66 protein-coding genes, 2 pseudogenes and 1 other annotated feature (1 of these 69 running past the window's edge) are annotated in these 57671 nt (G+C 29.3%); of the genes and pseudogenes, 11 read left to right on the top strand and 57 right to left on the bottom strand.

The features are described from left to right. Positions 1-827: the 5' portion of a CPBP family intramembrane glutamic endopeptidase gene (locus tag BUB83_RS11625; RefSeq protein WP_073338639.1), read on the bottom strand. Its footprint begins 148 nt before the window's first position; the window shows 827 of its 975 coding nt (coding positions 1-827); its start codon is at positions 825-827; its stop codon lies off the left edge, out of view. 54 nt (positions 828-881) lie between these two features. Beyond that, entirely contained in the window at positions 882-1691 is an 810-nt protein-coding gene (locus tag BUB83_RS11620) for a carbon-nitrogen hydrolase family protein (RefSeq protein WP_159434083.1), read from the bottom strand. A 167-nt stretch (positions 1692-1858) separates the two neighbouring features. On the opposite strand from BUB83_RS11620, the gene BUB83_RS11615 reads away from it, so the two are divergent. After that, positions 1859-3217 carry a DUF4317 domain-containing protein gene (locus BUB83_RS11615; RefSeq protein ID WP_073338637.1) on the top strand — a complete coding sequence of 453 codons (1359 nt, stop codon included), beginning with the start codon at positions 1859-1861 and terminating at the stop codon, positions 3215-3217. A 105-nt stretch (positions 3218-3322) separates the two neighbouring features. On the opposite strand, the gene BUB83_RS11610 is transcribed toward BUB83_RS11615, so the two are convergent. The 19 genes and pseudogenes from BUB83_RS11610 to BUB83_RS11525 all read right to left on the bottom strand — a co-directional run bounded on the left by BUB83_RS11610 (position 3323) and on the right by BUB83_RS11525 (position 18717). After that, complete coding sequence (locus tag BUB83_RS11610) at positions 3323-4795, bottom strand: protein adenylyltransferase SelO (RefSeq protein WP_073338636.1); 1473 nt, start codon at positions 4793-4795, stop codon at positions 3323-3325. Between the two features lie 211 nt (positions 4796-5006). After that, positions 5007-5540, bottom strand: a complete 534-nt coding sequence (locus BUB83_RS11605) for a permease (RefSeq protein WP_073338635.1) — start codon at positions 5538-5540, stop codon at positions 5007-5009. Positions 5541-5542: 2 nt separating this feature from the next. Next, positions 5543-6019: a permease gene (locus tag BUB83_RS11600; RefSeq protein WP_073338634.1), complete on the bottom strand. Its 477-nt coding sequence runs from the start codon at positions 6017-6019 to the stop codon at positions 5543-5545. Between the two features lie 140 nt (positions 6020-6159). Next, positions 6160-6660, bottom strand: a complete 501-nt coding sequence (locus tag BUB83_RS11595) for a hypothetical protein (protein WP_073338633.1) — start codon at positions 6658-6660, stop codon at positions 6160-6162. 147 nt (positions 6661-6807) lie between these two features. Next, complete coding sequence (locus BUB83_RS11590) at positions 6808-7830, bottom strand: aldo/keto reductase (RefSeq protein ID WP_073338632.1); 1023 nt, start codon at positions 7828-7830, stop codon at positions 6808-6810. 99 nt (positions 7831-7929) lie between these two features. Beyond that, entirely contained in the window at positions 7930-8907 is a 978-nt protein-coding gene (locus BUB83_RS21965) for a bifunctional NUDIX hydrolase family protein/GNAT family N-acetyltransferase (RefSeq protein WP_073338631.1), read from the bottom strand. A gap of 151 nt (positions 8908-9058) precedes the next feature. Beyond that, positions 9059-9190, bottom strand: coding sequence for a hypothetical protein (locus BUB83_RS22730; protein ID WP_278336933.1), 132 nt, complete (start codon positions 9188-9190; stop codon positions 9059-9061). Positions 9191-9207: 17 nt separating this feature from the next. Continuing rightward, positions 9208-9414: pseudogene (locus BUB83_RS11580) on the bottom strand (response regulator); the annotation flags it as partial. An 83-nt stretch (positions 9415-9497) separates the two neighbouring features. Beyond that, positions 9498-10412: a DUF4846 domain-containing protein gene (locus BUB83_RS11575; RefSeq protein WP_084133531.1), complete on the bottom strand. Its 915-nt coding sequence runs from the start codon at positions 10410-10412 to the stop codon at positions 9498-9500. A 134-nt stretch (positions 10413-10546) separates the two neighbouring features. Next, entirely contained in the window at positions 10547-11836 is a 1290-nt protein-coding gene (gene aspS / locus BUB83_RS11570) for an aspartate--tRNA(Asn) ligase (protein WP_073338630.1), read from the bottom strand. Positions 11837-12088: 252 nt separating this feature from the next. Continuing rightward, positions 12089-12306 (bottom strand) — a binding site (T-box leader). A 54-nt stretch (positions 12307-12360) separates the two neighbouring features. Next, positions 12361-13113: an NYN domain-containing protein gene (locus BUB83_RS11565; protein ID WP_073338629.1), complete on the bottom strand. Its 753-nt coding sequence runs from the start codon at positions 13111-13113 to the stop codon at positions 12361-12363. Positions 13114-13142: 29 nt separating this feature from the next. Beyond that, positions 13143-13655 (bottom strand): NUDIX domain-containing protein, encoded by a 513-nt coding sequence (locus BUB83_RS11560; RefSeq protein WP_073338628.1) that lies wholly within the window; start codon positions 13653-13655, stop codon positions 13143-13145. A 156-nt stretch (positions 13656-13811) separates the two neighbouring features. Beyond that, positions 13812-14345, bottom strand: coding sequence for a GNAT family N-acetyltransferase (locus BUB83_RS11555; RefSeq protein WP_073338627.1), 534 nt, complete (start codon positions 14343-14345; stop codon positions 13812-13814). Between the two features lie 20 nt (positions 14346-14365). Further along, entirely contained in the window at positions 14366-14797 is a 432-nt protein-coding gene (locus BUB83_RS11550) for a VOC family protein (protein WP_073338626.1), read from the bottom strand. 16 nt (positions 14798-14813) lie between these two features. After that, the gene (locus BUB83_RS11545) at positions 14814-15287 is read right to left on the bottom strand and encodes a flavodoxin domain-containing protein (RefSeq protein ID WP_073338625.1); all 474 of its coding nucleotides are present in this window, start codon (positions 15285-15287) and stop codon (positions 14814-14816) included. A gap of 135 nt (positions 15288-15422) precedes the next feature. Continuing rightward, positions 15423-16589 (bottom strand): ArsA family ATPase, encoded by a 1167-nt coding sequence (locus BUB83_RS11540; protein ID WP_073338624.1) that lies wholly within the window; start codon positions 16587-16589, stop codon positions 15423-15425. Positions 16590-16623: 34 nt separating this feature from the next. Next, positions 16624-16845, bottom strand: a complete 222-nt coding sequence (locus tag BUB83_RS11535) for a hypothetical protein (RefSeq protein WP_073338623.1) — start codon at positions 16843-16845, stop codon at positions 16624-16626. Continuing rightward, the gene (locus BUB83_RS11530) at positions 16842-18023 is read right to left on the bottom strand and encodes an ArsA family ATPase (RefSeq protein ID WP_073338622.1); all 1182 of its coding nucleotides are present in this window, start codon (positions 18021-18023) and stop codon (positions 16842-16844) included. The genes BUB83_RS11535 and BUB83_RS11530 overlap by 4 nt, the downstream gene beginning before the upstream one ends. A gap of 187 nt (positions 18024-18210) precedes the next feature. Continuing rightward, entirely contained in the window at positions 18211-18717 is a 507-nt protein-coding gene (locus BUB83_RS11525; RefSeq protein ID WP_242950668.1) for a MarR family winged helix-turn-helix transcriptional regulator, read from the bottom strand. Between the two features lie 204 nt (positions 18718-18921). Here BUB83_RS11525 and BUB83_RS11520 point away from each other — a divergent pair, with 204 nt between their 5' ends. Together BUB83_RS11520 and BUB83_RS11515 are read left to right on the top strand one after the other, a co-directional pair. Beyond that, positions 18922-19245, top strand: coding sequence for a PadR family transcriptional regulator (locus tag BUB83_RS11520; protein WP_073338621.1), 324 nt, complete (start codon positions 18922-18924; stop codon positions 19243-19245). Between the two features lie 2 nt (positions 19246-19247). Beyond that, positions 19248-19790 carry a DUF2812 domain-containing protein gene (locus tag BUB83_RS11515; RefSeq protein ID WP_073338620.1) on the top strand — a complete coding sequence of 181 codons (543 nt, stop codon included), beginning with the start codon at positions 19248-19250 and terminating at the stop codon, positions 19788-19790. A gap of 254 nt (positions 19791-20044) precedes the next feature. Here the strand turns inward: BUB83_RS11515 and BUB83_RS11510 are convergent, their stop codons facing one another. The 7 genes from BUB83_RS11510 to BUB83_RS21635 form a co-directional block, all read right to left on the bottom strand. After that, positions 20045-20767 (bottom strand): hypothetical protein, encoded by a 723-nt coding sequence (locus BUB83_RS11510; protein WP_073338619.1) that lies wholly within the window; start codon positions 20765-20767, stop codon positions 20045-20047. Continuing rightward, complete coding sequence (locus BUB83_RS11505; protein WP_200801467.1) at positions 20767-21594, bottom strand: 4Fe-4S binding protein; 828 nt, start codon at positions 21592-21594, stop codon at positions 20767-20769. Before BUB83_RS11505 ends, BUB83_RS11510 begins: the two co-directional genes overlap by 1 nt. Before the next feature lie 107 nt (positions 21595-21701). Continuing rightward, positions 21702-23072 carry a sensor histidine kinase gene (locus BUB83_RS11500; protein WP_073338617.1) on the bottom strand — a complete coding sequence of 457 codons (1371 nt, stop codon included), beginning with the start codon at positions 23070-23072 and terminating at the stop codon, positions 21702-21704. Further along, positions 23072-23746, bottom strand: coding sequence for a response regulator transcription factor (locus BUB83_RS11495; RefSeq protein WP_073338616.1), 675 nt, complete (start codon positions 23744-23746; stop codon positions 23072-23074). Before BUB83_RS11495 ends, BUB83_RS11500 begins: the two co-directional genes overlap by 1 nt. 129 nt (positions 23747-23875) lie before the next feature. Then, positions 23876-25123, bottom strand: a complete 1248-nt coding sequence (locus tag BUB83_RS11490) for a hypothetical protein (RefSeq protein WP_073338615.1) — start codon at positions 25121-25123, stop codon at positions 23876-23878. A 48-nt stretch (positions 25124-25171) separates the two neighbouring features. Beyond that, the gene (locus BUB83_RS11485; protein WP_073338614.1) at positions 25172-26662 is read right to left on the bottom strand and encodes a phytoene desaturase family protein; all 1491 of its coding nucleotides are present in this window, start codon (positions 26660-26662) and stop codon (positions 25172-25174) included. Between the two features lie 213 nt (positions 26663-26875). Further along, complete coding sequence (locus BUB83_RS21635) at positions 26876-26992, bottom strand: GNAT family N-acetyltransferase (protein ID WP_200801466.1); 117 nt, start codon at positions 26990-26992, stop codon at positions 26876-26878. Positions 26993-27212: 220 nt separating this feature from the next. On the opposite strand from BUB83_RS21635, the gene BUB83_RS21630 reads away from it, so the two are divergent. After that, complete coding sequence (locus BUB83_RS21630; RefSeq protein ID WP_143160533.1) at positions 27213-27746, top strand: hypothetical protein; 534 nt, start codon at positions 27213-27215, stop codon at positions 27744-27746. A 449-nt stretch (positions 27747-28195) separates the two neighbouring features. On the opposite strand, the pseudogene BUB83_RS11470 reads toward BUB83_RS21630, so the two are convergent. Next, positions 28196-28447, bottom strand: a pseudogene (locus BUB83_RS11470) (histidine phosphatase family protein); the annotation flags it as partial. A 323-nt stretch (positions 28448-28770) separates the two neighbouring features. Between BUB83_RS11470 and mntA the strand changes: the two are divergent. Together mntA and hepT are read left to right on the top strand one after the other, a co-directional pair. Next, the gene (gene mntA, locus BUB83_RS11460) at positions 28771-29208 is read left to right on the top strand and encodes a type VII toxin-antitoxin system MntA family adenylyltransferase antitoxin (RefSeq protein WP_073338611.1); all 438 of its coding nucleotides are present in this window, start codon (positions 28771-28773) and stop codon (positions 29206-29208) included. Position 29209: 1 nt separating this feature from the next. Next, a complete protein-coding gene (hepT, locus tag BUB83_RS11455; protein WP_073338610.1) occupies positions 29210-29644 on the top strand; it encodes a type VII toxin-antitoxin system HepT family RNase toxin in 435 nt (144 codons plus the stop codon). A 114-nt stretch (positions 29645-29758) separates the two neighbouring features. Here hepT and BUB83_RS11450 read toward each other — a convergent pair whose 3' ends face one another. The 11 genes from BUB83_RS11450 to BUB83_RS11400 form a co-directional block, all read right to left on the bottom strand. Beyond that, on the bottom strand, positions 29759-29950 hold the full coding sequence (locus BUB83_RS11450) for a hypothetical protein (protein ID WP_073338609.1): 192 nt from the start codon (positions 29948-29950) through the stop codon (positions 29759-29761). Between the two features lie 29 nt (positions 29951-29979). Beyond that, on the bottom strand, positions 29980-31017 hold the full coding sequence (locus BUB83_RS11445; protein ID WP_073338608.1) for a S66 family peptidase: 1038 nt from the start codon (positions 31015-31017) through the stop codon (positions 29980-29982). Between the two features lie 49 nt (positions 31018-31066). Beyond that, positions 31067-31270 carry a DUF3791 domain-containing protein gene (locus tag BUB83_RS11440; protein ID WP_073338707.1) on the bottom strand — a complete coding sequence of 68 codons (204 nt, stop codon included), beginning with the start codon at positions 31268-31270 and terminating at the stop codon, positions 31067-31069. A gap of 10 nt (positions 31271-31280) precedes the next feature. Next, a complete protein-coding gene (locus BUB83_RS11435; protein ID WP_073338607.1) occupies positions 31281-31517 on the bottom strand; it encodes a hypothetical protein in 237 nt (78 codons plus the stop codon). Positions 31518-31678: 161 nt separating this feature from the next. Further along, a complete protein-coding gene (locus tag BUB83_RS11430) occupies positions 31679-32404 on the bottom strand; it encodes a metallophosphoesterase family protein (protein WP_073338606.1) in 726 nt (241 codons plus the stop codon). 279 nt (positions 32405-32683) lie between these two features. Then, positions 32684-33109: an NUDIX domain-containing protein gene (locus BUB83_RS11425; RefSeq protein ID WP_073338605.1), complete on the bottom strand. Its 426-nt coding sequence runs from the start codon at positions 33107-33109 to the stop codon at positions 32684-32686. A 42-nt stretch (positions 33110-33151) separates the two neighbouring features. Then, the gene (locus tag BUB83_RS11420; protein WP_073338604.1) at positions 33152-33709 is read right to left on the bottom strand and encodes a GNAT family N-acetyltransferase; all 558 of its coding nucleotides are present in this window, start codon (positions 33707-33709) and stop codon (positions 33152-33154) included. Between the two features lie 208 nt (positions 33710-33917). Continuing rightward, positions 33918-34964, bottom strand: coding sequence for a hypothetical protein (locus tag BUB83_RS11415; RefSeq protein ID WP_073338603.1), 1047 nt, complete (start codon positions 34962-34964; stop codon positions 33918-33920). 62 nt (positions 34965-35026) lie between these two features. Continuing rightward, a complete protein-coding gene (locus tag BUB83_RS11410) occupies positions 35027-35854 on the bottom strand; it encodes an MBL fold metallo-hydrolase (protein ID WP_073338602.1) in 828 nt (275 codons plus the stop codon). 11 nt (positions 35855-35865) lie between these two features. Then, the gene (locus tag BUB83_RS11405; protein ID WP_073338706.1) at positions 35866-36228 is read right to left on the bottom strand and encodes an NUDIX domain-containing protein; all 363 of its coding nucleotides are present in this window, start codon (positions 36226-36228) and stop codon (positions 35866-35868) included. A 311-nt stretch (positions 36229-36539) separates the two neighbouring features. Continuing rightward, positions 36540-37340, bottom strand: a complete 801-nt coding sequence (locus tag BUB83_RS11400; RefSeq protein WP_073338601.1) for a lantibiotic ABC transporter permease — start codon at positions 37338-37340, stop codon at positions 36540-36542. Between the two features lie 451 nt (positions 37341-37791). On the opposite strand from BUB83_RS11400, the gene BUB83_RS11395 reads away from it, so the two are divergent. Further along, entirely contained in the window at positions 37792-38304 is a 513-nt protein-coding gene (locus BUB83_RS11395) for an alpha/beta fold hydrolase (protein ID WP_073338600.1), read from the top strand. A 75-nt stretch (positions 38305-38379) separates the two neighbouring features. Here the strand turns inward: BUB83_RS11395 and BUB83_RS22450 are convergent, their stop codons facing one another. The 3 genes from BUB83_RS22450 to BUB83_RS11380 all read right to left on the bottom strand — a co-directional run bounded on the left by BUB83_RS22450 (position 38380) and on the right by BUB83_RS11380 (position 40774). Beyond that, positions 38380-38703, bottom strand: coding sequence for a hypothetical protein (locus BUB83_RS22450; protein ID WP_073338599.1), 324 nt, complete (start codon positions 38701-38703; stop codon positions 38380-38382). Positions 38704-38709: 6 nt separating this feature from the next. Further along, positions 38710-39234 (bottom strand): YcxB family protein, encoded by a 525-nt coding sequence (locus BUB83_RS22320; RefSeq protein ID WP_073338598.1) that lies wholly within the window; start codon positions 39232-39234, stop codon positions 38710-38712. 286 nt (positions 39235-39520) lie between these two features. Then, positions 39521-40774: a 4Fe-4S binding protein gene (locus BUB83_RS11380; protein WP_073338597.1), complete on the bottom strand. Its 1254-nt coding sequence runs from the start codon at positions 40772-40774 to the stop codon at positions 39521-39523. Positions 40775-41293: 519 nt separating this feature from the next. Here BUB83_RS11380 and BUB83_RS11375 point away from each other — a divergent pair. Both BUB83_RS11375 and BUB83_RS11370 read left to right on the top strand, forming a co-directional pair. Continuing rightward, positions 41294-41785 carry a tyrosine-type recombinase/integrase gene (locus tag BUB83_RS11375; protein ID WP_341465351.1) on the top strand — a complete coding sequence of 164 codons (492 nt, stop codon included), beginning with the start codon at positions 41294-41296 and terminating at the stop codon, positions 41783-41785. Continuing rightward, a complete protein-coding gene (locus tag BUB83_RS11370; RefSeq protein ID WP_073338596.1) occupies positions 41778-42938 on the top strand; it encodes an IS91 family transposase in 1161 nt (386 codons plus the stop codon). Before BUB83_RS11375 ends, BUB83_RS11370 begins: the two co-directional genes overlap by 8 nt. A gap of 416 nt (positions 42939-43354) precedes the next feature. Here the strand turns inward: BUB83_RS11370 and BUB83_RS22725 are convergent, their stop codons facing one another. The 9 genes from BUB83_RS22725 to BUB83_RS11330 form a co-directional block, all read right to left on the bottom strand. Further along, positions 43355-43477 carry a hypothetical protein gene (locus BUB83_RS22725; protein ID WP_278336932.1) on the bottom strand — a complete coding sequence of 41 codons (123 nt, stop codon included), beginning with the start codon at positions 43475-43477 and terminating at the stop codon, positions 43355-43357. A 416-nt stretch (positions 43478-43893) separates the two neighbouring features. Further along, positions 43894-45876 carry an FtsX-like permease family protein gene (locus BUB83_RS11365; RefSeq protein WP_073338595.1) on the bottom strand — a complete coding sequence of 661 codons (1983 nt, stop codon included), beginning with the start codon at positions 45874-45876 and terminating at the stop codon, positions 43894-43896. Then, positions 45866-46630 carry an ABC transporter ATP-binding protein gene (locus BUB83_RS11360; protein ID WP_073338594.1) on the bottom strand — a complete coding sequence of 255 codons (765 nt, stop codon included), beginning with the start codon at positions 46628-46630 and terminating at the stop codon, positions 45866-45868. The genes BUB83_RS11365 and BUB83_RS11360 overlap by 11 nt, the downstream gene beginning before the upstream one ends. Before the next feature lie 105 nt (positions 46631-46735). Continuing rightward, the gene (locus BUB83_RS11355) at positions 46736-47215 is read right to left on the bottom strand and encodes a hypothetical protein (RefSeq protein WP_073338593.1); all 480 of its coding nucleotides are present in this window, start codon (positions 47213-47215) and stop codon (positions 46736-46738) included. 89 nt (positions 47216-47304) lie between these two features. Next, complete coding sequence (locus BUB83_RS11350) at positions 47305-47571, bottom strand: hypothetical protein (protein ID WP_073338592.1); 267 nt, start codon at positions 47569-47571, stop codon at positions 47305-47307. Positions 47572-47597: 26 nt separating this feature from the next. Continuing rightward, complete coding sequence (locus BUB83_RS11345) at positions 47598-48098, bottom strand: VanZ family protein (RefSeq protein ID WP_073338591.1); 501 nt, start codon at positions 48096-48098, stop codon at positions 47598-47600. 143 nt (positions 48099-48241) lie between these two features. Then, positions 48242-49252 carry a sensor histidine kinase gene (locus tag BUB83_RS11340; protein ID WP_073338590.1) on the bottom strand — a complete coding sequence of 337 codons (1011 nt, stop codon included), beginning with the start codon at positions 49250-49252 and terminating at the stop codon, positions 48242-48244. Beyond that, positions 49249-49911: a response regulator transcription factor gene (locus BUB83_RS11335; RefSeq protein WP_073338589.1), complete on the bottom strand. Its 663-nt coding sequence runs from the start codon at positions 49909-49911 to the stop codon at positions 49249-49251. Before BUB83_RS11335 ends, BUB83_RS11340 begins: the two co-directional genes overlap by 4 nt. A gap of 4 nt (positions 49912-49915) precedes the next feature. Further along, positions 49916-50146: a helix-turn-helix domain-containing protein gene (locus BUB83_RS11330; protein ID WP_073338588.1), complete on the bottom strand. Its 231-nt coding sequence runs from the start codon at positions 50144-50146 to the stop codon at positions 49916-49918. A gap of 484 nt (positions 50147-50630) precedes the next feature. On the opposite strand from BUB83_RS11330, the gene BUB83_RS11325 reads away from it, so the two are divergent. Further along, the gene (locus tag BUB83_RS11325) at positions 50631-51431 is read left to right on the top strand and encodes a hypothetical protein (protein WP_073338587.1); all 801 of its coding nucleotides are present in this window, start codon (positions 50631-50633) and stop codon (positions 51429-51431) included. Between the two features lie 547 nt (positions 51432-51978). On the opposite strand, the gene BUB83_RS11315 is transcribed toward BUB83_RS11325, so the two are convergent. Genes BUB83_RS11315 through BUB83_RS11295 form a run of 5 tightly spaced genes read right to left on the bottom strand, consistent with a single transcriptional unit; the run spans position 51979 to position 57111 of the window. Next, entirely contained in the window at positions 51979-52335 is a 357-nt protein-coding gene (locus tag BUB83_RS11315; RefSeq protein WP_073338585.1) for a hypothetical protein, read from the bottom strand. A gap of 16 nt (positions 52336-52351) precedes the next feature. Continuing rightward, positions 52352-53077 carry a TatD family hydrolase gene (locus BUB83_RS11310; protein ID WP_073338584.1) on the bottom strand — a complete coding sequence of 242 codons (726 nt, stop codon included), beginning with the start codon at positions 53075-53077 and terminating at the stop codon, positions 52352-52354. After that, positions 53070-54530 (bottom strand): Qat anti-phage system QueC-like protein QatC, encoded by a 1461-nt coding sequence (gene qatC / locus BUB83_RS11305; RefSeq protein ID WP_073338583.1) that lies wholly within the window; start codon positions 54528-54530, stop codon positions 53070-53072. Before qatC ends, BUB83_RS11310 begins: the two co-directional genes overlap by 8 nt. Beyond that, positions 54514-55218: a hypothetical protein gene (locus tag BUB83_RS11300; RefSeq protein ID WP_073338582.1), complete on the bottom strand. Its 705-nt coding sequence runs from the start codon at positions 55216-55218 to the stop codon at positions 54514-54516. The genes qatC and BUB83_RS11300 overlap by 17 nt, the downstream gene beginning before the upstream one ends. Before the next feature lie 18 nt (positions 55219-55236). Continuing rightward, positions 55237-57111, bottom strand: coding sequence for a KAP family P-loop NTPase fold protein (locus BUB83_RS11295; RefSeq protein WP_073338581.1), 1875 nt, complete (start codon positions 57109-57111; stop codon positions 55237-55239). Positions 57112-57287: 176 nt separating this feature from the next. Between BUB83_RS11295 and BUB83_RS11290 the strand changes: the two genes are divergently transcribed. Next, on the top strand, positions 57288-57671 hold a 384-nt coding region (locus BUB83_RS11290; RefSeq protein WP_159434080.1), incomplete at its 3' end, for a phage integrase N-terminal SAM-like domain-containing protein.

Genomic DNA, 57671 nt, shown 5'->3' with positions numbered 1-57671 from the left:
ATAAATATACTTATCACAATGATTATACAAATAATTGTAATGCCATAATCGATTATAGTACCAACATTTTCACCTACATAAGAATTAACTTCTGACATCAATTGCACAATAGTATTATTGAATATATGTAATATAATAGACATTTTAATAGAGTATTCTGTAGCTACATAGCCTAATACAATTCCAACACCTATTGCCATAAATATTTGATAAAAGTTGCCATGCATCAAGCCAAATAATATTGATGAAACCAAAATAGCAAACCATTTCCCGTACTTTTCAAGATTTCTAAGAACTACTCCTCTATAAACAAATTCTTCGAATATTGGTCCTATTAAACATGTATAAAGAAATAGTGATATTGCCGGTTGATTTAATGCTTCTAATGCCTCCAAAGAACTACTAGCTGTTAGTCCAACTGTATTAAGTAGGAATTCTAATACTTCCGCCAATACTCCCATTGTACCGTTTATTGAAAATAAAATAATAAAAGCTATAAGTATAGTTTTCAAGGTGAATTTTTTATTTACTACCTTTAAATCGTATTGAAAAAATTTCTTTTTCCTATAAATCAAAATTGGAATAAATGCAATAATAACTGCAATAATACTCAGAGTTCCAGTGAAACTAGCATCATCAAGTATTTGCATTGCTTGTACCTCAGACATATTGGGATTTTTAATGGCTTGTATTATCATTGCAACCACAACCCCTATAAGAACTACTACATTGAGAATTATTGTATACATCACTAGAGCTAATCCAAGCTTATTGAAATCTTTCTTCATTGATTTGTTAATGCTTTTAGCTTCATTATTATCATCCATTACTGAACCACCTCATAATTTAATTATAAATTATTATTTAAATCCTATTTAATCTCACTTAATATCGACTCTATTGCTTAAACTAGGCAATACTTTTCTTACATATTCAAGGTAATCCCAATCTATATCTGCAACAACCGAAGTTACGCGTTCAGATGCTTTAGCAATTACTGTTCCCCAAGGATCTATTATCATGCTGTTTCCAAAAGATATTTTATTATCAGGTCTTTCTCCAATTTGTCCTACTGCAACAATATAAACTTGGTTTTCAATTGCTCTTGCTCTGAGTAATGGCTCCCAGTGATCTTTCCCTGTATATAACGTAAATGCAGCAGGAACAAAAATCAACTTAGCACCGTTTAATGTGAGTTTTCTGAATAATTCAGGGAATCTTAAATCATAACAAATTGTCATGCCAAAATCGCCCAATTCATTACTAAAATTAACAATTGAATCTCCTCTGTTAAATATTTTTGATTCTTTATATATTAAATTTTCACCAAGTTCTACATCATATAAATGTATTTTTCTATAAGTTGCTTCAATTTCTCCTTTTGGATTAATAAGTACTGAAGTATTAAAAACTTTATTACTTTCCTCTACTTTTTCTATATAACTACCATTATGAATATAAACATTGTACTTTTTGGCTAATGTTTTAAATTGGTTTATAATAGTGCCATTTAAACTTTGAGCGTTTTCTATAGCACCTTCTTGAGATAAATAGGTGGAGCATTCTGGGAAAACCACTAATTGAGCCTTTTGCTCTGTACAATCCTTTAGGATCTTTTCAATCATTCTAAAATTTTCTTTTACATCTTTTCTAGTATTGATTTGTCCTAGTCCAATTCTAAGTTTACTCACCATGTACACCCCACATTTTTTGATTTTCTTAAATTATATCATAAATTATATATTTTGAGTTCACCTAATAAATTCTTTAATTAATGTAGGAAAAATACTATAATTAATAGAGATACTATATTAATTAATACTTACAAATAAAAAATACAAGATTAAGGAGTTTAGATATGAGAAAAAAAGATATACTTGAGTTAAAAAGACGTTTTAAAAAAGATCATTGCACTTTTACTAAAATGTGTGGCTGCTACGTTAATGGAGAGAAACATATTATCTTAAAATTCAGAGAATTTTTCTTGAATTTGGAGGAAGATGAATACTTTAAATATTTAGAAATCGCTAAAAAAGTATTATCTGGAACTGTTGGAAATAATATTTTAGAACTTAACTTTCCAATTAATGAAGAGCATATAAATGAAAAACAAATTTCTCTTATGCAGCTTAAAAATAGTCAATTAAAAGATGATTCGATTCTTGATAATTTCTATGATTCCATTATAGATAATTATGATTATACCGGTAATTTTTTAATACTTGTTTTTCATGATGCTTATGATGTTATGACTAAAACCAAAGATAATGTAAAAATAGATGAATCAGAAGAAGTATATGAATATGTGTTATGTGCGATATGCCCTGTTTCTCTTTCAGACCCTGGTCTTAGATACTTTGAAAAAGAAAATAAAATAAAAGCACGTATTAGAGATTGGGTAGTGGAAGCCCCTACTAATGGCTTCGTGTTTCCAGCTTTTGTTGATCGTAGTTCAGATGTTAACTCCATTATGTATTACACAAAAAATGCAAAGGATACCCATCCTGAATTAATGGAAAATACTTTAGGTTGTTATTCAAAGCAAACTGCTACTATACAAAAGGAAACCTTTCAATCAATTATAAAAGACTCTTTTAGTAGTGATGAAAAGAAAGCGGATAAAGTTTTTATGGAAATACAAGACAACCTAAATACTATGATAGATGAATATAATGCTATATATGATGATGATGCAGACAGTGAACCTGTCAGTTTAACAAAGAAGGATATACAAAACCTATTAATAGAAAGTGGAGTTTCAGAAGAAATTACTACTCAAATTGAAAAGTCATATATAGACAACTTCGGTGATGATCTTCCCTTAGCAGAAAATTTAATTGATTCAAAAGCACTTAAAGCAAATGCTCAAAGAAAAAAGGAAGAGCATCTTCAGAAACAAGTAGAAATACTTGAAACTAGGCTTGAGCAAGTAAAACAAGAAACGGCTGTAGATAAAGAAACGGCTGTAGATAAAGAAAATAATTTCACAACAGAAATTATTGAGGATAATGAGATTTTAGAAACTGATTCAGAAACTGATCTGGGAATTGATTCAGAAGACAACAATTCTACTACTAAATATGATGTTGTACTTCAAGTAAAGCCTGAAAAAATACCTCAAATAAAATCTCAAATAATTGACGGACAGAAATACATAGTTATTCCTATTAATGAAGATGAACACACTACAGTTAATGGATTAGACCATTTGATTTAATTTATGAAACCTAATAAAGAGATTTAATTAAAGTAAAAAGATGGATTGGGTGACTATCATGTCAATCTCAGTACCATCTTTAATTTTTGCATTATTTTAAAAGTTTTAAGTGCCACAAAAAGTTCTGTAAGGAGAATTTGATGGAGCAGGAAGTGTTGAATATTTAGCTTTTTCATTATTGTGTTTATAAGGAGTGGAAAGAACATGAAGAAGTTCTTGCATCACATTATAATCTCCTTGATTTGCTGCCTTTAGTGCTTCTTCTACTCTGTGGTTTCTAGGAATTATTGCTGGATTAGAATTCTTCATCAATTCATGACATAATTCTTTTGATTCTTGTTGCCTTTTAAGTCTTGATTGCCATAATTCATACCACTGAGCGAATTCCTTAGTTTCAAATATCTTTTCATTCCTACAATTATCAAAGGTTAATGCAACAAAAGTATTGGTATAATCAGCATTATATTTTTCCATCATAGTTAGAAGGTCTTCAATAAGGGTCTCATCCTGAATTTCTTCATTGAATATTCCTAGTTTTGCTCGCATTCCTGCTTTCCAATTTAAATGGCACAAGTGCGTGAAATTTGAAATTTCCTTTCTTGCTAGTTCCACCGCTTGATTTTCATCCTCATGTAACAGTGGCAATAAAGTTTCAGCGAATCTTGCTAGATTCCAAGTGCCAATACTAGGCTGATTTCCATAAGTATATCGTCCATGAGTATCAATGGAACTAAATACTGTAGAAAGCTTATACTCATTCATAAAAGCACAAGGACCATAATCAATAGTTTCCCCACTAATAGTCATATTATCTGTGTTCATAACTCCATGAATAAAACCAACTAGTTGCCACTTGGCAATAAGCATGGCCTGACTTTTAATTACTTGTTGAAGTAGGAAAAGATAAGGGTTCTCATTTGCCACAGCATTAGGAAAATGTCTTTGCAATGAATAATCTGCAAGGGTTTTTAGTTCTTCAACAGTGCCCCATTTTGAAACGTACTGAAATGTACCTACACGCAAATGACTAGAAGCCACACGAGTTAGGATTGCACCCTGTTCTATTCTTTCTCTTATTACAGATTCACCAGTTGTCACTACTGCTAAGCTTCGAGTAGTAGGAATTCCAAGTCCATACATTGCTTCGCTTATTATATATTCCCGTAACATTGGTCCAAGCACTGCTCTGCCATCTCCTCCACGAGAATAAGGTGTTCTTCCGGAACCTTTAAGTTGAATATCAAACCGCTGTTCTGTGGGAGTGATTTGTTCTCCAAGTAATACAGCCCTACCATCTCCTAACATATTAAAATATCCAAATTGATGACCAGCATATGCTTGTGCAAGAGGCATGGCTCCTTGAGGAATTTGGTTACCAGCAAATATAGCTAACCCATTATTGCTTTTTAATTCTTGAGGATTTAGCCCTAAGGATATTGCTAGTGATTCATTAAAAATAACCAACTCTGGAGAGGATACAGGAGTTGGTTCCAAACTAGTAAAAAATAGTTTGGGTAGGCCAGCATAGCTATTATCAAAATTCCATGATTTTTCTATTATTTTTTTTCTATCTGTCATCAAATACGCCTTCCTTTCTTTTCTTCTGTACTATTTCTTGATAAAACAAAAACCATAGATTTTCTATGATTTTTGTTAATTTCTTATTTATTTCTAATTTATTTATAAAAACAACTGAATCTTTTTCAGTTTCTGCTTTGTAGAAATTTATTATACCTCTGTTCTTGTGCTTTTACAACAGGAATAATGATGAACGAAAATTTAAACTTCATTATAATTCTTGAGACTTACTATAGATTTCTTTTACCTTATCTTTAGAAACAAGGGATTGAAGAGTATAAGCCATTATAATAATTCCAATAATATCAACTGCAAGTCTGGTGAATGCAAATTTACTTCCCATAGAAGACACTTCGAACAAAAACATTGGTATTTTAGTTGTTGACCAAGCACCTATAAATATTAATACATTAATAAATTTAACACCTTTTTTCATAAAAATTGCAGCTATTGGAAAGGCGCCATATAAAGGTCCTGCAGCAGCCGACCCAATTATAAAAGCTAGGATAATTCCTTTGATTCCTGATCCTTCACCCATATATTTTATCATTATTTCTCTTGGAACCCATACATCCAAAAGCCCTATTAATATAAATATCGGGGGAATAACTAATGCCATTTGTTTAAAACTTAAAATAGAAGTACTGACAGCTTTACTGCCAATTTCAAAATTAACTAAGGTTAAAACAAATATAACAGACAACATAATTATAAATAATCTATATTTTTTCAATAATTCTTTCATCTTTACACCACCATCCCAATAATATAAGCAACAAGAAAAGAGAAAAAGAAAGCTAAAACATTTCTCAAAATAGTGATTTTCTTGCCAAAATATTCTATTTCAACGGGTATGGTAACAATTCCTACCATCATAAGCGTTGAAATAAAAGCTGCTATTTGAGTGTATCCGGCCCCATTATGCAAAAGTATTGCCGCAGTTGGAAATGCAACAAACCCCGGTATTAATGTAATAGAACCAACTAATGCGGCTAGGATAACTCCAAAAATTCCTGAATTGCTTCCTATAATCTGTGAGATAACTTTTGGATTTAAAATAGCTAAAATTATACCTACAAAGGTGATAATTCCTAATAACTGTGGTAATAATTTCATAAAAGCTATTTTAGCTTTCTTTAGAGATTTTTTAGTTTTTCCCTTATCTTTATAATATGATATTATCAACAAAACAATGGTGACGATGTATAACATGTAATCTCCCATAATAAACTCCCTTCCCTTCTTTTAGTAACGATTCAAAAATAATTATAAGCTGTATTCTTTATCTTAGCAGTTACCAATGTCACACATAGTAAAATTATTTAAAAAAGACTTTAGATGAATACAAAATTCATCTACAGCCTTTAATACTTGTCTAATAATTGCTCCACTCTTCCAGTCAATGGATTAACTAAAAAGAATTCATTCTTACCATTTAACTGAATTTCATAATAATATGCTCTATCGGATACAAATAATCTACTAGGATTATTGCATATAGCTTTCGTATCTTCATCTTTAGAAATATCTCTAAATACAAGATGTCCATCTGAATGAGCATATTCTTCAATAAGCTGTTTGCCTTCATTGTATGTAAAGTTTGGTAAAGTAAAAAATATTGTTAAAGGCAATGTGAAGGATATTAATAAAACCACTGTAAATCTGGATTTAAAATAAGTTTTTTGAACTTTGAATAATAATTTATAGTATATAAATGGCTGAATAATAAAAGGTAAAAATATTCCTATTTCATAAATGCCAGCATATTCTTTAGCTACTTTATATGAAAAATATAATTCTAACAATGATATTAAAACAATGATAAGTAATACAATATTTTTTATTTTTTTATTTCTATTAACCATATTTCCCCCCTAATTTTTCATATATTTTAGTGATAAAGTCGTACATCAGAAGATTTTCTTCTCTATAATATTATAGACCTTATCATCATTAAAAAGGTTACAATAAAGTTAAATTTATATCAATAAATTAATATAGATGGATATAAGTTATTTTTTATGAACTTTATAAAAATCTTCATAGTTCTTAAGTTCTCTTTTCAAAAGGTTTGGAGTGTCAAGTGTGTAAGGACAATGATTTTTACAGTTTCCACATTCTATGCAATTATTAATAAGTCCCATTTTATCTTTAAACGTATCTGTTAAAAAATCTTCATAAGGGGCTCTTCCTAATAATAAAGTTATTCTTGCAGCAGTAGGAATTTCGATACCAGCAGGACAAGGCATGCAATATCCACAACCACGACAAAAATCTCCAGCTAGTTCAGCACGATCTTTATTAATAATCTTCCACATAGCATCATCTAGTATAGGTGGATTTTTTTCCAATGCAATAAATTCATCTAATTCCCTTTCTTTTTGAATTCCCCATATAGGCACTATATTATCAAATTGTCTTAAAAAAGCAAAGGTTGAGGCTGCATTTGTTATAAGCCCCCCTGAAAGTGCTTTCATTGCAATAACACCTATATCTCTTTTTTTACATTCTTCAATAAGTTTTAAATCTACATCAGCTGATAATGAGCTTAAAGGAAATTGAATAGTGTCATATAATCCTGAATCTGCGGCATCTAAAGCATTTTTTATTTTATGATTAGTAATACCTATAAAACGAATCATCCCTCTTTTTTTTGCTTCCACCAATCCGGCATAAAGACCTTCATCATCATTAGGATCTGGAAGTATAGCTGGATTATGTAATTGCAATATGTCTATATAATCAGTTTTTAATTTACTTAAACTTGTCTCAATATGATCAAGTAAAGTTTTTTTATCCTTTGCGTGGCTTTTAGTAGCAATAATTATATTACTTCTTACATCTGAAAGTGCATAACCTATTTTTTCTTCACTGTCAGAGTAAGCTCTTGCAGTATCGAAAAAATTTATTCCATTATCATAAGCTTTGCGTAAAATATTTTTGGATTCTTCAAATGAAAGCCTTTGTATGGGAAGTGCTCCAAAACTACTTCTAGTTACCATTAAATTTGTTCTTCCTAATCTGATTTTTTCCATTTTTATCTCTCCTTAAAATATCTAGTATACTTGCTATACAGCCATTAATTTTACTTGTTCTATACATAGACTACCTATGTTTTACGTAGTCTATAATTTTTATATACCTCTAATTCTATTGATACTATCAAATTTTCTGTAACTAACAAGGGACATTCGATCATTAATAATCTTAGGTTCTTCATATTTAACATATCCCATCTTTTCATAAAGATAGCAATTTCGATTTTCAGAAAGTATAGTATCAAGTTCCCAGCTTTCCGCTTGTGGATACATAAGTTCTAGGCGAATCATCACTTCTTGTGCAATACCTTTATTTTGGTATTCTTCAATAATGTTTATGATATGTAGTCTCATTACACCAGGGTTTTTCTCGTAAACAAAAACTCCTCCAACTAAATTGTCTTTGAAGAAAATTTTATAATAATCACCAATATCAAATCTCTTCATAAATTCTTCTAGGGTTTGATTTACCGGTGTGGTTTCATGGTCTTCATATTTTTTATATAAAGGCATAAATACTTTCTTTTGAATTGCAAGTAAATCATCCACCTCATCAGGTGTTGCTTTTTTTAGTTTTACATCAGATTTTATTATTTTAAATAGTTCCTCTAGGTAATGATATTCTACAAATTTACCCGCTTTGACCATCTCCATTATTTTTTCCTGGCTAACCCACTTTGCATCGGCAACCTCTTCATCTTGAAGTATTAAATCATTAATATGGATATTTTTCTTTAAAAGCCAAATATCATCAAAGCCAGAGTAAAATCTAACTGAAAATAAAAATTCCACATTATTTATATCTAAATCTATGCCTATTTCTTCTTTTGTTTCACGAATAATAGCCATTATACTTGTATCCCCTTGTGTAGCACACCCTGCGGCAGAGGCATCCCACATATTAGGCCATTTATTTTTCCAGGGTTGTCTTTTTTGGATTAGGATTTCATTTTTATCATTAACTATCCAAATATGAACAACTAATCGATAATCACCTTTATTAATAAGAGTTCCTCTTTCATAGGTACGTCCAGTTTTATGTTTATACTTATCGTAAATATCTAATAATTCCATAAATATTTTCCTCCCGAATCAATCAAAAATTCACTTTACTTTTAAAGATACTATATCCATTTTATCATATAATTTATATATTTCCTCATAATATAAGATATTATATATGCAAAAGCTTATCTATAGTCATAATATGGATATAAAAACTTGTTTATACTATAACTGGTGTATAAATAGGTTTCCTTATTTTTTCTTCAATTGCTTTTTTCAAAACTACACTTCGTGCAACGCCACCTGTAAAAGCAATTTCATTCTCTACTTTAATTTTATTTAAAAGAGACACTCCACGATTTACAATAGAATGTTCCTCATTGCTTCAATTCCATCCATTACAGGCATCATTATATCCATAATAACCATTTGATAATTTCCACTAGCAAACTTTTCTACACCCTCAAGGCCATGAAAAGCTTGTTCAACGGAATATTCTTCCTTTAGCAAGGCTTCCTTTATCATATTATTAATATTAAAATAATCTTCAATAATTAGAATGCTTAAATTTTCCATAATTTCACCTCATTAAAATATCTAAATCTTACTAGTTTAGTCTTTCTTATTAAGCATATTTAATTATACTAACTATGATATACCTAAAAACTTTTCAAATGATCTTCGCTAAATTTCCATTCAGGAGTAAGTAATATTTCTTCAAAATCAGTACTATACCAAGGACTTATTGCTTTATCTTCATTATTGACCAAAATTTGTATATCTTGAGCTGGCATATAACTTTGTGCCATTATAAAAAGCTTTTCACCGGTACTTTCATTTATAGCCATATCTACAACTATAACAGCATGTCCTGGACTGCCACCACTAATAAAAACATCACCTATTTTCATATAATTCTTATCTACAGACATCAATTCTTTATCTAGGGATAAAGTGCTAGCATAAGCGAATACTATATCTAAATAAGTTCTAAAACATTCATAACTATTATTCAGTGAGTATTTTTTAACCCATTTGGTATTATTACCGTCAATATTTACTCTATACCCCAGTCTCCACTTTGAATAACTACAGTTAAATCCGTTCACAAAATGAAAGTTAATTTCGTCATATCTTTCATTTTCATACAAATACTCAGCTCTCAATCTCATTATAGCATCTGCGCATTGTTGCAAATCTCTAGTTCCTATTTCCATATCAACTACACCTATATAAACATTTTCTTTGTTTTTTTCTTTACCATCAAAATAATGAACTACTGAATTATGTGGTTTCAAAGTTAAATTTCTTAAATATTCTTCAAAAGAATTACTATAAGCGGAAACTCTTTTATACCCCTCAGGAACTTTGAATCTATCTTGAATTGTATTCCCTTCATAATTTATTAAATCTATTTCTTCATTTATTTTAATTGCATTGTCTACATTAAATGTCGGTTGTTGCTTTTTTAAAGATAAATGTGCTTTTGGTTTAAAGCATATATAGGATGTAGTTAGAAGAAATACTATACCAACTATAAAAAAAATACTTCTTATAAGTTTGTTTCTTGCCACTTATAATACCTCACTTTCAATAAATATGTAAATTTTATATCTCTTACCTATAATATCATTAAGTGAACTATTTAAGATGACAGAATTATTACAATTAGAAAAAAATAGTGAATTCCTCTAGAATGAACAGTAATTCATGGAACTAATCTATTTTTATCTCTAGTAAACATAGTTGCCTCTCTTACATTCTCAATTCCCAAGAAAGAGGCAGTAATTCTCTCTAGTCCTATGGCTAATCCACCATGAGGAGGCATTCCATACTTGAAAGCACTTAGATAGCCTTCGAAATTTTCAGGATTTAACCCTTTCTCTATCATTTTCTCTTTTAAGATTTCATAATTGTGAATTCGTTGTCCCCCAGTTGTTATTTCTAATCCTCTAAAGATAAGGTCAAAACTTTTAGTTTCTCCGTTGTCTGCGGGCATAGTGTACATAGGTCTTTTCTCTTGTGGGTAGTGTGTTAAGAATACAAAATCACTTTTGTACTTTTCTTTAACATACTCACTTATAAGCTTCTCTCCTTCAGGGTCAATATCTTTTTCAAGATTTATTTTCTTATATTGAGTTTTTAAAATTTCTATAGCTTCACTTAATTTCATCTTTGGTATTTCTTCTCCTATAATAGGAAGATTAACCTGTAAAAGTTCAACTTCGTTCATGCATTCTTCTTTAATATTATTAATCATATACTCAATTAACTTTTCTTCTAGTTCCATAAGCTCATATTCATCTTTGATAAAGCCCATTTCAAGGTCAAGACTTATAAATTCATTAATATGTCTTTTAGTGTCGTGACTTTCAGCTCTATATACATGCCCAATCTCAAAAACTCTTTCAAAGCCTGATGATACCATCATTTGCTTATAAAATTGTGGACTTTGAGCAAGATAAGCTTTTTCATTGAAATACTTAACTTCAAATAATTCTGTACCCCCTTCTGTTCCTTCTTTTACAATCTTTGGAGTAAATATTTCCTTAAATCCTTCTTTTCTTAGAAATTCTGCAAAAGATTTTGATATACACTCTTGAACTTTAAATATAGAGGCTACCTTTTTATTTCTAAAACTAAGAACTCTGTTGTGTATCATTACATCTAAGGATGCCTCAATGTTTTCCTTATTTACTTCCATTGGTAATTCATGATTAACTTTATTCAAAACTTGCATACTAATAACTTGAACTTCAATTTTCTCTGTTTTTGACCCACTACTAGTTACCTCACCAGTGATTTGAATTACGCTTTCTACTCTCATTCCTTTTATATCAATCTCTTTTGTATTAACTACACATTGAACAATTCCACTTCTATCTCTCACATATAAAAAAGCTATTTTGCCTAAGTTTTTAACTTTGTGAAGCCATCCTTGTATCATTACTTGCTTTCCTATATTTTCTTCTAATTTTATCATTAATATTCTATTCATCTAAACCACTCTCCCATATTTATTTATGTTCGTTAAAGATAAATAAACTCATGCATTAGTTTATCTAAATAAGTAGCGGCCAACTACTTATTTTTGTACAAAAAAATCGCCTCTAAAAAATTTAGAGGCGATTAAGATTTATCTAAATCGCGGTACCACCCTAATTAACTAAAATAAAGGAATATTATAAAGCATCATATAAATACATTAATAAGAATAGACCTTTACAAAAAAACAAAAATCTCACTTCAGTTAAGAAGTGAGATAAAATATCCACGGTACCATTCTTATTAACTATTCCATAAAATAGTTCTCTTGGATCATTTAACGGTGATTAAGCGTGATATCCTACTTATATTCAGATAACAAGTTCCAGGATGTCTTTCAAAACTATACTTCTTATGAAGATTCCACCATTCTCCACTCTCTGGTAAGGTTATAATTTTTACTTTTCCCTTCGTAACAATTAATATATTAATTTGTTATATTATATGATAGCATCCGTATAATGTCAATAGTGGATTTTATTCTTTATTTCTAATATATTTAAGACTTATGCTTGGATTACTAGTTTTTATAGATCTAATTTCAAAATGTTTTAATGAAGATACGAAAGGAGTAAGTTTTGCATATCCATAATTCCTTGTATCAAAGTCTGGAAATCTTTTATTCAGTGTACTACCTAATTCACCTAAGAAAACCCATCCATCTTCATCGGAAATTTCAGTAATAATAGTTTTTATAACTTCAATTAATTTATTAATACTTGTCATACCAGCCTTAGAGTCTCCTTGTTTATGAGATTCTTTAGTACTAATTGCTTTTGAAGGACTTGATGACATTGAAGCCAATACTTCTAAGTATTTGAATTTCTCACAAGCAGCTATAAAAGGTTTTGGAGTTTTATTTTCCCCCATGCCAATCACATACATACCTGCTTCTCTTAAACGTGCAGCAAGCTTAGTGAAATCGCTATCACTGGAGACTATGCAAAAACCATCCACATTATGTGAATAAAGAATATCCATAGCATCTATTATTAAAGCGGCATCTGTTGCGTTTTTACCTGTTGTATAACTATACTGTTGAATTGGACTTATTGAGTAATTAAGTAATACATTTTTCCAAGAAGCTAATTGTGGTTTGGTCCAGTCACCATAAATCCTTTTATAGGTGGGTGTTCCATGATTTGAAATTTCATCAATTATGTACTTTATGTATTTATCCGAAACATTATCTGCATCAATTAAAACAGCGATTTTCTTATCCAATTCCATATGTATATCCCCTTATCTTGTTAAGTTTTTTATTTTAGAAACTTTTCTGTTTCTTTTAGTATATATAAATCTCTTAAAGAGATAAATTTTGCAACATATTTGTTTCCATTATAGGATTCTATTTCTTTAACAGCTTCATCAAAGCTCATCCACTTTAGAGTAAACTTATGGTCTATTTCGCTTTGGGTAAATTCAGTCTCAATTAACTCACCTTTAGTTTTACATAAATAATTATAAGATATTTGTAGTTGTTCAAAAGAGTCTCTATATTCAAATATTATTCCTATTTCATCTATAACTTCAATATCAGAGCCAACCTCTTCATAAACTTCTCTGGATAGGGTTTCATAAATAGACTCATTTCCTTCAACTCCACCACCAGGAAGTTTATAATAATTATCTTTAGCAACGTGTAGGACTGCAATTTTATTATTTTCATTGATTAAGACTGCCCTGGCTGCCTTTCTTATTTCATACTTAATATTTTCTTTAGAATTTTCTATTCCTATAGTACCATGATAAATTTCTGTAATAAGTTCCATATGACCTCCTTTTTAATTTATAAATTAAGTTTCGCAATGAAATACCTATATAACTATCTTAAATTATACCATAATAAGTATAATAATGTCCTTGTTGATAATCTAATATTTTATATTTAGATTATATAAAAACTATCAACTCTTATACTAAATAGTTTATATGGAAAACTCCAATTGAAAATCTCTTGTGTCACTTTCATATAATTCTTTGTTTATTTCCTCCGCCTCTTTACAACCTATTGCAAAATAAAATACAATTGTTTCCTCAGCAGACCCTGCACAAATATAAATTTTATCTGCGTTCCATTCTCTTGCTACATCTACACAAAACATAAATAATTTTTTGCCTATCCCTTTATTTCTACATTCTAATGTTACAAACAATTGGTCTAATAAAACATATTTATGGCTTTCGCCAAAGAACTGGCGATTAATTGCTGCAAATCCTAATAATTTATTGTTGATATCAAAAGCACCAATGGCACTTCCACTATTTAAAATAGTTTCTTTTAGGTGACTGATATGATATTCATAACCATTAGGCCAATCAGAATCTTGGTAATTTATTTCGACTAACTGACGTTTTCCATCTACTTCTCTCCATGCTTTTCCTATATATTGAGATGGGTTCATTTCATTTATACACTGACATTCTTCCACTGATAATTTTCTATATATAACACTTTTCATAAATTTACATCCTCATATTTCTAGAATTCCAACATATCATTTTCATCAAATGTAAAGTTTGGTCCCCATGCAACTTCCCAATAGTATCCGTCAGGGTCAGAAAAATAGGCATGGTAACCACCCCAAAAAACATCCTGTGGCTCTTTTTCAATCTTTGCCCCTGATTTCCTTGCCTGTTCAATAATCTGGCAAACTTCCGCTTTACTTTTAGCATTATAAGCCAGTGTAATGCCCCCAAAACCATTTGTGATTTCAGGAGGAGTGTTTTCATTAATATCTTTCGCTAACAAGTCTAATGGGTATAATTCAAGTTTTGTTCCAGATGAATTAAAAAAAATAACTTCTGGATTATTGCTTTTTTCATCAGTTTTAAACCCAAGTCCATCTCTATAAAATTTAATTGATTTTTCCATATCTCTTACACCTAAACAAATAATATTCATTCTATTCATTGAGTTCACCTCTTTTCTAATTACAAATTTTTTTCGCAAAATCAGAAATATTTATCTCGTTAATCTCAAATTTGCTTTCATTAACTTTAACCACTTTTTTAACAACTATTTTCTCAAGAAAATTCATTTTTTTAAAATCATATTCATAGCCAAAATAGCCTTTTGCGGTAGCTACGTCAAGTAAATTTTTAGGGAATACCATATCTAATTGTTCTTCAAACTTACTTTCATTTCCACAACAAAGAAAAAAACCAAGTTTTTTCTTTGCTAACTGACTTTCATTATTCACACAAAAAGCTTTAACTTCCTTTTGTAGAATGCCCGCATAAAGTGAACCACCGATTATAATGGTATCGTAATGGTCAATTTCTGTCTTTTCTTTTTTCAAATTTATTATATGAACATCATTGTTTTTCAATTTGTCTCCTAACTCTTTTGCTGCTTTCTCTGTAGCTCCATGTTTACTTCCATAAGCAATTAAAATTCTCATTTTGCACCTCTCTTTAAATATTAAATACAGTAATATTATACCATATCACTTTTAAAAATATAATTATTTCCATAAAAACATAACCACAGACTTTTAATAAATCTGTGGTTGATTTAGATTATTTGCTGCCCTTCGCTACATAAACTGAATTACAAATTTATCATCAATATAACTAGCTTTAATAATTTCTTTTGATTGTAGTTTTTTTGGCAAAGTAAAATTTCTTTTTTCATTTTTAATGGAGATACTTAATTCATCTCCCTTTTGATATAAGTTTAACTCCCTTTTATCTACAAATGGCATACTAATTTTTAAATAATAGCTTTCATCTTCTTTCGATTTTTCCAATTCAAAAACTTTTTCCTCGAATAACACTTTTTCTGCTCTAGTGGTTTTAAAAATACTCTCTCCCATTTCAAGCAAAGTATCATATTTTCTCACTTCCGTACTTCTAAGTTCTGATTTAAAGATGGGAACTGGTTTAAAACTTTGGTAAATATCTCTTATATTTTCCATTTGAATATTCATCCACTTCTCAAAATAACCTTTTCCGCCTTCTTGGGACATTATCCTATTTATAATTATGGCATCTACATTAAAATCATAAAGGTGTAAATAAGTGAAATTTCTTTTGGCTTCTTTTATAACTATTCTTTCAGGGGTAGTTACTATCCTTAAACTAACTATATCCTTTTGAAGCATTAATTTATGCAATTCATCTATCTTATTATACAAAAGCTCAATTTCATCAAACATTTCATCGTCTGGCATTGGAACTTTCATTGTTTTTTCAACAAGTGGTTTAAAGGTTTTTGCTGCTTTCTTTTTCATTGGGAAGAACTTAACCATCCACCATTTAAAAAGCTCTGGAAATTTCAAAATGGACATTGTTTCTCCGGTTGGAGCACAATCTACAATTAGCACATCATAATAACCCTGATCATAAAATTCTTTAATCTTAAGAAGAGCTAATAAATCTTCAAAACCTGGGAATATAAGCACTTCCTCTGTTTCAATGCTTTTTTCACTTTTCAATAACATAATCTTTTCAAAATAGCCTTTTATATTACCCCACATATTTTCGTTTTCTGATATTGTATCAATTTCTAAAGCATCTAACTTTCCATGAATTTTAGTTGGTGTGTTTCCTAGCTTTTTATCAAAAGCATCACTTAAACTGTGTGCTTGATCGGTACTCATTATAAGTACTTTTTTACCATCTTTTTCTATCTTACATGCTGTAGCCGCCGCAACGCTTGTTTTACCTACTCCACCTTTACCGGTATATAATATAATTCGCATTTTTACCCTCCTATTTTAAGGATTTTAAAATAATCTATGAAAAATCAACTTCTACTTTTTTAGTTTCCTTTTTTTCTTCTTCATTATTATCATAAGATTCTTTTACTATATCTAGTACTATATCTTTCACTACTGCCATAGCCTCTTTTTCAAACTTTTCTAGTTGCTTTGTAGCTTTGGCAGGTAATATTTCTTTTATAGCTTCATATCTTAGCATTTCTGCTTTTAACATCTTTTCAATAAATACTTTATTCATTTAACCACCTTCTCCATAAAATAAATTGCTAAATAATCATTATTAAATTTAGCCTTACTTATACTATATTTTTTCAGTGTATTTGGGCATGGTATATTTCTTTTAAAGTTTCCAATACTTATTGAAATATCCGTACCTGTTTCATATAGATCTAAAGCATTTTTATCTCCAAAGGGAACATAAACTTCTAATTTATATCCATCTTTAGTTTTTTCAAATTTTTCACTCACAGTTATCTTCTGAACTTCAAAAATGTTCTTAATATTTAATGAATCTTTTACAATTCTATTAAGACCTTCAATACCATTAATATCTACCTCATACCATTTAATGTTAATTATTGGGATATTAAAAAATACTGACTCTATTTCATCCATATATTGTTTTTGGAGCTTTTTCCATTCATCAAAAAAGCTGTTATTTACATCTTTCGGAATGATTCTGTTTATATATAATCCATCAACATTAAAATTATAAAGATTTAAATACATGTAATTTCTCTTAGTTTCTTCAACTACCATTTTTTCAGGAATTGTTACTAATCTAATACTACACACTTCCCTGTTCTTTAATAATAATTGAAGCTGAGAAAGCATAATATAGAGCTTTTCCATATCATTAATTGCTTGCTTATTGGGCATTTCAACTTTAAAAGCTATTTTTGATATTGGTCTAAGAAACTTAAGAGCAACTTTTCCAATTGGAAGAAACTTTTCCATGTACCAACTCAACAATTCTGGGAATTTCAATAAAGATAAAGTTTCTCCAGTAGGGGCACTATCAACTATTATTAAATCATAAATGTTTTTTTCATATATATCTTTTATTTTGAGTAAACAGAACAATTCCTCCATTCCCGGAAATGCTACTATATCTTCATAAGTTTCTTCATCTTTTTCTTCACCAAATATCATCATTTTTCTAACTGCTTCTTTTATACTTCCATAATAATTCTCCATTTCGTAATTGGGATCGATTTCTAATCCCCAAAGGTTTTCAATGATTTCCGTAGGTTCTTTTTTAATTTCCTGCATAAAAATATCGCTTAAATTATGGGCTAAATCAGTACTTACTATTAAAGTCTTCATCCCTTGCTTTGCTGCTTTTACTGCATGAGCACTTGCTGTACTTGTCTTGCCTACTCCACCTTTTCCTGTAAAGATAATTATTCTATTCATAATTTTCACTCCATTCTTTTTATTCTATACTTGAATAGTTCTTTAATCGAAGTATTTATTTTTAAAATAACTCAGTATTATAGGGAATTCACTGTGAAACTTAATTTATACTTGTACAAAATCTCCTTGATCCTAGGAGTTTTGGACACGTATAAATTAATAGTTGAACTGAAATACCTATACTGAGCTATTCTATGAATATTTTCTTGACTTTCTTTTCTTTGATAGATTGATTGGTAATTTCTTCCTTATCCTTTGCGAATATATTCATTACCTTACCAAAAATACTGAAAGCTGAAGCTAATTCATCTTCTGTAAGACTTTCATAAATTTTACTTAAATATTTAATTATAATCTCTTTTTCTTTATCTATTAACTCTTTGGCTTTATCTGTAAGAGTAATCAATACAATTCTTCTATCTTCTGTACTTCTAATTCTTTCCACCAATTGTTTCTTCTCTAATCTTCCAACCACTCCCGTAGTAGTGTTTAATGGAGCCATAATATATTCTGCTATATCAGTCATATTGGAATCTTTGTTTCTGTATAAACATAACAAAGCAAAGACTTCATTTTTGGAGAAATCTAAAAATATTTCACTCCATTGGTTAGGGAAAAATAAAATTTTGTATTCTTCTATATATTTAAATACCAATTTTTCAATATCAATATTTATTTTTATTTTTTCATCCACAGTTAAATCCTCCATAATAGTTCTTGCATCGAAGTATATTTTAATTCTAGCACCGAAGTAATTATTTGTCAACTACTCTTTCATTAATTTAATTTGATGTTATATTTTTTTCTAGAAACTATTGACAACTATATCGGGAGGCGTTATATTATAAGTATATCGCATGACGATATAACGGCAATAGAAATAACGGAGGCAGATATAATGAGAAATGACAAAGGAAACATTGTTTTAACAGAAGCTGTTTATTATATTCTTTTGTCCCTTTACACCCCTATGCATGGGTATGGGATAATGCAAAATGTTACGGAGTTAAGCAAGGGTAGAGTTAATCTAGCAGCAGGAACTCTTTATGGCGCCATAAATACATTGCTTGCTAAAGGGTTTATAATTCCTCTTCCTGGGGAATCTAACTCTCGAAAAAAGGAATATGAAATTACCAATGAAGGGAAAGAAGTTGTAATGAATGAAATCGAAAGACTTGGTGAATTAATTATAAATGGCGAAAAAATTATGGGAGGTAAGTAAAAATGAGGCGTACAATTCATAAATGGTTTTGGGCATGGGATTTTGAAAAAGAGGAAGAATGGTTAAATGAAATGTCATCAAAGGGGCTACAATTGGTTGGGGTTGGTTTTTGTAAATATGTTTTTGAAGAGTCTTTAGTAGATGAATACTCTTATAGATTAGAACTATTAGAAAATAGAATATCCTCACTTGAGAGTACTTCATATATTGAGTTTCTAGAAGAAACAGGTGTGGAATACATTGGTTCTGTATTTCGTTGGTCATATTTTAGAAAAAAAGTAGCTGCTGGAAAATTCGAAATATACTCTGATCTTGACTCAAAAATAAAGCATTATAAGCGGATTTTAAAGTTATTTATTCTAGTAACACCAATAAATCTAATCTCTAGTTTTAATAATTTAACAATGTATATAGAAAATAGACTTACTCCATCAATTGTTATTTCTATGCTTGGTTTTCTTGTATCCTTTTTACTTGGTTTTGGTATATTCAAAGTATCTAAAAAAATTATTATGCTAAAAAAAGAAAAATCAATTCAAGAATAAATAATTTAAAGGGAGAATTACCTATGAAAAGCAAAAATATAAGTATAACAATTATGATAATTGCATTAGTAAGCATAGCGATTAACTTCTATTTTGAATCATTTCCCGATTGGGCGGTTAGGGTAATAGGATTCATAATGCTCGTCAATATTCCAATATTTACTTATACTTCTGTGAAACAGATGAAATCAAATAAATAAGGTTGTCTTAATAGACAACCTTATTTTGTGTAACTAATAAATAATTTAGCTTAACTATTTGCTTAACGCATCATTTAATTGATTTTTTATATTTGAAAATTGTAATCCGTTAGCTGTACATATATCTTTAACTAATAGATTTACATTTTCAACTTTCACTCCAAGAATATTTTCTATTTCCTCTTGGGAAAGTCCCCAGGATATTATTTCACTTACAGTTGTTTTCCCTTTTACAACTTCTTTATTTTCTTCATTTTCAAGATAATCATCTTTACTTTGAGGTGAAAAAGTGCTTTTTTCATTTACGTCAATTATTTTATCTTTTAAAAGAGATTCCATTTCATTAGTCCATTTACCATCTTCTTTTAAAACATCTACAGACTTATTTAAAATATAATCATCTCCCTCATATGGAAGTCCTGTATATAAAGCTACAAAGAGTTTTACAGATCCTGTTCCTATTTCAATATCCTCACCTAAGTTTGAATAAATACTTTCTAAATCCTTAGCTTTAACCTCTTCCGGCTTATCAGTTTCTATATTAAAGGCCTTTGCTAATGTACTTGCTTTTATTTCAAAAACATTCTCAATATCTTGGAAGGAATATGACCCTCTAATATCTTCCGGGTCAGGCATATCTTTAAACTCACCTGAAGCAATCTTTTGAGGCTGTTTTGTGGATTCCGTTTCCCAAATTCCTGTAGCTTTAGCTCCTATTATTCCTCCAAAGAGTATAACAAATATTAATATAACCAAGGGAACTCTATTTAACTTCATTATTTTCCCTCCTTAAATGATTGAATTCTTAATTCAACCGTATTATCTATAGGGCATAACACTTCTGATGTACATTCCCCACATCTGATACATTGATGATCCTTCACAACTTCTGTTGCTGAGACTTGAATATTCATAGGACATACTAAGTCACATTTTTTACAGTTGATACAAGTACCATTATTTCTTTTAATCTTAAATATACTAAATAAATTACTTATTCCTACTAAAGCACCGAAAGGACATGCATATTTGCACCAAGGTCTTTCAATAAATAGAGTTGAAATTAATATAATTAGTAGTACAATTATTCCTCCGATAGTTGCTTCTCCAGTCCAAAAATTGAATAAAGCATAATATGGGTCTATTTCTAAAAATAATAATCTTAATGAATTTGTAGTTACATATACTGTGAATATTAGTACAAAATATCTGGCAAATCTAAGTATTTCGTCTACTTTTCTAGGAACAAAGGTATTATATCTTTTTCCGAAGATTTTTTTACCTATCCTACCTATCCATTCTTGAATACTACCAAGAGGACACATATAACTACATACAACTGGACCAACTATTACAGCAAGTACCAAAATGATTGAAGTAATTACTAATGATGATGTATGAATTTTTTTAACAAAGACACCATACTGGATCAATGCTACAAATGTTTCTACTCCTCCATAGGGACATATTGCATGCAAAGAAGCTGAACCTATAAAAGGTATTGTGCTACCAGTTTCAACTAAATAATGATTTAATGAGATTAACCCCACTAAAGCAAAGAAAAATATTTGACTAATTAATCTTATTTTTTTTCGTTTATTCATAATGACCTCCATATAAAGGGATTTCCCTATAAAGTTTTCTTTAAATAAATATTACCTTCTTTATATGGCATTTCTGTGGCGAAAATGTGTAACTTATCACTTACTGATCACACAATAAAACTAAATTTAACTCCGTTATTAATATTTTCTACTCTGTAATCACCTTTATGCTGAATAATAATCTGTTTTACTATAGCAAGACCAAGTCCTGTACCTTTTTCTTCGCCTTTGGCTTTATAAAAGCTATCAAATATATATGGCAAATCTGTACTTTCAATGCTTTTCCCTGTATTAATAACTTCAATTGCTAGTTTATTATTTAAATTGTAAGCATTTATAATAATTTGCTTATCCGAATGTTTTAAAGCATTGGATAATAAATTTCTAATAACCTGCTCAATTCTAAATTCATCAATATCCACACATAAATCCCCTACCTTATTGCTTATAAGCACTTCAATATCTTTGTTTTCAGCGAACTCTTTAAAAGTAACTAAAATTCTATTAAGCCATGGATTTACAAAGACTTGTTTTTTATTAATAGAGAAAAATCCATTTTCTATCTTTGCAAAATCCAGCACATCATTTATAAGATTACCCATATTTTCAGTTTCATTAAGAATATTTTCTATGTAATGATCTCTTTCATTTTCATCTTTGTACATTCCATCATAAATTAACTCAGCATAACCCTGTATAACTGAAATAGGCGTTTTTAACTCATGAGTAGCTTGTGCTAAAAACTGCTTCTTAAGTTTTTCCACGGATCTTTCTTTACTTAACTCCGTTTCTAATCTTTGAATATTTGAAAGTAATTCTTCATAAAGTAAATTTAAAGAATTATTAAGCTGCCCGATTTCATCTTTTCTATCCCAATTCATGATTGATTGAATTTCTTTGGATTTCATTTGTAATGCCAAGTTATTTAGTTTTTTAATAGGTTTTGTTATTCTAATCGAGATAAAATAAGCTGAAATAATTGATATAACTAAACTTATTAGCAAAATATAAATAAAAAAATTAATCATTATCCCTACGGCATCATCCAGTGATTCAATAGAGACATCATACAAAAGATAACCATTATCTATCTTCACTCCAAAGGAAAATATTTCAACCCCCATTTTATTTACAAATTGATTTTGAAATATTTCCCCACTTATGGTATAGTTCTCTTCTTGACTCCTTTTATTTTTCCCTGACCATTTAATTGAGCCATTTTCATCTAAAGTGTATATATCCCCCCCTATTGTAGACTTCATTTCTTCAAATATAGTTTTCACCTGATTTATACTTTCTTCATTATTAGCATCATAAATTTCTGAGATTTCATTAGTATAATCCTTAATAGAAGACAGCTTTTGATTTTTATAATATTGCGGAAGAAAAAACTTAGTGGTTATGCCTATAAATAAGAATAAGCTAAAAGTAAAGGCTATAAATATACTAAATATTTTTAAGGTAATTGATTTACTCACTACTTACTCACCATCCTATACCCGTAACCTCTTACTGTTTCAATAATACTACTATTTTCAGATAGTTTCTTTCTTAATCTTTTAACATGAGTATCTACTGCTCTTTCCTCCCCAAAATAATCATATCCCCATACAGCATCAAGTATGGTTGTTCTTGATAAAGCAATGTTAATATTATCCATAAAATAAACAAGTAAGCTATACTCTATAGGCGTTAAATCTAATTTAGCTTCATTCATAAAAGCTTGCCTAAAATCTTTATTAATAGAAATTCCGTTAATCTCTAGCAAATTATTTACTGAGGATATGCTATTTCTTTTTAACAAAGCTTTTATTCTAGCTAATAATAATCTAGAACTAAAAGGCTTGGTTACATAATCATCTGCTCCCAGCTCAAAGCCAAATAGTTTATCTTCCTCTTCACTTCTTGCTGTTAACATAATTACCGGTATATTTGACTTTTTCCTAATATGCCTGAGTATTGTCCACCCATCCATATCCGGCAACATTACATCCAATATAATAAGATTGTATATTCTTTCATCAAATTCATTAAAAGCCTTTTCCCCATTTTCAGCTTCAAATAAATTAAAGGATTCTTTTTCTAGATATTTTCTTAGGATTTCTCTTATTCTTTTATCATCCTCTACCAACAGGATATTAGTATCATACATATTGTCATCTCCTTACCTTTAGTATAATATTAATTAATAATGGTCTTAAAAGTCAATGAATTTATTATTAGTTCCATTCAAATAATAATACAAAAAAATAACTATAGGGGGCTGTCTCTCCCTATAGAACTAAAACAATATGAGATAATTGTCATAAACAGCATGCTGTCTATTCAAGGTTTTAATCGTACCAGTATGTATATCCGCAATAGTAGTATTTTTCTTCTGCTCTCTAGAATAAATAATCAAATAACGATCATCAATACATTCAACAGGATACCCTAGTTTTCTTTCATAAACATAATTAACATTTCCATTAACAATTTCTTTAACCTCTACCTGGTCCTTTGATATTATTTTTCTTAAGAAAATCGCTTTATTTTTATCATCTAATTTCCATGAATATTCAATAGAATTCCTATCAACTCTAGAATTTTCAAAAGTAATTTCTTCATTAAGCGGAATAACCTTTTTTGACAAGGTATTTCTATTCAGCATAACAATTGCATTTTTATTCGCTTCATTATACTTATTAATTTCATAATAAATATTCTCCTCGTCTGCCCCAGAGAATAACTCGTATCCGTCAATCCCTTGTTCTTCAACATTTTGAAAAGGCAGATTTTCATTTCCCATTTGAACCTGATTTATAAAATCTTTGATAGATAAAAATCGAATACGGTCCCAATAAAAAAATCTAGCTTTCTTTGATTTTCTGCCGATTTTAACTTTCTTATATATTTCTTCTTTTTCATAAGGCTCTAAATAATTCTCTTCATAAACAACACAATCAGTATTTTTTATTGATGTCTTAAAAAAAACAAGCCTTACCCCTCTTAGAAAGTCTTTATCCATGACTTCCCAGTGCTCATCTGTTTTAACATTATATATAACTGCTCTATGATATCCATAAATCTCTTTAGCATAATTAAAATTCTTAAATTGTTCTTCAGTTAATTCTTTCATCTCTTTATAAAACATGATAAAATGATCATCGTCTAACTTTTCAAGAAGAAAGTCTTCATATCTTTTCTCCATTTGAAATTTGTGTACAAAACTAGCCTTTGAAGTTTCTAAATCAACTTTATACAAAGTAAAATCATTCACAAAAAGCTGCTTTTGAATTGTTACATAGTAAAATTCATTTTTTCCTTCAACTGATTCCTGATGATATATATCCAAAAGAATCTTTTCCTTACCAACATTAATTTTATACATTTTATCATTACTAATACTGTAGTTAAAATAGTTCACAATTCCCGAATCCGTAAATGGATAGTAAACATCAACTTTTTCTCTTAAAATCAATCTGTCCCCTATCTTACATATAGGTTCAAGAGTATTTTTACATTGATCTTTTAAATCTATAATTTCCATATCTTTCACCGCCCTTATTTGCATTATGGACAGAAATATGGTATTTATTCAATTCTTGCTGTTTTGCTTATATTTTTCTATTTTGTATATCTTCTGTACTGCCCATTTCCCTGAAACACAAGCTACTGGAAGACCACCCGGTGACATTATCCATTGTCCAGCTACATATAAATTATTAATTCCTTGAATTTTTCCATTTTGATATAAACTCTTAACCTTTGGTAAAGGAATAAAACTCATGTACGCTCCCTTGTATGCTCCACAATATCTTTCATATGTTATAGGTGTATTAATATCAAAAGTTTCAACCTTATCTTTGGTCTCTGGATATATCAATTCTAATCTTTTCATTATGGCGTATGCAATGGCTTTCTTCTCATTATCATATTTTTCTTTATTTGTTTCCCTTAAGATTTTCCAATACTCATACTCATAATCTGTAATAGTCACTCTTATTACTGATGCTCCTTTTGGGGCAAAGTTTTCTTCATGACAAAAATGACGAATATCAATTCTATCTACGGTTTTTTTACCACATTTGAATGGAGGAACTTCATAAGAACTACGATGGGCTCTATGAGATAAATCACAGGCTACTCCTATGCCAATATCTACACTGCTAAATATACTATATGATTTTTCATTTGCAAATTGTTTATCAAATACTTTGTCCTTATATTTACCTTCTAACAAATTAGTTACCAACATATTTGCATCAACTGCAGAAATAATATAATCTCCTTGAACAACCTGCCCATTTTCTAGTTCAATACCTACAGCACTACCATTATGAACTATAATCCTTTGAACCTTAGTATTATAATTTACCTTTCCACCAAGTGTTTTAAATTTATTTTCTATTCTTAATGACATTTTTAAAGAGCCACCCATAGGCCACCCCCCATTACCTGAGGTAAAACTTGCTAGAGTGAAAAATATAATTGAAGCAGGAAAATGATGGGGAACAATGTTCATCAATGCTTCCCCAATTAAAGTATTTTTAAATTTGGAAGCATACTCTTTTACAGATATCTTATTTAGTGATTTTAAATCCTTTCCTAAAGCACCATATTTCTTGGCCATTTTTATATAGTCAATAATATTCATCATATCAATAGATTTTTCTATTGGAACCTCCATACTTTGAAACTTTTCGATTAAAGCTATGAAGTTTTCTATCTGGTTTTTATCTTCTGAGGATATATCTTTTAGATGCTTTTCTAGTTTAATTAAATCCTTATACATATATAGGGTTCTTCCTTCTTTATTACAAGCAAAAAAATACTCAGCTGTATAAACATCTGTATTTTCAAACGCACCAAGTTCTTTCCAAACCTCATAAAGCCCTGTGCCCTTCTTTGTTCCAGTTAGCCAATGAATGCAGTTATCAAAATGATATCCATTTCTATTCCAACCAGTACACTCTCCACCAGGTAAAGAATGCATTTCAAATATTTCGGCATCTAATCCGTTCTTTCTTGCAAAAATACCTGCACTTAATCCTGAAATACCAGCACCAATAATAATGACTTTTTTCATAGTTACACTTTCCCCTTTCTTTTAAATTAATTATTTATTCAAATCTTTCTTGCTGCTGAAATACGAATACTGTGGCATCATTAGCTTTTACAAATGTAATTTTAGCATTTATATATAAAATCCATATCTCACATATAATTTCTACAGTATTGACAATATAACACGCCGTTACTTAAAGTTATATTGCCAATAGCCCACATCTATCCATTTCTTTTATTTATATCCAATTTCTTCAAAATGAGCTACTTTTCTAAATCCTATCTTCTCATGCAATGCCATGCTTTTATTATTTGGTAAAGCTATTCCAGCTATAATAGAATGATTACTCAAACTTCGCACATGAAAACATGTGCGAACCCATTGATAAATCAAGGGTTTTAAACATTTAAATATAGAATATTCCTCTTAAAAATGATATAATGTAAATAACTACAAATACAAAATTATCAATTTTAGGAGGATTTATTCATATGAATAATATACCACAAAATAATCAAAATGGAAATTATTTTATGAAACCTATATAAATTTTGTCAAAAAATTCAAAGTTATGAATGCCTTAAAAAAATCAAATTGTTATAAAGAAAAAGGTGTATGTGTTTATGATATCTTTTGTTATTTATTGCAACTAGTTTATACTGGTAAAAGTATGTACATGAATTATCAGACTGAAAATAATGAAACTTTATTTGCTAAAGACGTAGTGTATAGATTTTTAAATTCAATGTTTATAAATTGGCATACCTTCTTATTAAAATTGTCGGGAACAATAATAAAAGATCATTTATTATCTCTTACTACTGAAAAACGTATCAATGCAATAATTGTTGATGATTCATTTTATGGTAGACTTAGGAGCAAAAAGGTTGAATTACTTGCCAACGTAAATGATCATGCAAGTAAAGGGTCAAAATATAAAAGAGGATTTAGAATGCTTACCATTGGTTGGACTGATGGTAACACATTTTTGCCTCTTTCATTTAATTTACAAAGTTCAGAGAATCAAAAAAATAGATACTGTGAAATGAAAGAAAATCTGAACAAAAACTCTATTGCATATAATAGTTCTCTTTTGCTTATATAATTCCAGGAAAGTCCTTCTATTTTTATCCATCCAAAAATTATCCCTATTATAAAAATAAAACTTGTTAAAACAACTCCTATAAATAATCCTAACCCTAAATCTTTTATCCATCCTTCATAAAAACTTAATCCAATTGTAGACAAATCTCGTTTCTCTATGAATCTCAATACTATCCAAGATCCCAAAAACATCATCACCCGTAATAATGACCAATAAAATAAGCATGGAATTAAATCCTTTATTGCGTTAGGGTTATACTTTACTTTGTATGTAAATCCTGAATTCGCCAGCACTTGCTCCAAAGGATTAACGATCATAAAATACAATATTGATAAAATACCTATAAATGAAAGAAGTAAAAAAACAAATTTATATTGCTGTTTTTCATTATTATAAATAATTGACCTTACTTTTTCCTTCACATTATCCCCCCAGAAATAAATATTTAGTTATATAATAAATTCCTCTATTTTTTTTACATTTCCATCTTCCAATTCTATACACCAAATATATGGCATAAAATCCTTTATTCTGTGAAAATCATCATATCCAAAATCCTCACTATAGTATTGTATAATGGTGCTTAATGCGGTGCCGTGTGTTGCTATAACAATGTTACTTTCTTTATTTTCTTTTACTATGTCAATTAAAGCAGCTATATTTCTTTCTTGAACTTCTCTCAAACATTCACCATCTGATAGCTTGTACTCAAAATCATTCTACAACCAATGTATGAATTTTTCTTTTTATCCTTAATTAAATCAATTTTTACTTTTAAATCTTTATCATTTATAAATTTATTTTTTCTAACCTGAAACTTTAAATTTCTAAACCTGTCCAAAAAATAATTTGAGTTTATTTCATGATGCTTATTTAAAGTCCTTCAAAATACTGTTTATTCCCTATATTATATCTATAAATCCAATTTTAGTAAACATTATAACCTAAGATTTATATTTGTATAAGAATTGATTAATGGTATAATAAATACACAATCTTTATGCTAGATAAGAAGGTGATTTCTATGAAGCAAAAAAATATGGTAGAATTGAAAGGTTTGTTAGAAACTAATATACAAGAATTCATAAAGGACTATAATATAAAGTTAATCTATATATTTGGTTCTTATGCAAAAGGAAGTAATAATTCTAAAAGTGATTTGGATATAGCCATTCTTCTCTACAATGATTATAATCCATTAGATAAGCTAAATTTGATAGGTGATTTAACCAGCATTTTTAAAAGAGATGATATTGATTTAGTTATCTTAAATTCTGCAAGCGCTGTACTAAAGCATCAAGTTATTAAATATGGTAATCTTGTTTTTATGGAAAATGAAGATATTAAAGTAGATTTTGAAGTTAAGGTTCTTAAAGAGTATATGGATATGGAGCCTTTCAGAAAAACTCAAATGAAATATATTAATGAATGGATAGAAGATTCTACAGGAGTTGATAAATAAAATGACAGCAAATATTTTAGGAACTATCGAAGTCAAAATGAAAGAACTTCAAAAAAATTTAGTATTATTGAAATCCGTTGCTAATATTATAAATGAAGAAAATCTAAAAGAAGATATGATACGATATTGGGGTATAGAGCGAGGGGTTCAACTATCTATTGAATGTGTTCTGGATATTTCAAATATAATTATATCAGCCTTAGACATTGAAAAACCCGATACATATAGGGACTGTATTCTCACATTAAGAAAAGAAAGTATCCTTCCCACCAAATTTTCTAGGAGCATAGCTAATATGGTTTCTTTTAGAAATATTCTTGTCCATGATTATATGAGAGTTGATGAAAAAATTATGATAGACATCCTAAAAAATCATCTTAACGATTTTATTGATTTTATGAGCTACATAAATAAATGGATAAAAAAGACCTATTAAGTAACCGAGAGCAATTAATTGCTTTCGGTTATTCTTAAAGAAAAGTATACCTTAATTTAAATAAATTATTCTTTCCTTTTTTATTGATTGCAACTATACTAATACATTTACTATTTATTGAGATTTCTTTTCATTAGTTTTTTTATCTTTCTTGTAATTAGCGACACTTAAAAATATATAACTTACTGCTAATATGATAAACATAATTCCGGTAAAATCCACTTCACTTTTCAATCGTATTATACCTGCTAATAAAAAACAAATTGCTGAAAATAACCATAACATCCACGTTTCTATTTTTGACATTATTTTCCTCCTAAGTTTATAATTTATAATTAAATGACACCTGCTTCAAGAATGTTAAACTTTTGAGATTCACAATCAATTTCAGCCATTGCTCCATAAGGTATTGTAAACATTGGTGCAGTATGTCCAAAATTCATATTATATAATATAGGAAGACATTTCAGCTTTAGTTCATCCCTTACAACCTTTAAAAGAACATTTTTATATTCTTCATAATAAAGGTTATCATAAGGTTTTCCAAATATTATTCCCTTAGCCTTTTGTAAGATTCCCAATGTCCCATAGTTTCGTAACCAACATTCAACATAAGATGGTTCAGGTTTATCTTCTGATGTTTCAAAAAACAATATGCAGTTTTCAAACTCTTCAAGGTTTGGCCATAATTCAGTACCTTTCATCATTTCTAATACTTCAATACAACCACCTATTAAGTGTCCTTGCACCTTTCCTTGTCCTTGTAATAATTCATAACTAGTATTACTTTGTACACTCCTTTTTGTGAATTTATTTGATTCGACCCAAGGCAGGTATTCACTTGTCCAAATTTCAGAAAAAGGTATATTCCCTATAGTAGTGTTATCAAATAAGGTTTTATTTACCCAATGTTTTGTATAATCAAACATTTCAACATTTTCTGCGAATTCAGCCAATATAGAAGGCCCAGAAAAACTTGAAATTCCAGCTTTTAAACAGATAAAATTAGTAATTGTTGTATCTGAGTATCCAATTAGTATTTTGGGATTATTTTTTATTACTTCATAATCTATATAAGGTAACATTCTTATGCTTTCATTACCTCCAATACAAGAAAAAATAGCTTTTATAGAAGGGTCTTTAAAGGCCATCATTAAATCTTCTGCTCTTTTTTCAGGGTGTTTATAAAGATATTCTGTTCCACTAAGAGTGTGTGGCATTTCAATAACTTCAAGGTTAAATTCTTCTTCTAGTCTTTTTTTTCCGACTTTATATCTCCAAAGGATATCTTCATCTCCTGCCCCACCCCAGGAAAGGCTAATTGTTGCAACTTTATCGCCTGCTCTTAATTTGGTTGGTTTCTTCAATTGCATATTTTCTCCCCCACAAAATCTTGTCTTTAAAAATATTAGAGCCTAATCTTTAATTTCTTCTTGAATCGATATATACATCAATATCTTTAACAATGTATCCCTGACCTGTTGAATGAAGGATATCATAAAAAGATTCTATATAGTCAAACATATTATTATCATTAAAAATCTTCAGTGCATCTTTACCTGTAATATTTTGTGCCTGTTTATAGCTCTCAATACAAAATACTGTGAAATTAATATTTTTATCCATTAATGCCACCTCATACCTCCGGAAATACAATCTTTCCGTTATTTCTTTGTTCTAAAAACATTTCCAATAGTTTTTCTGTGCTATACTGCCATAACTTTGTTTCTTCTTGCTCCAACATTTCATATAAATAAGATGAGTATAATTCTGAAAGAGCGGCTTTATAAGGTAACTTTAATTCTTTTGCAATTTCTTCTACAAGTGCAGCAGATATAATTGGAAACACAGCATCAAATTTCTTTCTATCCATTATCTTCGCCTCCTAAGTCCTCATACTTGTCAAATAAGCAGAATTTCAATGATTTATCCGTATGAAATAATATTTGATTGAAAAGCTTCTCTATTTTTAATCGTTTTATTATCATAATTTACTAAGTTTTACCTAATTCTATATAATCATATCAACTAGTCTTAAACTTTTCGCCTTCCTCTATAAATACCTGTTTTTAACTCATTTATATATGCCTCTTTATCAGGCATATCAGTATCCATAGCTTGTTTTATTGCTAATTTTATATCATAAGGAACTCTAACAATTGACGTTGTAAAAGTGGCGGGTTCTTTTGATTTATAAACTCCTTCTATAATAGCGTAAGAAGATTGGGTTATATCTAAAGGATTTCCTACACTTCCAGTATTAAATATTGTTTTGCCATCAAAATTATCAATATGTGCACTATGAATATCTCCATAACCTACAACATCGGATTCTTCTCCCAATGATTTAGTAGCTTCAAGTAATCTAAGTCTATCTTTTTTATCAGAAGATAAGTGTGTTCTATGAAATATATCATTTGGACATGCGTGGCATAAGCGAATTAGTTTCCCACTCATATAAAACTCAGCATACACAGGTAATTCTCTCATAAATTTAAGTCTTTCTTTTCCTAATTTGTTTTGATGCCATAAAAGCATTTCGGATTTCTGTTCTGCCATAAAAAAATCCCAGTTACCTTTAACTACAAGTTCACAATTTTCTCTTACTAAGTCAACTGCTTCCGCAGAGCTTGGTCCTTTCCCTGCTAAATCGCCTAAGCAAAATATTCGTTTTATATTTCGTGTTTTAATATCTGTTAATACTGCTTTTAAAGCGGGTATGTTACCATGAATATCTGAGATTATTGCAATTCTGTCCATTTTATTACCTCCGGAAACCAAAACCTGGTTTTTTATCTCTACCGCCTTATATAGGACTTTTTTTCTAATCCTTTATTTCTATATTATGGAAGTTGAGTTTAATTTCATGAATCAAAAATATTAAGTGCAAAATCTTTTGCTTTTTCAATTACTTCTGTAGTTTTAAAATCATTAATTCCAACAATATCTCTAACCGCTAACATTCCTAAATAATCAAGATTTGAATGTGTTACCGTTTTTCTTCATACTTCCCATTAAAACACATATATTTATCATTTTTTACTCCCTAAAAGTAATACTGTTATCCATTATTGATTCCCAATTCCAGAATCTCATACGTTCCAAGAAAGCTTCTCTTGTAAATGTATTTCCATTATCATCAATACTAATCCACTCATAGCCATCATGTTCGTCAGAAATCACAATTTCTCCTGATACAATTTCACTATGATATATAACTCCTGTTATTTGAAAAAATTCGTCTCTCATATAGTTCCAAGTATCTACTAGCTTAATAGGTTTAATTTGTACACCTAACTCTTCCCTTATTTCTCGAGTTAGTGTTTCTTCTGCTGTTTCACCAAATTCCATTCTGCCTCCAGGCAAATCCCATACTTTCTCCCCGTCTACCATAAAATACATAGCTAAAAATTTATTTTCTTTTATAATAAGTGCTTTTGTTGAAAAAAAGAATTGTTTTTCCATTTCAGTACCCCTTTCTTAAATTTAATCATACTTTTCCTTACATTATAGCAAACTCCACTCTTCTTTTAGAACCCCGTAACTAACAGAATCATAATACACTCCCTGAACAATTCTTGCTTTTCTATATACAGCTTCTTTTTTAAAACCTAATTTTTCAGCGAGTTTCATCATCCTTATATTTCCTGACCAAGTTGTTAGTCCAAGTCTTACAATTTCTGGATTTTGCTTGAAAATCTCATCTATCCATAATGTTATGGCTTTATTGCCTAATCCTTGTCCCCAATAATCCTCGTTAAAAATAACAACCCCTATTTCCATCCAAAGAGTTTCTTCAGATTTCCAATACCAGTTCACTTGTCCAATTATTTCATCAGTGTCTTGATTTGCTATTATTTTTTTATTCTTTAATACATTGTTTTCTCTTTTTAAAAGTAGTGTTTTTAATTCCCCTACAAAATTTTTTAGCTCTTCTTCACTGTTTCTTTTGAAATAAGGGCCATTAAAATTATGAAATTCACGATTAGGATGATTCCAATACAAATAATCATCTAAATCTTTTAGTTCCAATTCTCTTAAAAAAATATTTGTTACTTTATTCATATGATTCCTCCATAGAAATTTCACTTTTGTGGTCTTGTTAACCAATATTAACGAATTGGATTAATTATTACGATTACAAACATAAATTAGTTTAGACTTTTCCAAATTACATCCAATATAGAAAATATTTTCAATTGATATACTATTATATAGCGTTTTCTACTTTTTCTTTAATGTCTTAAAGTAAAATATCTATTTTAGTTAGAAATCAAGCAAAGTGTGCCTTTATTATTGCTTGCATTTCTTCCACACTTTTTTTAGCTTCTTCATCAGAATAAGGAGAAAGTATATCAATAATTGTTTCTGCCTTTTCTTTATTCCTTAGTGAAAAATAGATAAAAAACATAACCCAACAATAATAAATCTTTGATTCCATATCTTCCTTAGAATCACCTAGCAAAGTTAATAATACATTACAGTACTCTATTGTTTTTTCTCTGTTTCCCATATAATCATAGCATTCCATTAATCCATTTATATTATCTAAATTTTCCCCTTCAATTTTAATTAATTTTTCATAAACTGGGATTGCTTTGTGAAAACAGCATAACAATTTTAAATTTTCAGCAATATTGAAGAGTAAATCCGGAGTTTCTTTAATTAATCTGGCAGTATTAAAGAATTTCAAAGCTTCCATTTTCTCATATTCCTCAACACAATTAATTCCTTCATCATATAACTCTTGAAAATCATTAGCGATTTGTTTATCATCTATAACTTCCCCTAATTTTTCATCGGTAAAAACTATATTAGCAAAATTTCCTTTGTAGTTTTCAATATACTCAATTATTTTTGGAATTAATTCAGTAGCATTCTTTGTTTGTTCCGCTCTTTGAATTGGAAAGATTCTTTGTTCTTCAGGTAACAAATAACAATCCTTTGCCAAGGCATCTACACTGTAGTACAAATTAAATTCTTCATTTGTAAAAGATTCTACAAACTGCTCTTTTCTATAAATAGTGGCATTTTTATACCATCCAACAATTCTAGTTTCATTTCTATCATCAGTTGCAACCCAAACAACAAGGATATCTTTTAAAAAGTCATCATTTTTCTTATCCTCTTTAAAATATGATTCTAAATTCATATCCCCATATAACATAATAGACCCATAGCATTTACCGTTATAATCTTGAAAAGTATAACATTCACCGCCATTTTCTTTTATATAAGTCCTTCCATTTTTGAGTTTATCCTCATCAGTAATTCCATTATAGTATTTCATCCATGGTATCTTACAAAATAAAACATTCATATTTTTTCCTCCTAGGTTTATAAGTTATAGTTTATAATTACCTATATTTATAATTTTTTATACTAAAGATCAATAATCATACCTGTTTTCAATTCATTCAAATTTTTTATTTTTTCATCTAAATAGCTATAAGCTTCTTCACCAGTACAATGACATGTATAATATTTTTCTACACCATTGCTACTTAATAGAGTTGCGAGTTCATCTAAAAAAGCTGTATCCCTTGAACTACTAAAATCCATTCCTTTTAAATGAAATCCACCAATTACTATTTTCAAATGACTGGCTACAATATCATTTGCACATTCTATTATATTAACAATACCTTTATGGGCACATCCACAAATCAAACTATATTTCTGATTTTCATTAATCAAGAGATTTATTTCATGTTCAAAATTATCTTTTTCAACTAACCCATTACTATCTTCTTTTAGTAGTTTATCATTTCCTATAGGTACAAGTTTCTTTCCTTTAATATCTGCAAATAAAATCAATTCATCATCGATTTTTATTATTTTGTCTACAAATATAAACCTACTATTAGGTAACAACTTTTTATTCAACCCTATGTCATGTTTAACATTTCCTTCAATAATTTTTATATGATTATCAAAGGCACTTTTCCCAATATAAATTTTTGCTTTACTATTAATTTTTAAAAATCCTTCAAGTCCGCCGCCGTGATCATAATGTCCATGAGATATAATTGCTATATCTATTTCTTCTAAATTCACACCTAATTTAGAAGCATTATAGATAAATGAATCATCCACTCCAGTATCAAATAATATTTTATGATTAGCTGTTTCTATATACAAAGATAACCCATGTTTACTTATATATTCTTCTGATATAGTTCTATTTTCAAATAATGTTATAACTTTCAAATAATCTCCTCCTACTTTTTAAAGGTAATATTACTATTCATTATTGCCTGCCAATCCCATAATTTCATACGCTCAAAGAAAGCTTCCCTAGTAAAGATTTCTCCATTATCCTCAATACTAATCCATTCATATCCATCATGTTCATCTGAAATTTCTATTTCTCCTGAAACTATTTCACTAGGATATATATCACCTGTTCTCTGGGAAAACTCATTTTTCATATAATTCCACGTATCCACTAGTTTTATGGGCTTAATGATTACCCCTAATTCTTCTTTTATCTCTCTAGCTAAAGTTTCTTCTGCAGTTTCACCAAACTCCATTCTCCCACCAGGTAAATCCCAAACTTTTTTCCCGTTTTCTATGAAATACATAGCTAAAAATTTATTATCTTTATAGGTATCCCAGTTCAACTATTAATTTATACGTGTCCAAAACTCCTAAAAACGTGGAGATTTTGTACAAGTATAAATTAAGTTTCACAGTGGGATCCCTATAATAAGTGCCTTTGTTGAAAAAAAGAATTGTTTTTCCATTTTATTATCCCTCTCTCATATCAGTAAATCCCCATTTTTACCATTACTTTCTTTTAATTATACTCAATATAGAAATATTTTTCAAATAAAATAAGCAACGGGAAAAAATCCTTCCAGCTGCTTGTTTTATCAATATTTAATATTCAATATTAATTTTCCCTTGTTTTATAATGAAGAAGTACATATAATTCAGTTACTATTAATAATATAATACTGATAATAACGGTGATTATTATTGCAGGATATTCTCCATTGAATCCATTAAGTGATTTATGTTTAATTAATATGCCTATATAGGCCCAAATTATTACCAGACCGTAGGGAATATCTTTATTCACTAAAATTGTAATAGCTCCTATTAAAAGACCTACTAATATGATTATAATAGTCCAAATCTCTTCAGATATTCCAAATCCATCCCATCCTATACTTACAAGAAGTGTAGTAACATTTGCAATGGTTGCAATAGTAATCCATCCAAAGTAAATACTAAAAGGAAGTTTTATAAAAAGCTTATCTTTAAATGAAAGTTCAACTTTTTTTATTTCCAAAACAATAATTATTAAACAAACAAGAAGTACAATCATCAGTATCATAGTTGAAGGGATTACTCTATAATGCCAGCATAAAATCCATATTACATTAGCAATAGATGATATTGAAAAATATAAGCCTATCTTTTTAAATAAACCTTCCTTAGCTTTGCTGCTATCCTTTTGTAGAAAGCCTAGCTGATAAATAGTATACCCTGCTAATAAAAGATAAATCAATCCCCATATAGCAAAGGTTATGCCTGCTGGTGCAAAAAGATTTGCGTAATAATCTGAAACTTCTCCAGTGGTAATCCTATTGATTGGAATGATATTTGCCAATGCATTGACAGTTATCATAAGTAAAAAAGTAATTAATACTAAAATCTTTATAAATGTAATGTTCTTTCTTCTTTCCATTAAATCCATCTCCTTTTATATTAATTCAATCCAATATCTTTGAGTTATTTCACCATCTTCAAGAACTTCATTTTCAAGTACTCCTCCATCTTCTTTTAATATACATTCTGATTTTTGTCACATTAGTTTTACCCATATGACTCATAATAATCCTACTACTATTATATATCTATTTTTTGCTTATAACCACACTAGACATTTTGAAATGAATTTATATATTTTTCACATAATAATGAAATATGCATGAAAATATGCTACTATGGTTATTATATACTTTTATGGAGGGGTCCTATGATCGCTAAGATAAAAAACCAAACTATTCATTACAATGTACTGGGAACTGGGCTACCTTTAATTATTCTTCACGGTTTGTATTTAGATAGTATTTCAATGGTTCGAGCCATTGAAAATTCAGGTGTACAATTAAAAGGCTTCAAAAGAATTTATTTATATGGCACAAGGTATTGCAAAAAGGTTTTTGAATCAAATTATTGGAGAAGCTTTGATTTGTCCAGTAATTATTACTCAAGCTGAAAAAAGAAATAAAGCGTCAATAACCCACCAAGATATTGATGAATCTTTTTTTAATTCGCTTGATGAAAAAACTCAAGAGGAATTATTAAATAAAATGGTAGTTATTAATGAAAGAACTTATTTTCGAAGTGAGGCCGATTTTTCTCGTGCCATTGCTTTGGCAGATAAACTTTTTGTAAAAGAACTCCATGAAAACAACTACGCTAGTGATTATATTGATTCCAATAAATCTTTTCATATACATAAAGCTTTGATATTTTTAGGCTATCAAGATCCCTCTGTAGGTTATCGAGATATGTTAGATAGACTATATATTTATCCCAATGCTACCGTAAATTTATTGAGCAATGCAAGTCACTCATTTTTCCTAGAACAGCCAAAACAATTTGAATATATTCTAAATTCATGGCTATATCAATATAAGTCATAGATGGGTTACTTAGGTAGCACTTTTATTATTAAATTAATCTTCTATAATACAATCCAATACTTTTTTATTATGACTTTACTTTTTCTTAGCTTTCATTATTTTAATGCTTTGTACAAATTCGGAATTTATAACTTGTTCACCTGCTTTAGTTTCAACTTCAATCCAACGCTCATCTACATTAATTATTTTTCCAACTAGATTTGTACCCAATGATCCTGTAGATATTTGACAATTCATTCCTATATACTTTTTTAATATTTCATTCATCATAATTTTTACACCTCTCCTTCTTTTAATTTTTATTATAACTCTCTTACTTGATGCACTGTGTTGTGGCAAAACAATAAAAAACAAAATAAATAATGGCATATATATTGAAATCCAAGTTCCTGAATTCAAATCAATTTACCTCCTTGAATTATCATACATCTTTTTTAGATGCTTTTTAAACTCATATTCTTTATCAGTATTTTCAAATAAATGTTTAGGTATTATAAATGCTTGTGCCGTTCCTATATAAATAAAGATATATTTCCCATCCTCATGTATCTTAGTTACACCTGTCCAGCTTGTCTTCATTTCATTATTATCTGTAATATCTAGAATTTCATTATCAGTAATAGTTAACGTTCTTTTTAATAAAAAATCACCGTATGAATTCTCATTCAACATTTTTCTAACATTTTTCTTTAAAATTTTATCAAAGAATTTCTTAAATAATATGAAAAAAAGAATACCCATAACGAAATATATTGAAAATAACATTAAATCAAAGGTTCTTTTTATAATAAAGGGAAATAGTATTATGATCAAAGTGCCTATAATCCTTATTAAAGTAATCGTATTGTGAGAACTTTTAGAATTGTAATAATGAAACATATTAAAATTAATATAGTCTTCAATGGTTAATTTAAAATTAAATGTATACATAAATATTATAAACCCCTTTCTTTTCTAGCATTTCATTAATATTATTTACCCAAAATAAGGTATATCAATTAAATAATTATATCATGTTAAGCATATATTTAACATATATCCCAACACATTTGTCCAATAAATACAGATATAAATAATTTTAATATCTTTTCTTTCTACAAATACCATAGCGATTGTTGAAATTATCATTACTATTCCTACATATCTCCAAGTTATTTCTATTGATGTATAACTTAATCGCATCTTTCATTTGCAATTACATTGTTATAAATTGACCCTATACTTTCTCGATTAATTTCATTAAATATTTTGACTGAAATTTTTCACTTACTAACATTTGCTTTACTGGTGGCAACTTTAAAAATGCGCCGGTAAATGCAGTCATAAATCTGTGGCTGGCCATTGCTTGATTGTCAAAAATCAGATTATGTAAAGTGTCTGTCTCAATTGCTTCAAGAACTAGTTTATGAACTGTATTAACTGGTGTAAAGATTCTTTTTTCTCTTTGAATCATCTCAATAGCATTCAATTTACAAACTCTTTCACATACGCCACATCCCAAGCATAGTGTTGAATCAAATATAACTTTTTCTTTATCATCTATTTTTTCTGTTTTAAAACATCCAACTGGGCAAGCCTCTACACATTTTTTGCAACTTACACATTTGTCATTCATTGTAGCAATAAAGTTTGAGGAACTAATTGTTTGCGGTACGCCCATTTTACTTGCGCCTTTTAAAGCCATGCAGCAACATGTACAACAATTACAAATAAACCCAACATCATCTTTAACATTCTCAGCAAATTGAATAAGATTGTGCTTATATGACAATTCAAGTATCTCAAGTGCATTTTCCTTTGTAATAAGTTTTGCATAACCATATTTAGATAAAGAATGTGACAAATTGTTTATGGACAAACAAACCTCTTGTGGTGCATCACAGTTTTCACCCAAGTGTTCCGCCTTGTGTCTACAATAACACCTGCTAACACCAATACTTTCAGCATTTTCTATTATTTTTGTAGCTCTTTCATAATCTAATACATAAACTTCATCAGATTGTTTAACAGCTTTTTCATTTACTAAAATTCTACCTATTGGCGTTTTTAAAGACAATAGTTTTCTCATAAAATCTTCTTCTGTCTCTAAATATTGATGAAATAATTCACTTAATAATTTTTGGTCAAAATGTCCCCCTGTTCTCATTAATGCAAATTCAAAAAAACCTATCATTGGTGGGGGTACCACATACTTCTGCTCTTTTGTATCATTCATATCAAGAAGTAATGCTTTCTCTGCTAAGCCATTCAAAATATTAAATGTGTCCTCTTCTGATTTCTTCCAAATCTTAGATGCACTTTTAACACTAAATGGTTTTATAGGTAACAAGGATACAAGAGATGCTTCCTCATGGGTAAACATTACCTTTAAAATCTCATATAAGGATTCTGATTCTGGTGCTCCTTGAGGAAATCTATTATACCTTTCTATTAATTCTTTATAACCTGTTCTTCCTGTTAAGTGTGCCATAAAACTCTCCTTTTCTAGTACAACTAGAATCTATTACTTTTTCATAATTTAGTTTATCACAAAACAGGCAAAAAAGTGAGTACTGTTATCAATCATAACGTAACATAGTTTGTTATCCCATTACAATAAAATTTCACTCTTAATAAAAAAACACTAGAAAATAAAATTAATTCTTTAATTCTAAAGTACTATGGATCAAAGGTAAAGCTATCATTACTAAAGATGTTATAAAGTAAAGTTTGATTTTTTTACTGTAAGATAGAACTAGTACAATTATGCCAATTATTATTACCACCATGGCACTTGTCATATTGAAGTTGAAAAAATTCTGAAGTAATTTTATGTTTAAAAATAGCAAAGAAATCTTTTCTGAAATATCCCCATAAATAGGTTTCTTTTTCTGAAGTATCCAGTATTTTGATATCACTGACCAAGCAAGTATTGGTATAATAAGAATTCCATCTTTAATGCTTATTTCCCATAAAGATTTGTACTATATTTTATAGGGATAAAGATTAACTGGTATATTACATTTATGGAGCTGGTCTTCGACTTAACGAAGTTACTTGCCTTAAAGTTTCAGATATCGATAGTAACAAAATGCAGCTTCTAATTCGTAATGGTAAAGGTGCCAAAGATAAATATGCACTACTTTCACAATCTAATCTTGAGATACTAAGAGATTATTGGAAAGCTTACCACCCTAAAGAATGGCTTTTCTACAGTAGAAACCATACTGGTACACACATTACTTCAAGAGCAGTTCAGAATATATTTCGAAAATATATACAAATAACCAAAATCACTAAGAAAGTTACCCCACACACTTTAAGACATAGTTTTGCAACCCATTTACTTGAGTCAGGCACAAATTTATTTCATATAAAACAGCTATTAGGCCATTCAGACATTAGTACAACTGGTTTTTACTTACATTTAGTAAAAATTGATGCTCTAAATGTAATTAGTCCTCTTGATACATTATCAGAATTGGATAAAAATAATGATTGAAGTTCAAGATATTTTTATAAAATATGGCGAAGAATATCGCGAACTACATAAACTTACATTTGAACAATATAAAGCTATGTCTTCAATTGAATACTGTAGAACTTCACAGTTAGGTGGTCATATAGACACTTGTGAAAGTTGTGGTAACACCCAGATTTCTTATAATTCTTGCCGTAATAGACATTGTCCTAAATGCCAAACTCTTGCTAAAGAACACTGGATTGAAAATCAAAAGAACAATTTACTTAACATCGGTTACTTTCACGTAGTGTTCACCATTCCAGATACACTAAATATGATAGCTTACCAAAATCAGAAAGAACTTTATACTGTATTGTTCAAAGCTGTTGCAGAAACCCTTGAAGAGCTTGCCGCAGATAAAAAATATCTTGGTGCAAAGCTTGGATTCACCTCTGTGTTACATACTTGGGGGCAAAATTTAATGCATCATCCTCATATTCACTGCATTGTCCCTGGTGGTGGACTATCACCAAATGGAACATGGGTAAATAGTAGAAAGAAATTTTTTATCCCTGTGAAAGTGCTATCTCGAAAATTGAGAGGAAAATTCCTGTATTATCTCAAACAGCTTTATTACCAAAATAAACTTGAGTTTCATGGCAGCCAAGAGCAGCTTTCTTCGGGAAAAGAATTTGAAAAGTTCCTTTCCTCTCTTTATTCGAAAGAATGGGTTGTTTACTGCAAACCACCTTTTAAAAATGCGGCTTACGTAGTTGAATATTTAGGTAGATATTCTCACAGAGTTGCTATATCCAACAATCGTATTCTTAATATTGAAAATGGTTATGTCACATTCAAATGGCGTGATTACAAAGATAACTGCAAGAATAAACAAATGAAACTTTCTGCCGATGAATTTATCCGTAGGTTTCTAATTCATATACTGCCACGAAGATTCATGAAAATAAGACACTATGGATTGCTAGGAAATAGAAACAAAACTATCAAACTAAATATATGTAAAGAACTTACCAATACACCTATTTTAGTTAAAGAAAAACTTTCAACACTTCAACTTATCTTGAAAATAACTGGTAGAGATATAACAAAATGCCCCAAATGTGGTTCAGAAAAACTTAGACGAATTATTGCTCCTTCTAATTCTCCACCAATCATGATCAAAACAGCATAACTTTATAATATGCCTCTTTCTGGGGAGGGGGCCAATACGTCAAAATGCCTTGATTTACTATATTCTTAAATGTTTTTTACTTATGTATTAGAAGTTTTTTCTTAAATGATCTTTTAATTTATGCGAAATGGAATTATTCAAACCCCATAGTTCTTGCTTCGATAACCGCGGTTTCGCGCTATAGTAATTATCCAAAGTTGGCGTGCTGAATGCTTTTTCTAAACTCAATCTCTAATTCAGAGGTTGAGTTTTTTTCGCGCCAACAGTCGTATAATTTGCTATGTATAATGGGAAGTTGAATACATTATTCTTATTTACTATTTATAAGAGATACACAAAGAATTCTTCATCGCTTAGCGGAGATTTTAAGGACATTCATAAATGGTAGTTTGATTATGTATCATTGTGGAAGCACATTATTTATCCACAATAAAATTAATGAAATCATTTCCTAATTGTGTTGTTCTTGAAGCAACCATACCATTTGCTGTCATAGTACAATTAATACTTTCGGTATTCATTAATACATCAGCTAACAAGTTCGTCAGTTGCACTTCCTCACTAGGAGCACCGGTGCTTATTAACTACAATTAACATTATTTACAATTTGCTAATCAGCACCGGTGCACTAGTAAGGAGGCTTTGCCGACGAACTTGCTTTCTAATTCAGAGGTTGAGTATTTTTTCGCGCCAACATTCGTATAATTTGCTATGTATAATGGGATTTTTGTAACTATAGATATTATCTATACCCAACGCTCATTTCATGCAGCTTAACCGCTGTTATGTTTCCAAATACAGGATGCTTGGAGTTGAATTGATAGCTATCAAAAGCACCTTTTCACCCCCTTCCGTTGTTGGGAGCATATCCACGCTCGTATACGGAAACATATCCAAGGTGGATTATCGTTTGCGGGAAAATATCCAATCTTGGGTCTATTGTGTGGTGTGGGATCTATCCCTTATTTATAATATTTTTACTACCAATATAAGTGAGAGTAAAATATGCTCCATACACGAATACTACAAAAATTGCTGTTGTAATAATACTCGAAAATACATCAATTTTACCAAACTGTTGTATTACCTCGTTTGCTGCACTAAGTCCAACGATCGAATGAACGATTGCAAGAGATAAGGGCAATAAAAAGTAGCTTAATATCTGAGCAAATAGCGCTTTATTGAGCATTGATTTTTCTGCTCCCAATTTTTTTAGCAGTACATATCTGCCTCTGTTATCTTCTGCTTCAGAAAGCTGTTGTAATGCAAGGATTGCAGCACACGTAATCATAAATACAAAGCCTAAATAAATAGCAAGGAATGAAACAAGAGCTTTTGTAGTAATCGAATTTGCATAAATATATTGGCGGCTTATATAGTAAGCAAAGGCAGAGTTTTTACCGACGCTGGAACGATATTCCTTTAACATAACATCAAAAGCAGCAGCATCTTCCTCATTTTTACATTGAATATTTAAAACAGTTTCTTGTATAGTCATACTTTCGAGAAATCTATCATTTACGACAAACGCAATGGATACATAGTTGGTATTTGAAGTTGCTGTTTTAGACACCATGTCTATTGGTGAAAGTTCTTCACCGTTAATGGTGATGTATTTATTATCATTTATGAATTGCACTCCAATATCTTCTGTTACGTCATCTACTAAAACAAGATAATTTGAATTAGCTAATGTGTGAGGCTCTAACCCTTGTAACTTGCGAATATCATTATAATCACTCAAGCTCATAAAATTAAGAGGTGTTGCTACAAAGTTTTCACCTATTGAAGATAAATCTAATTCATAATCTTCATAGTGATTATCCCCATTTTTCATAATATAAATTTTGTGTTCATCATAAGATTCAATATACTCACTGTTTTTAAGCTGTGCTGGTAAGCTGTCATAAATTCCATTCACATAGTTTCCTTCATCATAATAATTCGCAATACTAAAGGAAAAAGGCACAGAATTTTGAAGCTCCTTAGAGAAAATATTTTGCATGCTGTAGCCCGATGAGAAAATGCCAATTACAAGGAGTAGCACAATGGAAACCACTGATATTGATATAAAATTGGTGTTAACCTTGCTGTTTAGCTGTCTTAAAACAAAGATATTTAAATTCTTATAATACAGCTTTTTATTCCCCTGTACCAGCTTAATGATGAAGGTAGACATTGAAAGAAAAAATAAAACAGTCCCCGATACTCCCAGTATTAAAGATAGTAAAAACCAAAAGTTAATATTGATCATGCCATTTTTGAGAATGATATAGTATGATAAGCCCAAAGAAATAATTGACATGATAAAAATGGCAATGGCAACACCTGTGCTTTTTATTTTCAAACTCTCGTTTTTTCTTCCACCATAAATTAAGTCAATCAGATTGAATTTACCTATGGCAAAGGTGTTAAATAAAATAACTGTTAAAAATATAAGTCCGAAATATAAGATACTTTTTAATGTAGCGTCCATTGAAAACACAAACTTATAGGCACTCATATCTGCTTCAAATATTTTTGCTGTAAAAAATGACATAAACTGTGAACTAAAAATACCTGCTACTAATCCTACAATTAACGCAACCATTGCCATAATTGAGGTTTCCAAAAGCAAAATGGTTGAGATTTTTCTCTTAGTCATTCCCAGTGTCATATAGATACCAAGCTCTTTTTTTCTACGTTTTATAAAAAAGTTATTGGCATAGATTATCAAAAACCCTAAAATAACCGCCACAAATGCAGAAATGTAAGATAGTAGCTGTCTAAGTGCCACCATTGATTGATTTGTAGTTTCTGTAACAACCATAATTTCCTGTTGTGCATAAATAGAGTTAAACATATAAAATACGCACACACCTAAAACCAAGGTGAAGAAATAAACTGCATAATCTTTGAAACTTTTAGACGCATTTTTAAATGCCAATTTAGTCAACATTTACATCACCTGCAAGAAGTGAGATAACTTCTATAATACGGTCAAAAAAGTCTTTACGCTTTTCAGCTCCACGAGTAAGTTCTGTGAATATTTTACCATCTTTAATGAACAAGATTCTCTTGCAGTAGCTTGCTGTAAAGGCATCATGAGTTACCATTAAGATAACGGCATTCATTTCTTCATTGAGTTTTTTAAAGCTTTCCAGTAACGTTCTTGCAGATTTAGAATCCAGTGCTCCCGTTGGCTCATCAGCTAAAATAAGCTTAGGGTTAGTAACGATCGCTCTTGCTGAAGCAACACGTTGTTTTTGTCCTCCAGACATCTGGTATGGATATTTTTTAAGGACATCTGTGATGTTCAAAAGTTCTGCAACTGCAAATACTTTAGGTTCAATTTCTTCGGGATTAGTTTTTAAAATAGTAAGCGCAAGAGCAATATTTTCAAAAGCTGTTAAGGTGTCAAGCAGGTTGAAATCTTGGAAAATAAATCCTAATTCCTCCCTACGAAACTTGGATAGCTGTGCCATTTTCATTGTGGTTATATCTTTGTTACCGATTATTATATTGCCTGCTGTGGGGCTGTCAATGGTGGATACACAGTTTAACAATGTGGTTTTTCCACTACCAGATGCACCCATAATTCCAATATATTCACCCTCACATACAGAAAAACTAATATCATCTATGGCACGTGTAATGTTACCCTTGTTTCCATAATATTTTTCCAAATGTTCTACTTTTAAAATTGTGTTCATAATTTTTCCTCCTTAATTTATAGCAATAAAATAACCTATATCGGTTGTATTTAACATCATAAATAAAACTTCTGCAACTTTTTTAGATTCATAGTTTTTCTCCACTTATTCATTAATATTTGTAATGATTATATTAAATTCATGTGTGTTATTTATTGTACTCGATTCATTTGTAATAATTATTTCTCCTGAGCAGTGTTCAAAATCTGTCCATTCCTCAAAAACCATAGGCAGCGTTTCTTTTGTATTTGCCTTAACCACATCATTTCCGCCTGCTTCCATTGTGTTTTCAACTTCATCAACTTTTATGTTCGTTGCACTGAAATAAAGATCTTCATCAGTTTTATTTTCAATTTTTACCAGCAATTTTCTCTTTGAAGAATAACTATACACTGTTCCAACAATTTTCACTTCGTAATCATCGTTGGAAGCTACATTAACATCATTTGCATTTTCGCTATTTTTATCAACAACTACAGCATCTTCTGCTTTTACCATCGATTTTAAATCATCAGTTGCACCACATCCAGCCAATGCGGTTGTAAACAGCATCACAGATAAAATTATTGCGATTGTTTTTTTCATATTCATATCCTCACTTTCCTATAATTAAGTTTTTTTACATGTTTATCTTGCCATCGTTTATTATTTGCTATCATTGATTTACCTTGCATTTATGTTACATTAAGATTTTCAAGCCTATTTGATTCAAACAGATACTTTGGAACAACTCCGTATATCGCTTCATTATGACTGGATATTTCTACTATAACTTCTGGGATTTGCTGAATTGCAAGACTTAAAGTAACTCCGTACTCTCTGATTAAAATGTCTCTTACAAAACCGATTTCCATTAAAATCTCGGCTACAATTGGTGGTCGTGCTACCTCAAAGTAAACTGAAATTTTATCTTCGCTGTAATCAAAAGGTGTGTTTTTCATTTGTTATTATCTCCTTGTTTTTATAATTATACTGCTGAAAGAAAATATTTTGTCATTAGTAAATAATAAGCAGATGCAACTTTATCTTTCATACTGTTTAGTTTTTCTGTCATAACACAAAGTGAAATATATCCTATAAATGCACCCAATACATTCAACATGACATCGTCAATATCTGTGCATCTGCCAAAAATAGGTTGCAAGAACTCAATCGATAATGTTACCATAAATGCAATCCACAACACTCTTTTTTCATTGCAAGAACGAAAAATAAGAGGAAGTATCACACCAAGCGGCACAAACATTATGATATTTAAAACAATTTGTGATAAATAAAAATCTTTACCTAAAAATACAGGCTCGATGAACCAGAAAAAAGGAATTAGATTTAAGTGAAGGTTATATTCACCATTAAAGCTACCTGTTCTCCAAAGCAAAGTGAAATATAGAACGCCGATTATATAAATAGGCAAAGTCAAAATTGCAAGGCTTTTCAATGTTTTGTTTTCATTATAAATCGTAATCATAATGTTGACCTCCTTTAAGTTATGGTTTAATTATAGGAGGTTCTAAATGTTTCTACCATTGATTCACCTTACATTATCCTTACAGTTTTGTCACATAAAAAAACAGACGAAACAAATCGCCTGTTAGCCTATTTATACCATTATTACAAAAGTAACAGCCTACTGTCTTTTGGAAATATAATTTTAATCGTTGTTCCTAGTCCTATTTTAGAGGTAATCTCAAATCCTAAATACATTTTATCACAAAGTTTTTTGCACAGGTATAATCCAATGCCTGTGGATTTCGTGAACTTTCTTCCATTTTCTCCGGTGAAACCTTTTTCAAAAACTCTGTCAATATCTGTTTCGCTTATACCAATTCCGTTGTCATCAATATACAGTATGCTATTTTCTTTATTTTCTCTTGCATAAAATGAGATGCTTAAATCTTCCCTTTTGTATTTAATTGCATTAGAAATAATCTGCCCCAATATAAAATCCAACCACTTTGAATCACCATAAACATTGATGTCTAAATCATTAAGTGAAAGGCTAGCTTTTGCCCCTATAAGTTGTTTGGAATGTTTTTTAACACTCGACCTTACTAAATCATTCAAGGATATTTCTTTTAAGACATAATCTTTTTCTACATATGTGCTACGAGCATAGTAAAGTGCTTGTTCCACAAAGCTGTCAATACGTTTGAGTTCTTCTCTAATATTCGCAGTTACCTCGTCTTTGTTGTTTTCACATATTAAATCTACACAGGCTATAGGCAATTTAATTTCGTGTATCCATGCTTCAATATAGTCTTTGTAGTCCTCGCTAATATGGCGAAAAGTGGCTATTTCATCGTTCATAGATTTTGAACTTTGTTGCAAAACATCTGTTAATATAACACCTTCTTCAAAGTCTGGGATTTCTACCATGGTGGATATATAGTGTTTTTTCGAGAGATCATTTAAATTTTGATAAAGATTTTTATAGAACTTATTTTTATTATAGTACTCAAAGGTAAATGATGTAACTGCAATGAGACACAAAATAAAACAAATCAAAAATGTCATTGCACCACTCACTTGGTAAAAAGAGAGCATCACTGCCAAAAAAGCAATCATACCTACTTGCAAAATAATGAAAACTACCTTTTCTTTTACAAATGGTAAAAATTTCATATCATATATCCCTGTCCACGCTTGGTGGTAATAAAGTCTTTTATCCCTATTTCATCAATCTTTTTTCTAAGACGGTTGATATTAACCGTCAAAGTATTGTCATCAACAAATTCGTCAGACTGCCAAAGCTCATTCATAATTTCATCACGAGAAACAATTTTGCCTCTGTTCTGCAACAAGACAGAATAGATTTTCATTTCATTTTTGGTAAGTTCCACTTCCAAGTCTCCACAGATTATTGTGCTTTTTTCTGCTGAAAATACAAGCCCTTTGTATTCCACTTTTGTAGAAGTCATTGGAATTTCACTTCTTTTTAAGATAGCACCTATTCTTGCCAATAAAATTTGTGTATTATATGGCTTTGTTACAAAATCATCAGCACCTAAATTCATACTCATAAGTTCATCCATATCGGTAGAGCGACTTGTTACCACAATAATTGGAGTGGAGGACACCTTTCGTATTTCACGACATATATGAAACCCATCAAATATGGGCAGATTTACATCTAACAAAATTAAATCAGCCTTTGCATCCAGTGCTAGGGAAATAATATTTGCATAATCATCATCATAAGCACATTCATACCCATAGACACAAAGTAGCTTTACAAGTTCAGAGCGTAAAACAGTATCGTCTTCAATAATATATATTTTCATCGCCTTAACACCTCATACTTCCTGTCTTTATTTCATTTCCATCAGGCAAAATAAATACCTGCTCAAACTTAATATCCAACGCATCAGCTATAGCTTTCAATTCATCCAATGTTACAGTTTCGCGTTTTAATTTTTTATTAAAGTTCTGTGGAGTCTGACCAATACGTCTGGCAAGTTCCGCTACGCTTATATTCATTTGTTCACACAGTTGTTTGATCATATCTGCCGTAGTCATACAGCACCTCCATATTCTACTAAATTATATTATAAACCATTTGGTTGATATATGCAATAAAATTACCAATATTCTTATAATTTCATAACCAGAATAAAACCCACAACTCTTTTTTTAACAAGTTCGTCAGTTGCACTTCCTCACTAGGAGCACCGGTGCTTATTAACTACAATTAACATTATTTACAATTTGTTAATCAGCACCGGTGCACTAGTAAGGAGGCTTTGCCGACGAACTTGCTTTGACAGATGTAAAAGCTGATATATTAAATTGACAAAGAAATACAAAATGACAAAAATCCATTATTGTGTATACAATAGATTAAAAAAATGGTATAATTATATACAAATTTATAATTTAATACATAAATTTAATTTACATTAAGAGGTGTATAAATATTGAAAATCTATCTAAAAAATTTAAAGTATTATTAACAGCTAGTTTGTTTTTTTGTGTCATTACAACATCAGCATTTGCCGAAGGTATGAAAAATGAAAAAGTTGTTTTTTTAAAAGAAGAAATTACTGACATGAAAGAAATAGATAATAGATTACAGTTAGGAATAACAGATGATCCATCTATGGAAGCTAATTTAGATTTTGAAGATACTATAATAATAGATAATAATGGTAAAAAATCAAAATTAGTTTCTGATACCGTTAAAATAACCTCCCAAAAAATTAAAGAGAAAGTAAATAAAAATGGAGATATAATCACTGATTATATTGCTTATGTAGTAGCTGATATTAAAGAAATACCTATATCTAAGAATGAGTCTAATATTAACATTACTAACGGACCTGTTGCATTTATTTCTCCTAGTTCATTTATGTCATATCTTGCATTTAGTGGAACCCAAGAGGAATATGACAACGATAGTTCTATTTCTACTAAGACTTATATTAGAATTGAATATTCAGGAAATTCTTTTAGCCGTAATAATGTTTCATATGACTTATATAAATTTACTAGTGTATGGGGGAAAGTTGTAATTATGGATTCACAAGTTACTGTAACTAAATTAGTAATATCAAATACCTCCTATGGAGATTATTATTCAGATATCAATGCTTATAATTGGGTGGGTAGATCCTCTCTTTCTAAGACAGGAACACGTATATCTCCTGCTAGTGGATCATATTATTCTATAACTCCAATTAATTATTATATTAATACTTCTTGTGGTGGAACTGGTATTTCATACAATAAAGCTAGTGCTACATCATATATGACTAGAGGGGCATCATCTTGGACATTTAAAATATCTATAACAAAAATAAATTAATTATTAGGAGAAAACATATATGACTAAATATGAAAAAAAAATTACAATAAGCTTTTTTTTCTTGGCAATAATTATTTCGATTGGAGGTTCATATCTTTTGAATTTCATGAGTATAAATTCCAATGCTGAAAATATCATATTTTATAGATATAAACAAGAGTTAGTATACTCATTATTATTTGGTATATTTATAAGTTTACCGGATTTTTATATAGAAACTAAAAAAAATGGTGTTTTATCCTTCAATTTTAAACGTTTCTTAATATTTATAATTCCAGGTATAAGTTTAATCGTATTGGAATTTTTATTGGTAAATGGTTCGGTATTTTTTAATAAAACTATTTCATATCTCTTATTTACATTAATTGGCTATAGTATTCTTTCCAGTTTTGAAAAAAAATAAAAATGTAATATAAAAAGAGACACCGTATTTTTATAAACTAGTATACGGTGTCTCTTTTTATAAGTTCAATATCATTATTAGCAAGTTCGTAGGCAAAGCCTCCTTACTAGTGCACCGGTGCTAATTAATAAATTGTAAATAATGTTAATTGTAGTTAATAAGCACCGGTACTCCTAGTGAGGAAGTGTAACTGACGAACTTGCTTTCGTAATCTACAATGTCTTCAGGAGATATATACATTATTAATCCTGGTTCCATATTGTCATTTTCATATTTAGCTAATTCTCTTACTGATCTTTCAGAACTTTTAATAACAATTCTTACTATATCTTCATAATTCAAAAAATAACCATCAAACTGAAATTTTTCCTTCTTTAAATATGGAGTAATTGTTTGATTAAGTATATCATCACGGTTTCTTATGTCTAATTCATATATTTTTTTATTCTGATTTGATTTTCCTATCTTTTCACTCGTTTCAACTAATACGTGATAAAACATATTTGACCCCCTATAATTATTTAGATAATAATGTTTTAAAATTTTTATAAATAGTATTTTCAATATTTGAATCTTCTAATAAATTACCTAAGTTATCATAAACTTGATTCAATTTATCAAATGTGTACTTTGTTCTATTTATTGTACTAAACGGACCATCACTTTCAACCAAGATTTTGTCTACTGGTAATATCTCAAGAAGTTGTATTCCCTTATTTGATCTTAACATATTCCCATTTACTGAAAAATAACAACCTAGTTCTAAAAATTTATCACCCCAATGTTGGTTGCCACTATACCAATGAAGTATAATTTTTTTATTATTATTTGCTTTAATAATATTATATAAGTCTTCATATGCTTTACTACAATGTACTGACATTAGTTTATTATATTTACTAGCTTGTTCAGCTATAAAATTAAAAATATTGATTTGATCAAATTTCATTTCTTTATATTTACCAGCAAAATCCAAACCCACCTCTCCAATATAGTTAGTTTTATTTAAGTTTTTTAAAAATGACTTTTTATTAAACTCAGTTTCACAGATTAATCTTGGATTGTAGCCTAATGCAAATTTTACATATTTTGTTGTCTGGTAAATATCCATGCATGATTCAAATATTTCAGGTTGATTTGTTACACACAATGTATATTGCTTCAGTTTATTGATTCCATCGTAAATTTCTTTGTGATTACGATAATAATCTAAATGAAAATGAGTATCTATTAAGTTATTCATTATCTTCACTCATTCCGATATATTCTAGTATAGACTTATCATTTTTATCTGCTTGCTTTACTATCATATTTTTTAATTCTTCCATAGATTTAATATAGATATCATTAAATATTTCAACTTCATCAAAAGATAATCCCCCTAGTTTAACCAACTGCTTTTTATAATAATTGGAATCATCATTTTTAATATATTTATGTAATGCGGCTAATAGTGCATTTAAATCTTTAGCTCTTCCTGTATAGGGATTTCCATAATTTTTAATTAATTTTATATCTAATTTATATTCTCCATCAATCTTATCTAAATAATTTTGTTCTTCATATCCAATTACATTTAATGAAGCTCTTCGTATCATACATGGAAAACAGTATCCGCAATTTATTGGCGTCACTCCGGCCATTCTACCTTGTGTTGGATGAGAACAAGAAATAGTTTCATCCACACATTCAAGAAAAGTACTATTTTCTTTAAATTCACTGACAATTTGACCTTTAGTTTTATAAGCATAGAAATTAGATATTCCATACGGTATATCTATCTCCTTAAATATTTCATTTAGTTTTTTCAAAAAATAAACATGTGTTGTTCTTGTACTACACGAACCTATTCTACTTGGAGTTAATGGTACATTGAGCCCTATAAAACCATTTTCCGGAATATAAACACCTTCATTTGGGTTTACTATTGATGCAACTGCCATAGCTACTGATATAAATAGTAATGATCTACTCCTACTTGTATCTTCTGTATATTTACTTCTAATATCTTCATTTATATTTTGGGGTACTCTTGGGTTAGTAGAAAACACAATCAAATCTTTATTTATATTAGGATAATCGCTATCTATTTTTTTATAAATTTTTTTCATCCTATTTTTTAATTGATTATATTCCATGCATCCGACAAAACAAACTTTTTTCCCTTGTTCTAATAAATGTAACGCTCCACAGAATGAATCCAATCCACCTGAAAAAAGACTTACACAATCAAAATCATTATCAATAATCCCTTTTTTCATATATTTATTTTTTCTGTATTCATTATTTCTATAGCGATCTTCAGTTTCTCTAAAATCTAACTTCCACAAATCCCCACTTAAGAAATTTAAAACTTTCTCTAATTTACTACGCACAGTTACCCATTTATCAATTTCTAATACAGGAATATTAACTTCTAATGTTCTTGTCCAATTGTCTTTCATTTCTCTATCATCATCAATACCATGTACATTAGATCGTGGAATTCTTCGGTCAACAGCAAATATACTTGATGCAATAATTAAAAAATCTTCATATATATTATCAATACTTTTTAAAGAAAATCTCCTCCAAATATCCTCAAAATTTGTTTTAAGATTAGATTTTGGATTATCTTTCAACATATTGAATATCACTGCATCATGATAGTTTTCATTCAATTCATCAATATTCGTTTTATTAATCCAAATTTTCATAGTACACCTCGCCGATTGTTTTTAAAGAATCATAACACAATTTACATATATTATTTATATATGCTTGTCCATCATCACTTAAAAAATCTATTTTTAAAATGTCTTTTATTTGCATATCAGCTAAAATCCTGTCTCCTATTAAATTTTCTACATCTTCTATAATCGTATCGTATCTATCTATGTTTTCTTGCTTAGAAAGAATTTTTTCTGCAAAGCATTCCTCAAAGTTTTTTACTGCAAAATTTATTATAAATGTTATCAAAAAATCTTCACTTTGAATATTATTTAGGCTTTCAAAAGTATATACTTCAAGATCTTCAAGAGTATCATACAGACTATCTCTTACTATTTGATCATCTATTGTTGATATAGCCCTTGAAAAATAATCTAAAATTCCATTATATAATTCACTACCATTTTTATTCTTAATACTATCAAGTCCATACTTCTCAATAGTACTATCAAAACCATTATTACTAATATCATTTAAAAAATTCATAAAATTCCCAGCTACATTTGAAAAACTACTATGCCCTAAGTGCGTTTTTGAATATGCTTCCGCATATTTTCCAATGGCTTTTCTCACATTATCTTTACTATAATTTGTGCCTGACATTCTAGTCACTGCACTTTTAGCTTGACGCCATTCTGGGTTTTTAGGTGGTATATATCCTTTTGATGTTCCCATAATTATGATTCTCCCTTACTATATTCTAGTAGATCTATTTACATCCTTATCTTCTTTTGTAATAATTGATAATTGCTCATCTGAAACATTATTTGCTTTTAATTGTTTTATTACTTCAGCAAAAGCTTCATTATCTACTCTATACATATTATTTAAAACTCCACAAACTAAAGGAGTTGCCTCTATCTTGGTGATTTTTTTCAACACATCTTTTATGTCTCTTCTATATTCTTCATATCCTAAATAAATAGCTTGACATTTATCAATTAACTTTATATTTTCTTTAAAACTGTCTATAATTGCAAGTATAATTTTAGAACTCTTTATTTTATTATTTTCTTTCAATTCCTTTATTTGTCGTGTATACACTGCTTTATGGGTAGTTCGCATTATTTCATTATATATTTTTCTTTCTTCAATAGTTAAGTTATCCAGTATATTATAATTAATATTTAATGATTCTCTTGATAAATAAAAATATTTAAGTAAATTCTTATTATATAATTCTTTTGGGTCAGATTTCAACCATTTTAAAACCCTAATATCATTCCATTTTTTAAACTCATCAGGAATTTCTTTGTTTTCATTTACTATATTAGTTATTGTTCTTAGCTCTGTAATCTCATCAGTGTCTTTATTTTTTACACTCCATCTATATAGCTCTCTGAATAAATCTTTATCTATATATTCCATGGTAACCAATTTAGCTAATATTGAATAATCAATATTATTTTCTTTACATCTATAATAAATATCTCCTAATTTTTTTCTAATTAAAAAAGTATTTAAAAATCTTTTAGCTTGACGTGGATTTCCCTTCAACATACAAGAAACTACATCGCTTGTTTTTGAAATAATTGTGAATATTTTTTCAAAATCATCATAGCTGTCTTGAATTAAATATTCTTCATTCTTCAAATCACCTATATATTCATTAATAGCATTAATGCTTATTTTTTCACCTTCTAAGAATAAATTATTATCCATCAATTTTTTCATTAATTTTTGAACTGTACCTTTTGTAAAATATAATTCAAAAATTAGTAATAATAAATAATTTGTAATATCTGATTCTGAAAGTTCAGGTATATATATAGGTAATTGAATTATTTTTTCTATATAGTTTTCTGATATTCCAAAATCTTCTTCATCTACCTTGGGATATTTTCTTTTAACAGAATATTTTACTACTGCATCATCAATAGCAATTATAAATGTTGTCTTAGGTACGGATAAAAAAAGTTTTATAGCCTCTAAAGTTTCAATAATTCTGTCTGGATTACATCTATCAAGATCATCTATCATTACAACCAAATTTTCAATCTTAGCTTCATCAAGTAATTTCTTAAATTCTTGTCTAAATGATCTTATATTATTAATCATGCTTCCTTCATCTTCAGTACTATCTTCTTTAATTATTTTTTTAGCATCTTCTTTAATAGTATCTTTATTACTTGTTAGGTATGCCATTGCCCCTAAAGGATTTGACATACCTGTAACTAGTGGTATTCCATGTTTAACTGCCATAGACCCTATTCTAAAAAAATCTACTTTTTTAACTAATTTTTCAATACTATCTTTAAATTTGAAAAATACAGTTTTGTCTTCTTTTAAGGTACATAATAAACTCTCCATCAAAGCACTCTTGGCATCATCATACCCTTCAAAAATCCATGCATTCAATGGCACACAAATAATCTTATCTTTCTTGCAATCATTTTTTTGAATTTTATCTTGTATTAGTTTCAATAATGTTGATTTACCAACACCCCAACTACCGAATAAACCTATTGTAAGAGGATTCATTTTTTCATCTAACAATATATCATTTACAAGTTCTGCAAATGGTTCATATGCTAATAAATCTATTTCAGATTCTCTATCAATCCACATAAAATCAACGCTCCTTTATATTTTGTAACTTCCCATTATAAACACAGCACTAAACCGCTGCCGCGGTGGTCTAAACCACTCCATCACATAATATCATCCTATAAACATAAATATTATCTCTTTTGTATACAACCCCTTTATCAAGGAAATAATTTTTAATAAAGGAGATGTTAAATATGACCAAAGAACAAATTCTACAACAACTTAATTTTGATATAGAACTTCGAGGTTTAAGCAAAAATACTCAAGATGAATACTATACCAAAGTTAAGCTATTTCAAAATCACTTTAATAAACCAGCAACTGAACTAAACGTAAGACACATAAGAGAATTTCTTCATTATCTAATTACAGAAAAAAAACTTACTTCTGAAAGCGTAAATACCTATAATAGCGCTCTACGTTTCTTGTACGGTGTAACTTTAAACATCACTCTAAATTACAAACAAATACCTCGCCATCGTCATCATCGCAAATTTCCTGAAATTCTTACCAAAGAAGAAATTCAAGCTATTTTTGATGCTTGCGACAATTTAAGAGACAAATGCATCTTAATGACA

The organism is Clostridium grantii DSM 8605, assembly GCF_900129965.1.
Taxonomy (GTDB): Bacteria; Bacillota; Clostridia; order Clostridiales; family Clostridiaceae; genus Clostridium_AF; species Clostridium_AF grantii.
This window is presented reverse-complemented; position numbering and strand designations above follow the sequence as displayed.

Excerpts from the sequence above, each read along its gene's own strand:
- BUB83_RS11615 (WP_073338637.1), top strand. The coding sequence starts at position 1,859 with ATGAGAAAAAAAGATATACTTGAGTTAAAAAGACGTTTTAAAAAAGAT.
- BUB83_RS11610 (WP_073338636.1), bottom strand. The coding sequence starts at position 4,795 with ATGACAGATAGAAAAAAAATAATAGAAAAATCATGGAATTTTGATAAT.
- BUB83_RS11605 (WP_073338635.1), bottom strand. The coding sequence starts at position 5,540 with ATGAAAGAATTATTGAAAAAATATAGATTATTTATAATTATGTTGTCT.
- BUB83_RS11600 (WP_073338634.1), bottom strand. The coding sequence starts at position 6,019 with ATGGGAGATTACATGTTATACATCGTCACCATTGTTTTGTTGATAATA.
- BUB83_RS11595 (WP_073338633.1), bottom strand. The coding sequence starts at position 6,660 with ATGGTTAATAGAAATAAAAAAATAAAAAATATTGTATTACTTATCATT.
- BUB83_RS11590 (WP_073338632.1), bottom strand. The coding sequence starts at position 7,830 with ATGGAAAAAATCAGATTAGGAAGAACAAATTTAATGGTAACTAGAAGT.
- BUB83_RS21965 (WP_073338631.1), bottom strand. The coding sequence starts at position 8,907 with ATGGAATTATTAGATATTTACGATAAGTATAAACATAAAACTGGACGT.
- aspS (WP_073338630.1), bottom strand. The coding sequence starts at position 11,836 with ATGAATAGAATATTAATGATAAAATTAGAAGAAAATATAGGAAAGCAA.
- BUB83_RS11565 (WP_073338629.1), bottom strand. The coding sequence starts at position 13,113 with ATGGAATTGGATAAGAAAATCGCTGTTTTAATTGATGCAGATAATGTT.
- BUB83_RS11560 (WP_073338628.1), bottom strand. The coding sequence starts at position 13,655 with ATGGAACTTATTACAGAAATTTATCATGGTACTATAGGAATAGAAAAT.
- BUB83_RS11555 (WP_073338627.1), bottom strand. The coding sequence starts at position 14,345 with ATGAAAAGTGTTATATATAGAAAATTATCAGTGGAAGAATGTCAGTGT.
- BUB83_RS11550 (WP_073338626.1), bottom strand. The coding sequence starts at position 14,797 with ATGAATAGAATGAATATTATTTGTTTAGGTGTAAGAGATATGGAAAAA.
- BUB83_RS11545 (WP_073338625.1), bottom strand. The coding sequence starts at position 15,287 with ATGAGAATTTTAATTGCTTATGGAAGTAAACATGGAGCTACAGAGAAA.
- BUB83_RS11540 (WP_073338624.1), bottom strand. The coding sequence starts at position 16,589 with ATGCGAATTATATTATATACCGGTAAAGGTGGAGTAGGTAAAACAAGC.
- BUB83_RS11535 (WP_073338623.1), bottom strand. The coding sequence starts at position 16,845 with ATGAATAAAGTATTTATTGAAAAGATGTTAAAAGCAGAAATGCTAAGA.
- BUB83_RS11530 (WP_073338622.1), bottom strand. The coding sequence starts at position 18,023 with ATGAATAGAATAATTATCTTTACAGGAAAAGGTGGAGTAGGCAAGACA.
- BUB83_RS11520 (WP_073338621.1), top strand. The coding sequence starts at position 18,922 with ATGAGAAATGACAAAGGAAACATTGTTTTAACAGAAGCTGTTTATTAT.
- BUB83_RS11515 (WP_073338620.1), top strand. The coding sequence starts at position 19,248 with ATGAGGCGTACAATTCATAAATGGTTTTGGGCATGGGATTTTGAAAAA.
- BUB83_RS11510 (WP_073338619.1), bottom strand. The coding sequence starts at position 20,767 with ATGAAGTTAAATAGAGTTCCCTTGGTTATATTAATATTTGTTATACTC.
- BUB83_RS11505 (WP_200801467.1), bottom strand. The coding sequence starts at position 21,594 with ATGAATAAACGAAAAAAAATAAGATTAATTAGTCAAATATTTTTCTTT.
- BUB83_RS11495 (WP_073338616.1), bottom strand. The coding sequence starts at position 23,746 with ATGTATGATACTAATATCCTGTTGGTAGAGGATGATAAAAGAATAAGA.
- BUB83_RS11490 (WP_073338615.1), bottom strand. The coding sequence starts at position 25,123 with ATGGAAATTATAGATTTAAAAGATCAATGTAAAAATACTCTTGAACCT.
- BUB83_RS11485 (WP_073338614.1), bottom strand. The coding sequence starts at position 26,662 with ATGAAAAAAGTCATTATTATTGGTGCTGGTATTTCAGGATTAAGTGCA.
- BUB83_RS21630 (WP_143160533.1), top strand. The coding sequence starts at position 27,213 with ATGAATGCCTTAAAAAAATCAAATTGTTATAAAGAAAAAGGTGTATGT.
- mntA (WP_073338611.1), top strand. The coding sequence starts at position 28,771 with ATGAAGCAAAAAAATATGGTAGAATTGAAAGGTTTGTTAGAAACTAAT.
- hepT (WP_073338610.1), top strand. The coding sequence starts at position 29,210 with ATGACAGCAAATATTTTAGGAACTATCGAAGTCAAAATGAAAGAACTT.
- BUB83_RS11450 (WP_073338609.1), bottom strand. The coding sequence starts at position 29,950 with ATGTCAAAAATAGAAACGTGGATGTTATGGTTATTTTCAGCAATTTGT.
- BUB83_RS11445 (WP_073338608.1), bottom strand. The coding sequence starts at position 31,017 with ATGCAATTGAAGAAACCAACCAAATTAAGAGCAGGCGATAAAGTTGCA.
- BUB83_RS11440 (WP_073338707.1), bottom strand. The coding sequence starts at position 31,270 with ATGGATAAAAATATTAATTTCACAGTATTTTGTATTGAGAGCTATAAA.
- BUB83_RS11435 (WP_073338607.1), bottom strand. The coding sequence starts at position 31,517 with ATGGATAGAAAGAAATTTGATGCTGTGTTTCCAATTATATCTGCTGCA.
- BUB83_RS11430 (WP_073338606.1), bottom strand. The coding sequence starts at position 32,404 with ATGGACAGAATTGCAATAATCTCAGATATTCATGGTAACATACCCGCT.
- BUB83_RS11425 (WP_073338605.1), bottom strand. The coding sequence starts at position 33,109 with ATGGAAAAACAATTCTTTTTTTCAACAAAAGCACTTATTATAAAAGAA.
- BUB83_RS11420 (WP_073338604.1), bottom strand. The coding sequence starts at position 33,709 with ATGAATAAAGTAACAAATATTTTTTTAAGAGAATTGGAACTAAAAGAT.
- BUB83_RS11415 (WP_073338603.1), bottom strand. The coding sequence starts at position 34,964 with ATGAATGTTTTATTTTGTAAGATACCATGGATGAAATACTATAATGGA.
- BUB83_RS11405 (WP_073338706.1), bottom strand. The coding sequence starts at position 36,228 with ATGTATTTCATAGAAAACGGGAAAAAAGTTTGGGATTTACCTGGTGGG.
- BUB83_RS11400 (WP_073338601.1), bottom strand. The coding sequence starts at position 37,340 with ATGGAAAGAAGAAAGAACATTACATTTATAAAGATTTTAGTATTAATT.
- BUB83_RS11395 (WP_073338600.1), top strand. The coding sequence starts at position 37,792 with ATGGCACAAGGTATTGCAAAAAGGTTTTTGAATCAAATTATTGGAGAA.
- BUB83_RS22320 (WP_073338598.1), bottom strand. The coding sequence starts at position 39,234 with ATGTATACATTTAATTTTAAATTAACCATTGAAGACTATATTAATTTT.
- BUB83_RS11380 (WP_073338597.1), bottom strand. The coding sequence starts at position 40,774 with ATGGCACACTTAACAGGAAGAACAGGTTATAAAGAATTAATAGAAAGG.
- BUB83_RS11370 (WP_073338596.1), top strand. The coding sequence starts at position 41,778 with ATGATTGAAGTTCAAGATATTTTTATAAAATATGGCGAAGAATATCGC.
- BUB83_RS11365 (WP_073338595.1), bottom strand. The coding sequence starts at position 45,876 with ATGTTGACTAAATTGGCATTTAAAAATGCGTCTAAAAGTTTCAAAGAT.
- BUB83_RS11360 (WP_073338594.1), bottom strand. The coding sequence starts at position 46,630 with ATGAACACAATTTTAAAAGTAGAACATTTGGAAAAATATTATGGAAAC.
- BUB83_RS11355 (WP_073338593.1), bottom strand. The coding sequence starts at position 47,215 with ATGAAAAAAACAATCGCAATAATTTTATCTGTGATGCTGTTTACAACC.
- BUB83_RS11350 (WP_073338592.1), bottom strand. The coding sequence starts at position 47,571 with ATGAAAAACACACCTTTTGATTACAGCGAAGATAAAATTTCAGTTTAC.
- BUB83_RS11345 (WP_073338591.1), bottom strand. The coding sequence starts at position 48,098 with ATGATTACGATTTATAATGAAAACAAAACATTGAAAAGCCTTGCAATT.
- BUB83_RS11340 (WP_073338590.1), bottom strand. The coding sequence starts at position 49,252 with ATGAAATTTTTACCATTTGTAAAAGAAAAGGTAGTTTTCATTATTTTG.
- BUB83_RS11335 (WP_073338589.1), bottom strand. The coding sequence starts at position 49,911 with ATGAAAATATATATTATTGAAGACGATACTGTTTTACGCTCTGAACTT.
- BUB83_RS11330 (WP_073338588.1), bottom strand. The coding sequence starts at position 50,146 with ATGACTACGGCAGATATGATCAAACAACTGTGTGAACAAATGAATATA.
- BUB83_RS11325 (WP_073338587.1), top strand. The coding sequence starts at position 50,631 with ATGAAAAATGAAAAAGTTGTTTTTTTAAAAGAAGAAATTACTGACATG.
- BUB83_RS11315 (WP_073338585.1), bottom strand. The coding sequence starts at position 52,335 with ATGTTTTATCACGTATTAGTTGAAACGAGTGAAAAGATAGGAAAATCA.
- BUB83_RS11310 (WP_073338584.1), bottom strand. The coding sequence starts at position 53,077 with ATGAATAACTTAATAGATACTCATTTTCATTTAGATTATTATCGTAAT.
- qatC (WP_073338583.1), bottom strand. The coding sequence starts at position 54,530 with ATGAAAATTTGGATTAATAAAACGAATATTGATGAATTGAATGAAAAC.
- BUB83_RS11300 (WP_073338582.1), bottom strand. The coding sequence starts at position 55,218 with ATGGGAACATCAAAAGGATATATACCACCTAAAAACCCAGAATGGCGT.
- BUB83_RS11295 (WP_073338581.1), bottom strand. The coding sequence starts at position 57,111 with ATGTGGATTGATAGAGAATCTGAAATAGATTTATTAGCATATGAACCA.